We start from the raw sequence: 56,550 nt of genomic DNA, 5'->3' as shown, positions 1-56,550 counted from the left end.
CGCGAAATACACTTGTAAACCCATCGAGATAACAGAGAACCGCGAATACGAAATAGGCCTATTCGCCGACTGAACAGCAACACTGCACCTCGTCGGCCAATCCTCGAGACAAATCCGGCTACCTTCGACGCCAGGGTTATCGAACCCGGAGCCTTGTGGAATTTCCACAAGGCTCCGGAGTTTCTTCCGGGGTTTCCGGATGCCAAACCCGTCAAATACTGATCTGAGGGAATCAAACAGTATTGGTTCCGGCCTCAATGACAGTGTCACTGAGGGATCGGCTGCCCCGGCGCCACGGATTTCACCAGCTCCGCCAACTGCCTGAACCCTTCGGCGCGGCCGCTGGACGAGCGAAATACCAGTCCGATAGTCCGACCAGGGGCGGGTGCGGTGAATGTCGCCGTGGCGAGTTCACCCCGCCGACTCTCCACCGGCACAGCCGATTCAGGGATCAAGGTCACCCCGAGCCCGCCGGCGACACACTGCACGATCGTCGCCAAGGATGTTGCCCGCGTATCGCCGGAGAGCGGGTGGGCGTCAACGGAGCGGCACAGATCCAGTGTCTGGTCCCGCAGGCAATGCCCGTCGTCGAGAAGCAGCAAGGGCAGTTCGTCGAGGATGTCAGCGGTGAGATCACTGCGCCCTGCCAGTGGGTGGTCTGCTGGGACGACAAGAACAAAATCCTCGTCGTAGAGCGGTATCTCGATCAGCCCAGGCGCACCGGCGGGCAGCGCGAGCAATGCCAGATCGAGGGCACCGGAGCGCAGCGAGTCGAGCAGTCGTGCGGTTTGGTCCTCGATGACGTGAGGTGCAACCGTTGGCATGGACGTCCGCAATGCCGGCAGCAGTGACGGCAGGATGTACGGCGCGACAGTGGGAATCAGCCCGATCCGAAGTGGGCCGGCCAATCGATCCCCCATTCCGGCGGCGCTCGCGACAAATCCGTCGGCAGCCTCGAGAATCAGTTTCGCTTGGCTGAGAAGCCGCTGACCGTCGCCTGTGACGAGGACACGCCGGGTGCTGCGTTCGATCAATTGCACGCCGAGGCCCGATTCGAGTGCGGCCAACGCCTGCGAGAGTGTGGGTTGGCTCACACTCAAACGTGCTGCGGCGGTGCCGAAGTGCCGATGTTCGGCCACCGATACGAAGGCACGCAGCTGTGACAAGGAAGGTTGATAAGTCTGATCAGCCATGGCTATCAGTGTAGTGCCACCTATCACCTTTACCTTTTGACCACTTTGATGCAGAATGGACTCATACCAAAAAGCGCCGGTCACGCACCATGACGGTGAGACCCGCTTCGACGGTATCGAGAACTTTCGATCACAAACATTCGTGATCGTGCGTGTGAGAAAAACCTGTTCACAAGACAAGTAGGAGGACGAGACATATGGCTCTGCTGACAATCGGCGACCAGTTCCCGGCATACAACCTGAAGGCCGTTATCGGCGGCGACCTCTCCAAGGTCGACGCTCAGCAGCCCGACGACTACTTCACTCAGATCACGAGCGACGACTACGCAGGCAAGTGGCGCATCGTCTTCTTCTGGCCCAAGGACTTCACGTTCGTGTGCCCCACGGAGATCGCAGCATTCGGCAAGCTGAACGACGAGTTCGCAGACCGCGACGCACAGGTTCTCGGCGCTTCCGTCGACAACGAGTTCGTTCACTTCCAGTGGCGTGCACAGCACGACGAGCTCAAGACCCTCCCCTTCCCGATGCTCTCGGACCTCAAGCGCGAGCTTGCCGAGGCCACCGGCATCCTCAACGCTGACGGCGTTGCAGACCGCGCGACGTTCATCGTCGACCCCAACAACGAGATCCAGTTCGTCTCCGTCACAGCCGGTTCCGTCGGCCGTAACGTCGACGAGGTTCTCCGCGTTCTCGACGCTCTGCAGAGCGACGAGCTGTGCGCATGCAACTGGAAGAAGGGCGACCCGACGATCAACGCCGGCGAGCTGCTGAACGCGAGCGTCTGATCATGAGCGTCGACAACCTGAAAGATTCGCTTCCCGAGTATGCCAAGGATCTCAAGCTCAACCTGAGTTCCATTGCGCGCACCACGGTTCTGAACGAGCAGCAGCTGTGGGGCACCCTCCTCGCAACGGCCGCTGCAACCAAGTCGGCGACCACGCTCAAGGAAATCGCAGCCGAGGCGGCAGACAACCTGTCCGCTGAGGCGTACAACGCAGCGCTCGGCGCAGCGGCGATCATGGGCATGAACAACGTCTTCTACCGCACCAAGGGCTACCTTGACGGTAAGTACGACGACCTTCGCGCGGGCCTGCGGATGAACATCATCGGCAACCCGGGCGTCGACAAGGCCGACTTCGAATTGTGGTCGCTCGCGGTTTCCGCGATCAACGGCTGCAACCATTGCCTCGAAGCTCACGAGAACACCCTCCGTCAGGAAGGCGTTTCCCGCGAGGTGATCTTCGAAGCGATCCGTGCCGGTTCCATCGTCATGGGTGTCGCGCAGGCTGTCGAGGCCAATGAAATCCTCGCTGCCGCACAGGTCTGATCCCAGACCGACGCAGTAGACGAAAGACCCTCCCCGCCTTCCACGGTGGGGAGGGTTTATTCGTTTTTCCGGCGCGCTACCCTGGACCGATGGGCATCGAAGTGAGTGTGGTCCGGGTCTTCACGGACGAGAACAGAAAGCACGGCAACCCACTCGGGATTGTCGACGCATCACTGGTCGAACTATCCGAACGGCAAGAAGTCGCCGCGACGCTCGGGTACAGCGAAACGATTTTTGTCGATCTCCCTGATGTGGGCGCCAATCGGGCGAGTGCTCAGATCTTCACTCCGGCAGCAGAACTCCCCTTTGCCGGTCATCCCACGGTCGGTCTCACCTGGTGGCTGCACGATCAGGCACGGCCGGTGACCACACTCGGTGTCCCGGCCGGCGAACTCGACGTACGCCGCAGCAGTAACCTCATGTGGGTTCGCGCCCGCGCCGAATGGGCACCGGAGTTTGCTCTCTACCCCTTGGAAACGGTGGATGACGTAATCGACGCGGTTCCGTCGGACTACGAAACCGATCACTCCTACCTGTGGGCGTGGCAGGACAAACTCGAATCGTCCATCCGCTCACGGATGTTCGCTCCGGAAACGGGAATCCCCGAGGACGAAGCTACCGGCTCGGCAGCCCTGCGCATCACTGATCACCTGCGAAAATCGCTTCGGATCACCCAGGGACGGGGATCGATCCTGCACACCACCTACTCACCCGAAGGATGGCTCGAAGTGGGCGGACGCGTGGTTGCCGAGCAGTCACGAACTTTGTGACTGGCCTGCCGGATTCCGTCCTGCCTCGAGGTCTGCGGCGCTGAGCGTCACGGCAATTTCGTCGCCGAGTGCCACGCCGGGTGCAAGCGGCAGTTGATCGCCGCTCCAGAACTTGCCGGGATCGAACCAGTTGATGCGACGGTTTCCCACCATCAGGCCCATTGCCTCGTACGTCTGCGCGACAACCTCGGCGCAGTAGGCACTTTCGATGCCCGACGCAGGCGATTCGGGCTTCTTCCGGAACTTCGGGACGCGCCCGCCGAACCATCGTGACGCGAGCTTGGCGGTGGAGGGAAACGGCGTGCCGTCCAGGCGGGCTATGGTGCGCAGCAGCGCATCCTCTTGTTCACGGGTCACCGGGGTGTCGAGCTGCCGAAGCCAACCCTGCTGCCCGTACTTGGCTCCCCACACCTGCACGGCGGCCTTCAGATCATGGAGCTGAACGCCACGCTGGAAACGACCGGTCCACATGTCTTGCAACGAATGACCGAGCTCTGCATGCCACATGAGCGGTGGCAGATCGTCGATCACCACCGACATGCCGACGTGGTTGACCGGACTGTTAGTGAGCGTCTGAATTGCCTTGTCGGCCGTGGAATCTCCGCGGAAGATCCAGATATCGCCAGTGCGGGTGACACTGGCTGCCTCGTCGAGGGTCACCTGAGAGCGTGATCGTCGGTCCATAACCCTTTAGCCTAGAGGCATGACACTTCGTGCCTCGCACATATGGAAGCTCGTGGGCCTCGCCGGCGCTATGGGGGTCGCGGCCACCGGAGTCCTCGCTGTGCGGAACGAGCGTGCGCGTCGGGCGTACTCCCCCGAAGAGATTCGCTCCGTCCTCCACGAGCGATACACGCAGGCGTACGCCAGGGCGTCAGAGCAGGACACTATCGAACTGGAGCCGGTACCGAGCACACTGCGGCGCCGGATGAAGAAACTCTTCCGACGCCGCAGCTAGTTCGCAAATTTATCCGAGAGCGGCGAGGATTCCCGCAGCCATCTCGGCCACCTGATCGTCCGTCATCACGAAGGTCGGGGAAATCTGCATAGCTCCTTGACCTGCCGCGCGACCTGAAATTCCGTGCTCGCGCAACGTCTTCACGAACGGCAGTGCCTCGGCCGGGTCTGCCAGCTGAACGGCGGCGACGGCCCCGAGCCCACTCCGGACCTCGGAAACCCGCGGATGCTCGGCCAGCGGCTGCAAGTGCGTGTGCAACGACGCTTCGAGCCGCTTGGACTCGGCGAGGAGGTTCTCACGCTCGAGAATGTCGAGGTTTGCCATGGCTGCAGCTGCCGCTCCGGCGTGCCCGCCGTAGGTGTAGCCGTGACGCCACCAAGCACCGTTGTAGAACGGCTCGGCGACGCGAGGTGCGATGAACACGGCACCCATCGGAACGTATCCGGAGGTCAAACCCTTTGCTGTGGTCATCATGTCGGGCTGCAGATCGAAGCGAGTGGATGCAAACCACTCGCCACCGATACGACCGAAACCGGTGACAACCTCGTCGACGACAAACAGTATGTCGTGTTCACGGCAGATGTCTCGGACCTCGGCCAGGTATCCCTCGGGCGGAAGGTACACCCCGCCGGCGCCGATGATGGGCTCGGCGAAGAATGCGGCGATCTTGTTCGCGCCGACCTTCTCGATCAGTTCGAGGAGGCTCTTGGCGTCGTCCCAGCCGACGGTGGCAGCATCGGCCATCAGCTCGCCGTACCCCTCGCGATTGACGGGGATACCGGCGAGAGCTGTTCCCGCAACATGCATTCCGTGGTAGGCCTTCTGGCGTCCGACGATGATGTTCTTGTCGGGCTGGCCGACCTCATGCCAGTACCGACGCGCCAACTTCGCTGCGGTGTCGACGGAATCGGAACCACCGGAGGTGAAGAAGATCTTGCTGCCTGCAACCGGCGCGATCTTCGCGAGCCGCTCAGCCAGTGCCTGCGTGGTTTCGGGGACAAAATCGCCGAAGTTGGAGAAGTGAGCGATCTTCGACAGCTGAGCGGCAACGGCGTCGGCGATCTCGGTGCGGCCGTGGCCCACGTTCGTGAACCAGAGCCCGGCAGTTGCGTCGAGGTACCGATTGTCCTGCGAGTCCCAGATGTACGCGCCTTCACCGCGAGAGACGACAAATGCGCCGTTCTTCTCGACCGCGCCCATATCCGCGAACCCGTGCCACAGTGCCGAAGCCATCTTTTTCCCCTTCGAGTCCAAACGAATACCAACGATGCTGGTGTGCACACGATGTGCAGCAACTATATCGACACCACAAATCGTCTCCCGCGTGATGCTGCCCTGCGTGGGGATCGCCGCCCTGGGCACGTAATCTCATCACCATGACTTTTGCCGAGAATCTTGCTGCCCTCCCCTCGATCGATCACCTCGCCGCCATCAACGTGCTCGACACCGACGGCACCGTCATCGACACCGTGGAGAACAAGCCGGGCAAATCCGGTTCGGTCAAGGTCTACAACCACCTCGCCCAGGTCTACGGCGCAATCACTCCTGAGGCCGCAACGGCTGCGCTGGCGATTTTTGCCGAGCACACAGACGATGCCCGCGCGAACCGCGGCAAGCACCCCAACATCGACCGTCTCGATCAGGTTCTTGCCAGCGGCAACACTCTCGGGCTGCAGGAAGTTCCGGCGGAGTAGCAGCCCGCGGTCCACATCTCACATCGCGACAGAGTCCCGGTCGGCGTCGCCGTACCGCCACCGCGCCCCCAGCTTGCCGACGGCGTTGACCGCCAGCGCCATCAGCGCCATTGCCACGGCAAGCACGACAAGCCCGATCACCAGGGCTACGTAACCATGGGCTCGCGGATCGAGGAAGGGATACGGGTACCAGTCGACGATCGCTCCGCGAACCAGCGAATACACGGCATACAGGGCGGGAAAGGCGAGCCACGTCAAGGCCGACCCTTCGGAGATGCGGTGGCGCGAGGGCGAAAACACCCAGTCGGCAAGCATCACCAACGGCAGTACTTGATGCAGGGCGACATTGATCCAGGTGTCGTTCAGCGTCACATCGACATCCGAGAGCAGCACCGCGTAGACGATGCCCGTGATCACCATGTAGAGCGTCACGGCGCCTCGAACCGTCTGCCAGGTGCGCGACTGCGGATCCCGCAGCCCTCCGACAATCAGTACGACGGCTGCGGCGATATTGCTCTCGATAGTGAAGTAGCTGAGATAGTTCACCAGGGAGAATCCCTCGGCGTTGCGTAGCGGGATCCATAACAAGGCGGTCAGCCCGTAGACCGCAAACGCAAGGCGGAGAATGCGTACCGCCATCGGAGTGGATGTCGCAAATGTCGTCACTGCCCGATCGTGTCACAACGCACGCTGCGGGAGTGAGATTTCCCGGCGTTCGATAAGCTGTCCGTCAGCATGTCTACAACACCATCGGCCCCGCTCTCACCACGACGAAGCGACCTGAAACGCGCCCTGTCCGAAGTCTCATTCCGTGATGAGAACCGTCTGCGGCGCAAACTCGACCGCGCCCGCACGCCGGAGAACCTGGCAACACTGGCCCAGGAGATCGAATCCGCGCGCATCCGGCTGGCCGAACGCGCGGCGAACGTGCCCGCAGTGTCCTACCCCGAGGCACTGCCGGTCAGTCAACGCAAAGACGACATTGCCCGCGCGATTTCCGAAAACCAGGTGGTGATCGTCGCCGGCGAGACAGGTTCTGGCAAGACAACTCAGATCCCGAAGATCTGCCTCGAACTGGGACGCGGAGTTCGCGGACTGATCGGCCATACTCAGCCCCGGCGCCTTGCCGCGCGAACGGTCGCCGAGCGAATAGCCGAAGAACTCGACACCGAACTCGGCGACGCCGTGGGCTACACAGTGCGATTCACCGATCAAGTTTCCGACCGCACGTACGTGAAGTTGATGACCGACGGCATTCTGCTTGCGGAGATTCAGCGCGACAAGATGTTGCGCCGGTACGACACTCTCATCATCGACGAGGCTCACGAACGCAGCCTCAACATCGACTTCATCCTCGGGTATCTGGCGCAGCTACTCCCCCGCCGACCCGACCTCAAGGTCATCATCACCTCGGCGACCATCGACCCCGAGCGGTTCGCTCAGCACTTTGCCGTCGACGGGAAGCCCGCGCCGATCGTCGAGGTGTCCGGGCGAACCTTCCCGGTGGAAATGCGTTACCGCCCATTGACTGTCGAATCCGGAGATATCAGCTACGACCGAGATCCGGTCGACGCCGTCTGCGAAGCTGTTGACGAACTCAGCGCAGAGGGCGAGGGTGACATCCTCGTCTTCCTGTCTGGTGAACGCGAGATTCGTGACACCGCAGATGCATTGCGCGACCGCAGACTTCGCAGTACCGAAATCGTTCCACTGTATGCACGCCTGTCGGCAGCCGAACAGCACAAAGTGTTCTCTCCGCACACCGGCCGACGAGTTGTCCTGGCCACCAACGTCGCCGAAACATCTCTGACGGTTCCCGGCATTCGCTACGTCGTCGATCCCGGAACAGCGCGCATCTCGCGATATTCCGTCCGCACCAAGGTGCAAAGGCTGCCGATCGAACCGATTTCCCAGGCATCAGCGCGTCAGCGGTCCGGTCGCTGTGGCCGTGTCGCCGAGGGCATCTGCATCCGGCTGTATTCCGAAGAGGACTTCGAAGCCCGGCCGGCGTTCACCGAACCGGAGATCCTGCGCACCAACCTCGCGTCTGTGATCCTGCAGATGACGGCGCTGGGTCTCGGCGATATTGCCGCATTCCCGTTCGTGGAGCCCCCGGATTCGCGAGCCATCAAAGACGGCATCGGACTACTCGAAGAACTGGGCGCTATCGCACGAGGATCCGACGCGTCGCATCCGGAACTGACTCCGATCGGCCGCGAACTGGCGCAGATTCCCGTCGACCCTCGCATGGCTCGAATGTTGGTGGAAGCCAAGACAAACGGAGCGCTGCACGAGACGCTCGTCATCGTCGCTGCACTGTCCATTCAGGACGTACGAGAGCGGCCCGCCGAGTTCCAGCAGGCCGCCGACGAGAAGCACGCCCGCTTCACGGTGGAGAACTCCGACTTCCTCGCCTATCTGAAGTTGTGGGACTACCTCCGCGAGCAGCGAAACGATCTGTCCTCGAGCCAATTCCGCAAGATGTGCCGCAACGAGTTCCTGCATTGGCTACGCATCCGCGAATGGCAGGATCTGCACGGGCAGTTGCGTCAGATCACTCGCGGACTCGGCTGGTCGGTCAACGAACTTCCCGCATCCGAGAATTCGGTCCACCAATCCTTGCTGGCCGGCCTGCTCTCCCACATCGGACTTCGCGAAGGCGAAAAGCGCGACTACCTCGGTGCTCGCGGAAGCCGTTTTGCGATCTTCCCCGGCTCGGGCCTGTTCAAGAAGCCACCCCGCTGGGTAATGGCCGCCGAACTGGTGGAGACAACCAGGCTCTGGGCCCGCATGTCCGCGCGAATCGAACCGGAATGGGCCGAAAAACTGGCACCACACCTGGTCAAACGAACCTACTCCGAGCCGCATTGGTCCTCCAAGCGTGGTTCGGCCATGGCGTACGAGCGCGTGACGCTCTACGGCGTACCCCTGGTCACCGGACGCGCTGTCACCTACTCGTCGATCGATCCGGAAACCTCGCGCGAATTGTTCATTCGCCATGCGCTGGTGCAGGGCGAATGGACTACACAGCACAAGTTCTTCCACGAAAATCGCGCACTGCTCGACAACGTCGAAGAACTCGAGAACCGGGCCCGCCGACGCGACATCCTGGTCGACGACGAGACGCTCTACGAGTTCTACGACTCACGCGTCGGCGCCGAAGCTGTGTCCGCGCGACACTTCGACAAGTGGTGGAAGACAGCACGCCGGCAAGACCCGAACCTGTTGACGTTCACGCCCGAAACCGTCGTGAATTCCGATGCCGCAACGGTTCTGGGCGGCGAATACCCCGATGCCTGGCGTCAGGGCGACATGCTGTTGCCACTGACCTATCAATTCGAACCAGGCAAGGACGACGACGGCGTCACCGCGCACATTCCCGTCGGTCTCCTCGCACAACTCCAACCCGTCGGGTTCGACTGGCTGGTACCGGGCATGCGTGTCGAATTGGTGTCGGCATTGATCAAGACGCTGCCCAAGACCATCCGGCGGCAGGTTGTTCCGGCGCCTGACTATGCAAGCGCAGCACTGGCTTCCGTGAAACCACGATCCGAACCACTGCTCACGGCAATGGCGCGCGAGCTGTCGCGTCTGGGCGCAACGCACATCGACGCGAAGGATTTTGATCCGAGCGCCCTTCCTGATCACCTTCGAATGACGTTTGTGGTCGAGGACGAATCCGGAAAAGTTCTGGCCAAGGGCAAGGATCTGGCTCAGCTACGACGCACACTCGCCCCGCGAGTTCAGAAGGAAGTTGCCAAAGCAGCGACCGGTACCGAGCGGGCAGCCTCGACGGTGTGGACCTCCGAGACGCTGGGCGCACTGGAGCCGACCATCACCAGGAGCATCGGCGGCCAGCAGGTCACCGGATACCCGGCGCTGGTGCCGGAAAACGGCGGTGTGGCAGTACGGGTTCTCAGTACCCCTGCAGCGCAGGCACAGGCGATGCGCGAGGGCACTCGGGCTCTTCTTCTCACGGCGGTGCCAACCCAACTCAAGGCAGTCACATCAGGGCTGTCGAATACACACCGACTCATGCTGGGACAGAATCCGGACGGAAGCCTGGAAGCGTTGGTCGAGGACTGCCGTGTAGCCGCAGCCAACGAGATCATCGCTGCCAAAGGTGGACCGGTACGGACACCGGAGGCTTTCGAGGCACTCGTCAAAGCAGCCCGATCGGAGTTGGCCGGGCGCGTGTCCGCGATACTGCGCATGATCGTTCCGATCCTCGAACAATCACACCGCTTGAATGTCGTCCTCCAGCGATCGCGCGGAGAAGCCGCCGAAGACGTTCGCGAGCAACTGAAATCGCTCCTCTTCCCCGGCTTTGTCGCAGAATTGGGTTCGGCGAGACTACGCGAGCTACCCCGGTACCTGGCGGCCGCGACATTCCGGCTCGAAGCGCTTCCAGCCAGCGCTCAGCGCGACCACCAAGCCATGGACGTTCTCGATCGGGTGTACGCCGCGTACGACAGATTGCTGAATTCGCTGCCGGAAGAGCGTCGAACTGCCAAAGATGTCGACGCCATCTCGTGGATGATCGAGGAACTTCGGGTGGGACTTTTTGCACAGTCTCTGGGAACCCCAACTCCAGTCTCGGAGAAGCGGGTGCTCAAAGCAATCGAGGCGATCAAACGCTGACCGTCAGGGGTTCACTGCACAATGTTCACATTGGCGACCGAGCCACCAATTGTTGCGACAGTGTTGGCCAGACCTAACGTGACCAGGCTGTTGACTACTGCGAGAATTCCGTTCAAGGGCATAACGCCTCCGTAACGACAGATGCGGACTTTCGGCCCGAATGCTGCGATTCCGACTCGGACCGCTGAACGTACTCGTCGAGCGTAGGCGTCTGTCGCCGAAAAATAGGGACAAAAGCCCTATTTGTTCTCGGAGCGTTATCTAAGGAAGATCCCTCGACGTGACTCAGTCGACGGCGACAGCTTCTTCACCGGACGCCTTGGCATCCACGCGATGACGCATATCGGTGATTTCTCGCTCGAAATCTTCTGCGGAGCTGAAGGATTTGTAGACCGACGCAAACCGGAGATATGCCACCTCGTCGAGGTTGCGTAAGGGGTCCAAGATCGCCAATCCCACTTCGTTGCTCGGAATCTCGGCCGAACCGGAAGCACGCACGGCATCCTCGACCTGCTGAGCCAATAAATTCAACGAATCGTTGTCGACATGACGACCCTGGCACGCGCGGCGCACACCCTTCACGACTTTCTCGCGGCTGAAGGGCTCGGTGACACCACTGCGCTTGACAACTGACAGCACCGCTGTCTCGACAGTCGTGAAACGACGACCACATTCGGGACACGAACGACGACGGCGAATTGCCTGACCTTCATCCGCCTCACGCGAGTCGACCACTCGGGAGTCAGGGTGCCGGCAGAACGGGCAATGCATCGCGGTTCCTTCTTCGTTGCCAGGAATGGCCGCAATTGAAGATTCCCACCAACTGCAAATCTTCGGAGGATCCACAGAGCAGATGCGCGACCACCCGAGGTGGTGTGACTGTCAAGCTCACAGCTTACTCGTTCGACACCACCCGAACGCATGCTCGGTCCTTCTCCGGCCACCGAGTGCCGATCACCCGCGCACTCCGAGACCTCGACTTGCACTGCGCTTACGTCAACGCCCCTGCGCGGCAGGAACAATCAGCGTCTGGCCTACCTTCAGCCTGGAATCATTCATTGCATTGAGATCCATGATCCGCTCGATGACGACCCCCACCGATTGACCGGGAGCAATATCGGCTGCGATGTCGCTCAACGATTCACCCGCTGCGACGCGCACAACGGAGGTAGCACCGACCGGATCCGAAGCACCACTTGTGGACACAGCCGCGAGCCCTACCAAACCGAGCACCGCCACGGCCGTCAACAGCACTCCCGTGGCCATACTCCGCCAACCAACGCCGTCGGAACCGACACGATCGACATGGACAATATGAGGCGCCCGCGACACTCCCACTCGATTGCGGTGTTCGAAGTTCCCGCTATGTGGCCGTGAAGAATCCGAATCTCGATCGAATCGGCGATCACCAGCCGGCTCACGAACGGAGTCACGACGTCCGCGAAATTCCGGCGTCTCGCGGCGGACGCGGTAAGCCATCGCCCCGACGGCCTCGTCGTATGGCGCGGCATCGTAGAACGACGCGTGGTACTTCGGCGCCACCCGAGGATCCGGAAGTGCCTGATCAGAAGCTGGGTCGTACTCGAAAGCTGCGTCGTACTTCAGTGCTGCGTTGCCCATCTTGACCTCCGCGGATCTACACCGGCTCATTCGAACTCGTTAGCGGTTCGAACCTGCGTTCGATGGAACGCATGTTCGAATTTCTACCACGTCTGACTGACAAAGTCTTCTATTCGAGCGACACAGGTCGAACAGATGTTTGAAACCGCGAGCAAATGCGACTAGATTCGTGTCAGGTCACACAATGGGAATTCCGAACTGGGACTCCCGGGGCGACGTGTACGCACAGAGAACCACGCACCACCGACAACAAAGCTCGACCGAGACAACAAAGTTCGACCGAATAAGTCACAGCACCGCCGATAATCCCGATATCCACCGCTCGTAGACAAGCAATCACCGCAAACACGCAATCACCGCAATCACCGCAAACACGGAAGGCTCAACGCCATGAAGGACGATCGCTCCACAAGTGCCGCAACGGCAGGCGTTGCCGCGACGTCAGCCGAAGCTCTCACCCAGCGGCAGCGCCGCGTTCTCGAAGTGATCCGGGATTCGGTGAGCGAGCGTGGATACCCGCCCAGCATCCGGGAGATCGGCGATGCGGTGGGACTGACGTCGACGTCGTCGGTCGCGCATCAACTCCGCACACTCGAGCGCAAGGGCTTCATTCGCCGCGACCCCAATCGCCCTCGAGCGGTGGATGTCCGAGGACTGGACGAGGTTGCCGCCGACACCGCTATCGCTTCGGTGACGAGGCATGCGTCGGAGATTCGTAGCGCCGCGGGCGATCCGCTTCCTGAGCCTGCATTTGTGCCGGTCCTCGGTCGCATCGCTGCCGGCGGGCCGATTCTTGCGGAAGAAGCCGTCGAAGACGTGTTCCCACTCCCCCGCGAATTGGTCGGGCAGGGATCGCTGTTCATGCTCAAGGTTGTCGGTGAATCCATGGTCGAAGCTGCGATCTGCGACGGTGACTGGGTAGTCGTGCGTCAGCAGAATGTCGCCGAGAACGGCGACATCGTTGCTGCGATGATCGACGGCGAGGCGACGGTCAAGACATTCAAGCGGGTCAAGAAGGACGTGTGGCTGATGCCGCACAATCCCCTGTTCGAACCCATCTCCGGTAACAACGCCGTCATTCTCGGCAAGGTAGTCACCGTGATGCGCAAGATCTGACGCGTACAGATCAAAAACCAACTATGGCCCCGGCTGATGCCGGGGCCATAGTTGTCGCTGCTTCGATCAGAGGTTCAGGGACCGTCCGATGATTTCCTTCATGATTTCAGTCGTGCCGCCGTAAATGGTCTGCACGCGGGAATCCATGTACGCCTTGGCAACCGGGTATTCCTTCATGTATCCGTAGCCGCCGTGAAGCTGGAGGCAACGGTCGATCAGCTTGACCTGGGCCTCGGTGGTCCACCACTTGGCCATTGCGGCTTCCTGAACCGTCAGTTTCTCGGCGTTGAGCTGCTCGATGAACTTGTCGACGAGAACACGGACGGCGGTGGTCTCCGTCGCCAATTCGGCCAGCACGAATCGGGTGTTCTGGAAGCTGCCGATCGACTTGCCGAATGCCTTGCGGTCTCGGCAGTACTGGATGGTCTTCTCGAGAACGGATTCCATAGCCGCGGCAGCTACCACTGCGATGGAAAGACGTTCTTGCGGAAGGTTCTTCATCAGGTAGAGGAAGCCCATTCCCTCTTCACCGAGCAAGTTGGCAGCGGGAACCCGAACGTCGGTGAAGCTGAGTTCGGCGGTGTCCTGTGCCTTCATGCCGATCTTGTCGAGGTTGCGTCCGCGATCGAAGCCCGGCATGTCGCGCTCGACCACAAAGAGGCTGAAGCCTTGTGCGCCCTTGTCTGGATCGGTACATGCCACCACGATGACGAGATCGGCGTTGATGCCGTTGGTGATAAACGTCTTGGACCCATTGAGGATCCAGTGGTCACCGTCGCGAACTGCCTTGGTCTTGATGCCCTGCAGGTCACTGCCCGTGCCGGGTTCGGTCATCGCGATCGCGGAGATCAGCTCGCCCGATGCAAATCCCGGTAGCCAGCGCTGCTTCTGTTCGTCGTTGCACAGATCGAGTAGGTACGGCGCCACAACGTCGTTGTGAAGGGTGAAGCCGAGCCCGCTGTACCCACCCTTGGTGGCTTCCTCGGTGATGATCGCGTTGTAGCGGAAGTCCTTTACACCGCCGCCACCGAATTCCTCGGGAACGGCCATTCCCAGAAAGCCCTGCTTTCCGGCTTCGACCCACACGCCACGATCGACGATGTTCTGCTCCTCCCACTGATCGTGGAAGGGTGCAACATGCTGTGCCAAGAACTTCTGGAAGGACTCCCGGAAAAGGTCATGCTCCGGTTCGAACAGGGTACGTTCCACGCCAGCTCCTACTGCTTCGATGCATCACGGGGCGAACGGATGTCCACTCGTCCCACCTGACTGTCGTTCTGACGGTAGAACTCCTGCGAGCACGCGTCGATGACTCGAACGATCACGATTCGTGACTGTACCGGTTACCTGTTACTCGAAGTACGGAATTTAGCTAGATAGCGCATGACCGGGTAGGCGACGAGGATGCCGATCGAGCCCCAGGCGATGCCGCCGAGTTCCACCGAGCCGATGGTGAGTGTCAGGTTGCCGATACCGGCGACCAGTGCGGCAGCGGCCACGGTGAGATTCACCGGATCGGTGAAATCGACCTTCGCTTCCATCCAGATCCGAACACCGAGAATGCCGATGAGGCCGTACAGCACCATGGTCGCGCCACCGATGACGCCGTTGGGAACCGTGAACACCAGCGCGCCGAACTTGGGCGAGAAAGCCAGGACGACCGCCGTGGCCGCCGCGACCCAGTACGCCGCAGTCGAGTAGACGCGGGTAGCCGCCATCACGCCGATGTTCTCGGCATACGTCGTAGTACCCGATCCTCCGCCCGCGCCGGCCAACGTAGTTGCGAGGCCGTCGGCAAAGAGTGCGTTTCCGGCCAGGTCGTCCAACGACTTTCCGGTCATCGCCGACACAGCCTTGACGTGTCCGACGTTCTCGGCCACCAGAACGATCACGACAGGCAGCGCCAATACGATGACCGACCAGTCGAACGACGGGCCGTGCAGGCTCGGGACACCGAACCAGTCGGCCTCGCGCAGTGCAGTAACACGCTCGCTGTCGAGGCCACCGTAGATTGCGGCAAAAACCCAGCCGATCACGACGCCGACCAGGATTCCGAGCCGGCCGAGCAAGCCCGGTCCGACAACGGTGACCAGAAGAATCGAGAACAACGTCACTGTCGCGATCAGGGGCTGCGACTGATACGACGCGGCTGCGGTCGGCGCCAGGTTCAGACCGATCAACGCCACGACAGCACCGGTCACCACAGGGGGCATGACCGCGTCGATCACCCGTCCGCCGATCACGCGCACGGCTACACCGATGAGCATCAGCACGATACCGACCGCCATGACCGCACCGAGCTGCGCGGCCGGGCCGGACCCAGCCGACGCGGTCAGCGGCGCGATGAACGCAAACGACGAACCGAGGTAACTCGGAATCCGTCCCTTGGTGATGATCAAGAACAGCGCGGTACCGATACCCGAGAACAGCAAAGTGGTCGTGACCGGAAAGCCGGTAATCGTCGGCACGAGCAGTGTCGCACCGAACATCGCGATGACATGCTGCATCCCGATGCCGACGGTTCGGGGCCAACTGAGCCGTTCGTCCGGGCGCACCACGGCGCCGTCGGCAATTCGTTTACCGTCACCGTGGACAGTCCAACCGATTCCGCTGGCCCCGGTCGTCGTTTCTCGTTTAGTCACAGCCCGAAATACTAGGTCAGTGCTGGTACTGCGACCTCATTCGGTTCAACTCAGGGCGAGTGCAGCAGCCTTTCGTGCCGACGCCGGATCGCCAGTGGCAAGTACTGCGGCAGCCGCAGCGACACACTGCTCCATGGTGACGGAACCGACCTTGGCGCCGACGCCCGCAACGGACGCGGCAGCACACGAGAGTGACGAAACACCGAGTCCGGCAAGAACGCACGCCAACAACGGGTCCGCCGCCGCCTCTCCGCACACACCGACGCGCTTGCCGACTGCCTGACCGGCCTGCGCGGTACGAGCAACCAATGCGAGCACCGCCGGTTGCCACGGATCGGTGAGCTCCGCGAGTTCGGACGACATCCGATCGGCGGCCATCGTGTACTGAGCCAAGTCGTTGGTGCCGATGGAGAGAAACTCGACGTGCTCGAGGATCTGATCAGCAAGCAAAGCCGCAGCCGGGACCTCGACCATGACGCCGGGAACGAGGCCACGGACTCGGACGGCCTCGGCAAAGCGTTTAGCTTCCGCCGGGGTCGCGATCATCGGCGCCATGACCCACGGCGACGAGCCCGTACGAGCTGCTGCAGCGGCGATCGCGTCGAGTTGCCGATCGAGAATTCCCATGTCCTGCCAGGCAATTCGGACGCCTCGAACACCGAGAGCGGGATTCGCCTCCTCCTGATGATTGGCGAACTTCAATGGCTTGTCCGACCCGGCATCGAGGGTGCGGACGATGATCTTCTTGCCCGCAAACGCTTCCAGAACTTCGGTGTAGATTGCCGCCTGCTCGTCGACCGTCGGCTCCGTCTCACGTCCGAGGAAACACAGTTCGGTCCGAAACAGTCCGATACCGTCGGCAGCGGTGAGCGCTGCCGCCCGGGCACCCGCGCCGTCCTGGACATTGGCCAGTACGTCGACGGGCCGACCGTCGGCTGTGCGCCCTGGGCCCACCCAGGTGCTGACCCGCTCACGCTCGAGTCTGGACTGCTCGACCAGCGCCTTTGCCTTGTCTGCATCGGGATTGCTGATCACCTCACCGGTGGTCCCGTCGATCAGTACGGGAGTACCGGCTTGAACCGTCTCGAGATCCTTGACTGCCACGATGCACGGAATCCCCAGTTGGCGCGCGATGATCGCGGTGTGGCTGGTGGGACCACCAAGAACCGTGACGAGCCCGATGATCTTGGTCGCGTCGAGACCAGCCGTGTCAGCCGGCGCAAGATCGTCGGCGCACAGAACGGACGGCGTCTCGGGCGCGGGAATTCCTGGTTCCGGCAGTCCGGACAGCTCGGCGATCACCCGATCGCGAATGTCCTTGAGGTCCGTCACACGCTCTGCCATCACCCCGCCGAGTTTCGTGAACATCGTCACGAACTGTTCGGTCGCTGCGATGGTGGCCTGAACCGGAGGCACCCCGGCAGCGATGGATTTCTTCGCTATCCCGATCCAGCCCCGGTCAGCTGCCATAGCCGCATTTGCCGTCAGCACCTCTGCGGCAGCGCCAGTGGCAGAGGCCGCTCGGGCGAGCAGTCGACCTTCGACTGTCTTGGCCGCGGCGATGAAATCGTCCTGGGCGGCTGCCCGAACCGACTCGTCCAGCGGTGGGGCTTCTGCGATCAACTCGGGGCGCCGGGAAGGCCAGATTGCCGGGCCGTAAGCGACTCCGGGAACAACCGGTGTTCCATGCACACTCGCGATATCGATCTGTTCGGTCATCGGTCCTCCTAGAAACGATTTGCCCGACTGGCCACCAACCGTAGGTCCCACGCCGCGCCGACTTCCTGTTCAGCTTTGTTGTGACGAAGATTACTCGCAACTCTTGACATGTCAACACACTCGGGCGTAAAACAACATAAAGCAACATTGACTGTGACTCGCACCGCACCCGCGAATCACGACCGGCACCAGCAACGGAGAGACTGTGTACGCGGAAGAACGCCAACAAGCGATAGGCACGATGGTGTCGCAGCGAGGACGCATGTCCGTGGCGGCACTGTCCGAGACCTTCGGCGTCACCACCGAAACCGTCAGACGCGATCTGGCCTTCCTCGAACGAATCGGGCAGGTACGACGCGTCCACGGCGGCGCAGTACCCACCGCCTCACTGCACGTCACCGAACCCGGCATGGCCGAACGTGATCAAACCCGCGCAGAACAGAAAGACCGCATCGCCCGTTGTGCGCTGTCGTACCTGCCGCCGAACGGCGGTAGCGCACTCTTCGACGCCGGCACCACCACCGGTCGGATGATTACCGAAATTCCGACCGATCTCGACTTCACTGCGATCACCAATTCCGTTCCGATCGGAGCGCGACTCGCGTCGATGAACTCGGTATCGCTCATCCTCGTCGGCGGCCGGGTTCGCGGAGTCACCCAAGCAGCGGTCGGCGAGGACGCACTACGACTGCTCGGCACCTTGCGTGTCGATGTCGCCTTCATCGGCACCAATGCCATCAGCCTCGGACACGGACTGTCCACCCCGGACAGCGAGGAGGCAGCAGTCAAACGAGCAATGGTCAAGGCCGCCAATCACGTAGTGGTACTGGCAGATTCAAGCAAGGTGGGCCGCGAGCATCTCATCAGCTTCGCGCCGTTGAGCAGCATTGACGTCCTCATCACCGACGAGGACATCACCCCGACCGACACGTCCGAGTTCCACGACCAGGGAATCGAGGTAGTCATCGCATGATCGTCACCCTGACAGCCAACCCGAGCATCGACCGAACGGTGCAACTGGAGCAACCACTCCAGCGTGGCTCAGTCCTGCGAGCCCACTCCACGCGCAGCGATCCGGGCGGCAAGGGGGTGAACGTGGCACGCGTCCTGAGCGCGGCGAAACTCGAGGTTCTCGCGATTCTTCCCGGAAACCCGGGCGACCCGCTTCTCAGCACACTTGCAGATGGCGCAATCCCCCACCTCGGCGTCGCAACCGAGGGCCTCGCTCGCACCAACATCACCGTCGCCGAACCGGACGGAACCACAACAAAGATCAACGAACCTGGCGCGGCCCTCTCCGGCACAACACTCGACAACCTGGCACGCGAACTCGTTTCACGAGCAGATGTAGCCAGCTGGATTGTGCTGTCCGGTTCCATTCCACCTGGCGTCGATCCCGGCTGGTACGGCGAACTTGTTGCGGCACTGCGCGATCACCCCTGCAAGGTCGCGGTCGACACCTCCGACGCGCCACTATCCGCTCTTGCCGAGAACTTTCCGCTCACGGCGCCGGATCTCCTCAAGCCCAACGGCGAGGAGTTGGCGCAACTCACCGGCGTCGACGGCAATGCCCTGGAAAATGCTGCACAAGAAGGCGATCCGGGGCCGGCGATCGCTGCGGCCACTCTTCTGGTCGAACGCGGTGTCGGCGCGGTGCTCGCAACTCTCGGAGCAGCGGGAGCCGTATTGGTCACCGCCGAAGGCACCTGGATTGCCACCGCTCCCCCGATCGTCGCGGTCAGTACCGTCGGCGCGGGCGATTCCTCACTTGCCGGATACATCCTCGCGGCGACCGCCGGGGCTGATCCAGGTGAATGCCTTCGCCACGCTGTCGCCTACGGAAGCGCTGCCGCCTCCCTCCCCGGCACTACCCTCCCGACTCCAGATCAAGTCGATCTTGCAGGCGTCACGATCTCGTCTGCCACATCCGCACCCGCCCTGCCCACCGAACTCGCCTGACGCCGTAAGGAAATCGACATGTCCGAACCCACCGCACGCAGTTCCGGCTCCCCGATCATCAGCCCAGAACTGATCTCACTCGACACCAATCTCGGCGCCTCGAAAGAGGACGTCATCCGTGCGCTGGCCGCGCGACTGACCGCGGCGGGACGCGCCGACAACGCCGACGGTCTGGTCGACGCCGCCCTGGCCCGCGAAGCGCAGTCCGCCACCGGCCTACCCGGCGGAATCGCGATCCCGCATTGCCGCGCCGAGGCCGTGACGTCGGCGTCGCTGGGGTTTGCGCGCCTCGATCCGAAGGTCGACTTCGGAGCCCCGGACGGTCCTGCCGACCTGGTGTTCCTGATCGCCGCCCCCGAGGGCGCCGGCGCAGAACACATGAAGCTCCTGTCGTCGCTGGCTCGCGCCCTGGTACGGCCCGCATTTGTCACATCCCTTCGGGAAGCCCCGACGCCTGATGAGATCGTGCGGTTGGTCGACGAGGTGCTCAATCCGGCACCGGCAAAGCCGTCTACTCCAGAGCCGGCAGCTGCCGCTGTTTCCACAGCGAAACACTCAGCCGAGCCGACGCCGCCGGAACCGGCCGCGCCTGCCGCTGCCGAGCGTCACGTCGTTGCCGTCACGGCCTGCCCCACCGGCATCGCTCACACCTACATGGCCGCCGATTCCCTCGTCGCCGCCGGTGAACGCGCCGGTGTCACGGTCCACGTGGAAACACAGGGTTCGAGCGGCAGCACACCGCTCTCTCCGTCGCTGATCGCAAGTGCCGCGGCCGTCATCTTTGCCACCGATGTCGGGGTGAAGGGCCGCGAGCGGTTCGCCGGTAAACCCGTCGTGGCGTCCGGAGTGAAACGGGCGATCAACGAACCGGACAAGATGCTGGCCGAAGCACTCCGCGCCGCTGACAATCCCTCAGCGGCAACGGTGGACGGGACTGCCGCTGCCGGCGCGGATGACGGCGAGACCGGCGACGTCGGGTTCGGCACGCACCTGCGGCAGGTCCTTCTGACCGGTGTCAGCTACATGATTCCGTTTGTCGCCGCCGGTGGGTTGCTCATCGCACTCGGCTTCCTCCTCGGCGGTTACGAAATCTCCGGTCCCGCCGGGGACATCGTTCTCAACAACTCACTGACAAACCTGCCTGACGGCGGCCTCGCCACCTACCTCGGCGCCGTACTCTTCCAGATCGGTTCGCTGGCCTTCAGCTTCCTCGTGCCGGCGCTCGCGGGTTACATAGCCTTTGCCATCGCCGACAGGCCAGGTATCGCCCCCGGTTTCACGGCCGGCGCGGTAGCCGTCTTTGTCGGTGCCGGATTCATCGGCGGCCTCGTCGGCGGTCTGATCGCCGGTGTGGTCGCGCTGTACATCGGCCGGATCTCCGTACCGCAGTGGCTCCGCGGATTGATGCCCGTCGTGATCATTCCGCTGTTCGCCACCATGATCGTCGGCGCGTTGATGTTCCTGGTCCTCGGCCGCCCCTTGGCCGCGATCACCACCGGACTCACCGACTGGCTCAACGGACTCTCGGGTAGCTCCGCCATCTTCCTCGGCATCATCCTCGGCCTGATGATGTGCTTCGACCTGGGCGGACCGGTCAACAAAGCTGCTTACGCCTTCGCCGTAGCCGGTCTGAACGTCGACGACCCCGCATCGCTGCGCATCATGGCCGCCGTCATGGCGGCCGGCATGGTCCCGCCGCTCGCGATGGCACTTGCATCCACCGTCCTGCGCCCCCAGTTGTTCAGTGAAGCAGAACGTGAAAACGGAAAAGCTGCCTGGTTGCTCGGCGCTGCCTTCATCTCCGAAGGCGCCATCCCCTTTGCCGCTGCCGACCCGTTGCGTGTCATTCCCTCGATGATGGCCGGCGGCGCCATCACCGGCGGTCTGATCATGGCATTCGACGTCACACTGAGCGCTCCGCACGGCGGAATCTTCGTATTCTTCGCAGTCGGCGGAATCGGCTGGTTCCTGGTTTCTCTCGCCGCCGGAACCGTCGTAGCTGCGGTGGCGGTCATCGGCGCAAAACAGTTCATCCGAAGTGGCCCGACAGACGCCGAGTTGGACCCCGAAATCGTGCCCGCTGCGGCATGATCGACATCACACCCACCACCACCCTGAGGAGTTCTCATGCCAAGTAAGACAGTTGCCGTAGGTTCCGCAGTTGGCCTCCACGCGCGCCCCGCTGCCCTCATCGCCGAAGCGGTGGGCGCCTCCGGAGCCACCGTGACTCTCGCCGTTGCCGGCGAAGAACCCGTGGACGCAGGCTCGGCGCTGATGATCATGACGCTCGGCGCCGCCAAGGGTGCCGAAGTCACCATCGAATCCGACGACATCGACGCCCTCGAGAAGGTTGCCGAGTTGGTTGCTGCCGATCTCGACGCCTGAATATCCGTCACCAGAGCCGGACGCTCGTATGAGTGTCCGGCTTTGGTGTTTCTATCTGCTGTGCTTCTATCTGTGCCTTCGGAAGCGGACGAGCAAACCACCGCCGATGGCGATCACAACAACACCGCCGGCAATGCCCCACACCGCTGCGTTGCTCGACTCTTCGCCCGCTGACTCTCCGTTTTGCGACGCCAGTGCCTTCTCGACAGAGCCGCGCAAGACGTACAGCGGCGGAAGCGCTTCACCATTCGACTCGGAACCGATCACCAGATCGCCGGCTTCCGTGAAGGTGACGGACTCACCTTGAGGTTGATACGGCGTCGGGATGCGTAGCGGCTGCCCCTCGGTGAGTGCGGCGCCGATCCCCTTCTCGCCGACCCGGTAGAGATAGACATCCGAATAATTCCGCAGGGCCACCACCGAACCGTCTGCGGACACCGCGCCGCCGGTGAACATCGAAGCGGCAGTCCCGTCCCCTGTGCTGAGTGTTCCGACTCGCGTCAGCGGTGTCGGCCCGGGTTCGGCCAGCGCGGAAATACTCTGGCCCTGCGCTGGTGTGTAGATACTGCTCGTTCCGAAAAGTTCCTTCGTGACGACGAATACGCGGCCACTTCGATCGACCAGCACTGCTTCGGCGTCGTGCGGTCCGTCTGGGTAGGTCGCGCGATGCAACGACGCGCTACCCGACGCGGGGTCGAGCGTGATGAACGCGACGGTCTCGCGGGTCCTGAGGTTGTCGCCGATGTCCGCGAGAATCAGCGATCCGTCGTACCACGCGAGATCCTCGATGTCGTACGGGTCGATCGGCACGGGAATCCAGTTTCGCACAACACAATCGGTGTCCAGTTCCAGGACAACTTCGTCGTTTCCACTGTCGCCGACCCCGTAGATCCGGTTGCCGACGGCCACCATGCCGGAGAGTTCCTCGAGTCCGGGATCGGTCGGTGTGCAGAGTGGCTCGAATACACCCGTCTCCGGGACGGGTGTATTCGATTGCGCTCCAGCACTTCCGGACAGCAGGACTACCAGTGCGCCGGTAGCAGCGGCAGTTGCGAAGTAAGAACTACGCACTCGGTGCGTACTCGACCAACTACGCACTCGGTGCGTACTCGACCAGAGCCGACGCCAACATCTGTGGAACGCGCGCGTGAACCCGGGTTCCCGATTCCTCGTGAGCCGACTCCAGAATTGTTCCGTCGGAATGGATCTTGGCCATCAGATCGCCGCGGTGGTACGGAACCAGAACGTCGACTTCCACGTCGGGGCGCACCAGAACCTCGGCCAGGTGGGCCCGCAATTCCGCAATTCCCTCGCCCGTCTTGGCGGAGACGAACACAGCGCCGGGAAGCAACGCACGCAATTGCGTGAGCGTCACCGGATCTGCGGCGTCGATCTTGTTCACCACGATCAACTCCGGCGGCGCAGGCGAATTGGTCTCGCGCAGAACGTCCGTGATCACTTCCCGAACGGCTTTGATCTGTTCGGTGGGCAATGCATCGGAACCGTCCACGACGTGCATCAGCAGATTCGCGTCGGCAACCTCTTCGAGGGTCGAGCGGAATGCCTCGATCAACTGGGTAGGAAGGTGCCGAACAAAACCGACGGTGTCGGTCAGTACGTACTCGCGGCCGTCTTCGAGCGACGCCCGACGAGTAGTCGGATCCAGGGTGGCGAACAGTGCGTTTTCCACCAGTACGCCTGCCCCGGTGAGCGAATTGAGCAAGCTCGACTTACCGGCGTTGGTGTAGCCGACGATGGCAACAGCGGGGATGTCGCTGCGCAGTCGACGCGTCCGCTTGGTGTCACGGGCCGCCTTCATGGCCTTGATCTCGCGCCGCAGTTTTGCCATGCGCTCACGAATGCGTCGACGGTCGGTTTCGATCTTGGTCTCACCGGGACCACGCAGGCCCACACCGCCGTTGCTGCCGGCACGGCCACCAGCCTGGCGCGACATCGACTCGCCCCAACCACGCAGGCGAGGAAGCATGTACTCCATCTGAGCGAAAGCGACCTGAGCTTTACCTTCGCGGGACGTGGCGTGCTGAGCAAAGATATCGAGAATCAGGGCCGTGCGGTCGATGACCTTGACCTTGACGATCTTCTCCAGCGCGGTGAGCTGCGCAGGTGTCAATTCACCGTCGCAGACGACCGTGTCGGCGCCGGTCGAGAGCACGATTTCACGTAGTTCCTGGGCCTTGCCGGAACCGATGTACGTAGCCGTATCGGGTTTGTCGCGGCGCTGTACCAAGCTGTCGAGAACCTCTGATCCGGCCGTGTCCGCCAGTGCAGCCAACTCGGCCATGCTGGACTCTGCCTGCTCAGCAGTTCCCTGGGTCCAGACACCGACCAGGACAACACGCTCGAGGCGCAGCTGGCGGTACTCGACCTCGGTGACGTCTTCCAACTCGGTGGACAGTCCCGCAACGCGGCGCAATGCACCACGCTCGGAAAGCTGCATTTCACCAACCGACGGCGTTCCGGAACCGGAAGACGCTGCGTAGTCGGACTCGTCGGCTGTGTACTCGGCCTGCTCGCCTGCCGGTGAAGAGTCGGCAGCAAACGATTCTGCAGACTCGTCTGCAGTGGATTCTTGATTGTCATGTGATTTCGTCATACAAGATCCATGTTCCCACGAAACCTCACAGCGGCGCATCCGCTTTTCGCGCACGGCATACGCAGCTCACGCAAGTGATCGCCACCAGTCATCGCTGATCGATCCGGCTGCGAGCAGAACCGACGGTCCGCGAAGCTCGGCAACACCCTTGTCGATCGCAACCTGAACCGCGCCGCCGAGAACCTTGACGGTGACGGTGCCGTCGCTGCGACCGTCGTGGCGCAGCGCCGCAGCGGCTGCGGCAACAGTTCCGGTGCCACACGAGCGAGTCTCGCCGACACCGCGCTCGTACACCCGCATGCTGACGCCGCCGTGTTCGAGTGGCGTCACGAATTCAACGTTCACGCCATGCGGGAAGAACGCCGGATCGAATGCCGGTGCGATAGACAGATCGAGGGCCGCCAACTGCTCGGCGTGCAGATCTTTCTCGACGCAGGCCAGGTGCGGATTGCCGACGTCGATTCCCAGCCCGGTGAAGGCCCTGCCCTCGATGCTGGCGCTGCTGGTCCCCAGCTCGGTGACGGTTCCCATGCCTACGGTCACATCACCCGCGGTGGCGCCTGTGGCGTGAACTACCACCGGCCTCGCTCCGGCCCGGCTGCCGACCACGAACTCGCGACGGTTCTCGAGGCCGGACGCAGTCAGGTAATGCGCGAACACCCGAACACCGTTGCCACACATCTCGGCGATCGAGCCATCGCCGTTGCGGTAGTCCATGAACCAGTCGTCGGCGGCAATTCCCGTCGGAATCTCGGTCAGGACACCGGCATCGGCGAGTGCACCAGCCCGCGCGACACGCAGAATCCCGTCGGCGCCCAATCCCTGACGACGGTCACAGAGCGCTGTGACGCGCGCCGGCTCGAGATCGATCGTGACATCGAGATCGGGAAGCACGACAAAGTCGTTCTGAGTGCCGTGGCCCTTGCTGAAATCCATGGGCGCCATCCTATCCGGACCTACCAGACCGTTACGCCGGTGAGGCCGTGACCACCAGGTTGTGCTCATAAGTGAATCCGGAGGGCATCGACGGATCAGGAACCGTCGGGCCGCCGCAGGTAACCAGAACCAGCCTCGGTGCACCCGTGTCCTCGAAGAACTCGGCCGGCAACGCCACCTTCTCGTAGAGCTTCAGACTCGCCGCGGTGTACGTGTACATGGTGCCCGCGTCGTCGGTGGCGTAGATCGGCGTTCCCGGTTTGATCTGGTGCAACGGCCAGAGCGCGCCGTGGGTGCGGTCGCCGTCGTCGACGTGCCCGGCAACAAGATTGGTGCCGTCCGGCTCACCGAAATGCACGTCGTTGAGGAAGTGCGAGACCTTGTCGGGGTGCGGAAGGATCATGCCGCGATTGGCGCCCAGACCACTGGTCACGATGTCGGCCCGCACGTCGAGGTCCGGGATCGCGAGTGTGTTCGGAGGCAGATCGGTCGGTGCCGCAGCCCAGACCATGCCGGGGTCCGGCGCTGTTCCGACCTCGAACGGAGCATCGGGCAATGGTGCGCTGATCGGTTTTCCCGCGGCACTGACAGCCAGGTAGACAAGGATGGCACCCGCTGCGAGAAACACGACGAGGAGAAGAACCAGGGGCAGAGTTGTCTTGCGCCTGCGGGGCGTTCGAGCGTGCGCCGCCGTCTGCACCATGTTCTCTTCACCCTTCGTCAGCTGGTCGCTATGACCGATTGCCATAACTGTAAGATAGCTGAATTCGGGGATTCGTTACACACCGGGCCGCACAGCTAGCGAATTTCCCCCACTACAGCTGCGCGCGCGGCGTCCAGCAAATCGTCAGCGCCGCCGTCGAGCCAGTGCACTCGCGGATCGCGACGGAACCACGACCGCTGACGCCGAACGTATCGTCGAGTCCCGATGAAGGTACGTTCGAGCGCCTCAGCGAGGTTGTACTCACCGTCGAGATGCGCCAGCACCTGTGCATAGCCGATCGCTCGCGGCGCGGTCACGCCGTCGCGAAGACCCTGCTCGATCAACGCCTCGACCTCACCGACCAAACCGGTGTCGAACATCAACTCCGTACGCAGTCGAATACGCGCATCCAACCGTTCCGTCTCCCGATCGACACCCAATATCCTTGTACCCCAACGAGGTTCACCGATCTGCGGAGCTGATGCCGCGAAGGGCTGACCGGTCAACTCCACCACCTCCAGGGCCCGCACCATGCGGCGACCGTCGGTCGGAAGGATCGACGCAGCCGCGGTGGGATCCGCCGCCACCAGCGCGGCATGCACCGCCGCAATCCCCTCGTCGGCAAGAACAGCCTCCCACCGCGCACGCACCACAGGGTCCGTAGCCGGGAAGGCCCACTCGTCGAGAAGTGACTGCACGTACATCATGGAACCGCCGACGATGACGGGTACTTTGCCCTCCGCCATCAGCCGCTCCGCCATTGTCATGGCGTCGTGTTGGTACCGCGCCACAGTGGCCGTCTCGGTGACATCGAGCACGTCGAGCAGGTGATGCGGAATCCCCCGACGTTCACCGGGTGGAAGTTTTGCAGTTCCGATATCCATGCCGCGATAGAGCTGCATCGCGTCGATGTTGATGATCTCGCCGCCGAACTCCTGCGCCAGATCGAGCGCAAGATCGGACTTGCCCGCAGCCGTCGGACCGACCACGGCGATGGGTCGACAATCTCCAGTTTTGGAATCCCCGGTTTTGCTCACCGGCGCCACATCCCGACGTGATAGCCGACGCCAAGTGGTGCACTGCTGTAATGCACCACCGCGTCGGGTTGCTCGGTGAAGACCGACGCCAAGACCTGCCACGCGGCCCGGCCCGACGCACCTATCTCGTCGCACAGCGCAGGATCCAGGTCCAGAAGCGCCGCCCGATCACCCTGCTCGAGCGCAGCGTCGATCACTGCCTGAACTGGCGCGGCTCGCTCGTCGAAGCTGCCCGGCGCCTTGGGGGTCAAGGTCGACGCTCCATCAGCGAGGACCAGCAGGCCGACCGGCTCGTCGCCGGCGTCCAGGAGTTCACGCAGCCGCGCGCCGAGTGTGCGGCATTCGTCCACCGACGCGATAGTTGAAATCAGGTGTACATCGACGGACACGTCCGGCCCGGCCTGCTCGCGGAGCCAGCCCGCGACCAGAGCAGTCAACGGCAGCTCCGGATTGACCGGCCCGCGGGCATCGCCGTCGAGTCGGGTGCGAACGTCAGCTCCGAAGCCGGCAAAGGTCCCGACTTCTCCCCGTCCCACGCCTGCTGTTCCAGCCGTTTCCAGGACTTTCTCGGTGTCGGCGCCCACGGCGATCCATCGCGTCGCCGTGGCTGCCAGTTCCTGAACTACCTGGAGCACAGCCGCCCTGACCTCGCCGGCCGGAGCCGAGTCGCCCGATAATTGGGGAACAAGAAGTGGGGGTGACGGGACCAGTGCGGCAGCTGTGAACACAGATGCCACGCTAGTCCAACCCGAGGTGACAACCTGACACCCTGTTACCTGATTCAATAGTCGTAGAACGTGAGTACCGGGTTCAATGGAACCAGGAATGCGATCAGGCAGCCGTGACGCGCGGCAGAGACGAGGACCGATGACCGAGAACAGCGAACCCACCACCGGAACAGAGACCAGCTCGGCACCCGGCACACCAACCCCCGGTGCTGCCAAGCCGAGCGCGTCGACGCCCAAACCGGGCGCTCCGAAACCAGGTGGACCGCGACCAGGCGCGCCACGGCCAGGACCGGCTGCCAGTCGGCCGGCAGTACCGACTTCCCCGGCAAGCGACCCGAGCAAGTTCGGCCGCGTGGAGGAAGACGGCACCGCCTGGGTGAAGACTGCCGACGGAGAACGCCAGATCGGATCCTGGCAGGCCGGTGACGCCGCCGAGGGGCTGGCCCACTTCGGTCGCCGCTACGACGACCTCGCCACCGAGGTCACTCTGCTCGAGGCGCGACTGACCTCGGGTGCCGGTGATGCGAAGAAAACCAAGGCCGCAGCCGTTGCGCTCCTGGAAACGCTTCCCACGGCAGCCGTGATCGGCGATCTCGACGGTCTTGCCACACGCCTCGATCACATTGTTGCCGGGTCGGACGAAGCCGCAGCTCACGCCAAGGAGGAGAAGGAGCAGTCGCGGGCAACCAATACTGCACGCAAGGAAGCCCTTGCCGCCGAGGCTGAGCAGATCGGTACACAATCCACCCAGTGGAAGACCGCAGGCGATCGTCTCCGCGAAATTCTCGACGAGTGGAAGACCATCCGGGGTATCGATCGTAAGGTCGACGACGCCCTGTGGAAGAGGTACTCCAAGGCCCGCGAATCCTTCAATCGACGACGCGGCGCCCACTTCGCTGAATTGGACCGCGACCGTGCCAGCGCCCGCTCCACCAAGGAAGAATTGGTCGAGCGCGCCGAAAAGCTGTCGACGTCCACCGAATGGGGACCGACAGCGGGGCAGTTCCGCGATCTTCTGACCGAGTGGAAAGCCGCAGGCCGCGCCCCTCGCGAGGCTGACGACACTCTGTGGGACCGGTTCAAGACCGCGCAGGACGTCTTCTTTGCAGCGCGTAATGCCGCGGCCGCGGAACGTGACGCAGAGTTCGAGGAGAACGCACAAGCCAAGGAAGCGCTGTTGGCCTCGCACGCCAACATCGATCCCGAGCACGGCCTCGACAGTGCCCGCGCGTCACTGCGTGACCTGCAGGAAAAGTGGGACGCCATCGGCAAGGTCCCGCGTGATCGCATGCAGGACCTCGAGGCACGGCTTCGCGCTCTCGAGAGCAAGGTCCGTGACGCCGTCGACGCACAGTGGCGTCGTACCGACCCGGAGGCCCTCGCCCGCGTAGCCCAGTTCAAGGAACGGGTCACGCAGTTCGAGGAGCAGGCCGCCAAGGCTGAAGCTGCCGGCAAGACCAAGGATGCGGAGAAGGCGCGCGCTCAGGCCAAGCAGTGGCAAGAGTGGGCAGACGCAGCCGAAGGCGCAGTTAACGACTGAGCGGATTTACCGTCGGCCGGCCCCGTTATGCGGGGTCAGCCGGCGTTCCACTCCTGATTCTTCTCAGCTTCCGCAGCAGCGATCCGGCGCTGTTCCTCGGCAGCCAACTGGATTGTCGTGCGCGCCCAGACGACCTTGAGCCAGTGGAACGTCAGGAATATGACGGTGAACCAGCCGATGACAAGTCCGATCGACGGTCCGGCTACGTGGAACGCTTCGGGAATTGTCTGACGCGACCAAATTGCCATCATGCCGAGCGCACTTGCGACGGCACTACCGGCCAGCGCGATCCACGCCACCGACCAACGACGCGTGACCAAGGCGAGCATCGAGAATCCGATGCCGAAGATCACAACAAACCAGACATACAGTCGCGAGAACAGTGCGATTCGCTCGGAAACCGCGTCCTGGTTGAACGCCAAGACGTCCCAGCCGTTGGCTGCCCCGGCGTGCGGAAGCGCAAGCGTTCCGACGAGCACCAGAACGGCAATCGCAACAACCATCGCTCGAACACCCGGATCGATTTCGCCGGCAATCTTCCGCTCGACGGCGTCGAGATCGGAACGGTATTCCTCGAACGAGGCATCGTCACCGGAAGGCGACGTTCTGTTGTCGTGTGCTGAACTCATGAATTGCATCCCATCTGAACGGGTTGTGGGGCTGGGGCACCGATCTTCGGCAGTCCGAGACCGACACCGATCGGTGCGGTCTTGGGCGTGATGCCCTGGTCGAAAGAATCTCCGGCGCGCGTGCGCCGATGGGTGAGCACTCCGTCGTCCGCAACGAGGTGGTGCGGCGCGCCGTGCGTGATGACCACCGTCACGACGTCGCCGGGGCGAATCGAGGTGTTCACGTTGCCTTCGGGCCGGAAATGCACCAAACGCCCATCGCGTGCGCGACCGCTCATTCGGTGCGTCGCCGCATTCTTACGGCCCTCACCTGCCGCAACAAGGAGCTCCACTTCGGTGCCCACGAGTTTGCGGTTCTCTTCGATGTTGACTTCTTCCTGCACCGCCAGAAGCCTCACGTAGCGTTCCTGGACCACGTCCTTGGGGATCTGGTCTTCCATCTCTGCCGCAGGCGTGCCCGGGCGGATGGAGTACTGGAACGTGTACGCATTCGAGAACCGCGCCTTGCGTACGACATCGAGGGTTTCCTGGAAATCCTCTTCGGTTTCGCCGGGGAAGCCCACGATGATGTCGGTGGTGATCGCGGCGTGCGGCATCGCGGCACGCACCTTCTCGATGATTCCGAGGTACTTCGACTTGCGGTAGGAACGCTTCATCGCCTTGAGGACCTTGTCGGACCCGGACTGCAACGGCATGTGCAACTGCGGGCACACATTGGCAGTGGTGGCCATAGCGTCGATGACGTCGTCGGTGAATTCGGCGGGGTGCGGTGACGTGAATCGGACGCGCTCGAGTCCCTCGATGTTTCCGCAGGCCTTCAGCAGGGACGCAAAAGCCCCGCGATCACGCGGTTGCTCGGGGTCGGCAAACGACACGCCGTAGGCGTTGACGTTCTGACCGAGCAGAGTCACCTCGGACACGCCTTCGTTCACGAGGGCCTGCACCTCGGCCAGGATGTCGCCCGGACGACGATCTACTTCCTTGCCGCGCAGCGCCGGGACGATACAGAAGGTACAGGTGTTGTTGCAGCCAACCGAGATGGAAACCCAACCGGCATAGGCAGATTCACGCTTCGCGGGCAGCGTCGACGGAAATGCCTCCAGCGCGTCGAGGATCTCGACCTCGGCCCGTTGATTGTGACGCGCACGGTCGAGCAGCGCGGGCAGCGAACCGATATTGTGCGTTCCGAAGACCACGTCGACAATCGGCGCCCGCTTGACGACGGTCTCGCGATCCTTCTGCGCAAGGCATCCACCGACAGCAATCTGCATGTCGGGCTTGGCCTTTTTGTTCTGCGCCAACATACCGAGTGTTCCGTACAGTTTGTTGTCGGCATTCTCGCGGACGGCACAGGTGTTGAAGACCACCAGATCGGGATCGACACCGGACTCCACCTTGCGATAACCCGCATCTTCGAGAAGTCCCGACAGACGTTCGGAATCGTGGACGTTCATCTGGCATCCGTGAGTCCGCACTTCATACGTGCGGGCAGGGGGCACTGCGGTGGTTGCCGAGGGTTCAGCGGTGGTCGCCGCAGGCGCGGTAGAGGTCTTTTCGTCGATCAGTGACACGCTTCAGCCTAGCTCACGTCCACTACGGCGTGTAATAACGCCCAGGTAAACCGACAAAGCGCCACATAAACGTCAACGGCGTAAAATTTTCACTACCGTTACGCGGAACCCTGACGAAATGCGGGGCACAGACGGAAACTACGCCTAAGGTTCTCGGTTATGACCCAAGCCGACGATGCGACGACGCCGACTACCTCCGGCGATTCCACATCCATGATTTCGATGACCTCGGTGAACAAACACTTCGGGGAACTTCACGTCCTGCAAGAGGTCAATCTCGAGGTACCCAAGGGCCAAGTAGTGATCGTCCTCGGTCCGTCGGGCTCCGGTAAGTCGACACTGTGCCGAACCATCAACCGGCTCGAACCCATCGATTCAGGCACCATCGCCGTCGACGGCAAAACCCTCCCCGAGGAGGGCAAAGCCCTTGCCGCACTTCGCGCCGACGTCGGCATGGTCTTTCAGTCCTTCAACCTGTTCGCGCACAAGACGATTCTCGAGAACGTCATGCTCGCACCGATGAAGGTCCGCAAGGCGAAGAAGGAAGACGCCAAGAAGACGGCACTGCAGTTGCTCGAACGGGTCGGCATCGCCAATCAGGCCGACAAGTACCCGGCACAACTTTCCGGTGGTCAGCAGCAGCGTGTCGCCATCGCTCGCGCGCTCGCGATGCAGCCGAAGGTGATGCTGTTCGACGAGCCGACCTCCGCTCTCGACCCCGAGATGGTCAACGAGGTCCTCGACGTCATGACCTCCCTCGCCAAGGAAGGCATGACCATGCTTGTGGTCACCCACGAGATGGGATTCGCCCGCAAGGCCGGCGATCGGGTGCTGTTCATGGCCGACGGCCAGATCGTCGAAGACACCAACCCGACAGAGTTCTTCACCCACCCCAAGTCGGATCGGGCCAAGGACTTCCTCGGAAAGATCCTCACGCACTGATCAAGTCCTGCACCGACGTCCACAAGACACCCGTCTCGACTGCACAGTTCGAATGTCGACACAATTGAGAGGATCTCCATGAAGATCAATCGTTCCGTCCGTTTCGGAATCGGAATCATGGCCATTGCATTCGCAGCAACCGCCTGTGGCGGTGGCGAGGAGAGCAAGACGGTCAGCGAGAACGCCGCTGACGGCAAGCTCACCATCGGCATCAAGTTCGACCAGCCAGGACTCGGCCTGCGCAACGCGGACGGCACGTACACCGGTTTCGACGTCGAGGTCGCGAAGTACGTTGCAAACGAATTGGGCGTCAAGCCCGAGAACATCACGTTCAAGGAGTCACCGTCCGCCCAGCGTGAGACGTTGATCCAGAACGGCGAGGTCGACTACATCGTCGCGACGTACTCCATCACCGACGCACGTAAGGAAAAGGTCGGCTTCGCCGGACCGTACTTCGTCGCCGGCCAGTCGCTGCTCGTCAATGCGGACAACACCGACATCACCGGTCCCGAATCACTGAACGGTGGCAAGATCCTGTGCTCGGTGGCTGGGTCCACCCCCGCCCAGAAGGTGAAGGACACCTACGCCAAGGACGTCCAGCTCCAGGAATTCGACACCTACTCGGCGTGCGTCGAAGCGCTGCGCAACGGCAAGGTCGACGCAGTCACGACCGACGACATCATTCTCGCCGGCTACGCGGCACAGTCCCCCGGTGCATTCCGTATCGCCGGTGAGCCGTTCACGACCGAAAATTACGGAATCGGCTTGGCCAAGGACGATTCCGAAGGCCGCGGCAAGATCAACGATGCCATCGAGAAGATGATCTCTTCCGGAGCGTGGGCAGAAGCATTCACCGAGACGGTCGGCCCGTCCGGTTACACGATGCCCGCTCCGCCCACTGTCGACCGGTACTGATCCAGCTGAGCAGTAGCCATTCCAGGTGGGGTTTCCATGTCCGGAAACCCCACCTGGGCAAGCACTTTCAACAACGACCCATGAACTGGGGAGACCGTAAGTGAAAATACTCGACGATTACGGAAGCCAGATCCTCGAAGCGTTCTGGACCACGATCCAGCTCACGATCTTCTCGGCGATCGGCGCATTGATACTCGGAGTGATTGTTGCCGCGATGCGGGTGTCTCCCGTACCTGTCGCCCGATTCCTCGGCGCCGCCTACGTCACTGTCTTCCGCAATACGCCGCTCACCCTGATCCTGCTCTTTTGTGTGTTCGGTCTGTACCAAACTCTCGACATCAGCCTCGCATCGACCAGTTCGTCAACCTTCGTGATCGACAACAACTTCCGCTTGGCCGTCCTCGGACTGAGCGTCTACACCGCGTCGTTTGTGTGCGAGTCGATCCGCGCCGGAATCAACACCGTCCATGCCGGACAGGCAGAAGCAGGACGGTCCCTCGGGTTGACCTTCCTGCAGAACCTCCGACTCATCGTTCTTCCGCAGGCCTTCCGCGCTGTGATCGCACCGCTCGGAAGCGTCCTGATCGCTCTGACCAAGAACTCCACCGTCGCCGCCGTCATCGGCGTGTCCGAGGCATCGAAATTGATGAAGGAGATTCTCGAAAACGAAGCCGCACTCTTCGTGACCGCAGGAATCTTTGCAGTCGGCTTTGTCATCTTGACCCTGCCGACAGGATTGCTCTTCGGTAAGCTCGCCAAGAAATTCGAGGTCGCACGATGACTAAGCAAGCAACGGTTCTCTACGACGCACCCGGCCCGAAGGCACGGGCACTGTACCGATTCGCTTCGGTTGTCGTAGCCGTCCTCGCCCTCACCATCGCGTATGTCGTGTACCGCGCGCTCGACGACAAGGGGCAGCTGACCTCCGCCAAATGGGATCCGTTCCTGCAGGCGAACGTCTGGACGACGTATCTGCTTCCCGGCATCAAGGGCACCTTGATTGCGGCAGCACTGTCCATCGTGCTTGCACTGATCCTCGGCGCAATTCTCGGAATCGGCAGATTGTCCGATCACCGCGTTGTGCGAATTATCAGTGGTGTCATCGTGGAATTGTTCCGTGCGATTCCCGTGCTTCTGCTGATCATCTTCATGTACGCCGTTCTTGCCGAATACAAGATCGTGAAACTCGACTACTTGGCGCTTACGGCCGTCGTGGTGAGCTTGACGCTCTACAACGGATCGGTGATCGCGGAAATCGTACGCTCGGGAATCAACTCACTCCCCCGCGGACAAAGTGAAGCCGCCAAAGCTCTCGGTATGCGCAAATCTCAAATCATGGTGACAATCTTGCTACCCCAAGCAGTCACAACCATGCTCCCCGCACTGATATCGCAAATGGTTGTTGCGCTCAAGGATTCAGCTCTGGGTTACATCATCGGCTACACCGAACTTGTTCGACAGTCCACCCAGCTGGGTGCTGCGTTCCAGAACTACCTGCCGGCGCTCATGGTGGCTGCTGTCATCATGATCATCTTGAACTCTTCGCTGACTTACCTGGCAACCAAGGTCGAGAAACGACTGAGGTCCGGAAAGCGAAAGGGCAAGGGCCCGATCGCTCCGCCTGTCGCCGATGTTGCGGTGTCGGTTCCGGGAATGGATCTGACCAAGCCGTGAACTGATCGACCTATTGCTTCACCGACACCAGAAGCGGGGTGTGTCACCAAATTCGGTGACACACCCCGCTTCTAGTTTTGTCGCCTACGGCTCCGCGCAGTTTTGTCGCCTACGGCTCCGCATAGTTTTGTCGCCTACGGCTCCGCATAGTTTTGTCGCCTACGGCTCCGCGGCAGCCATCTCGGCTTTGACGACCTCGTACGACATGCTCGCCGAGTAGCCCTTGCGCGCAAGCATCGCCACCAGACGTCTCATCACCTTGTCGCGATCGTCGACCGGCTTGTTGCGCAACTTCTTTCGAACGAGATCAGCTGCCCGCTCGCGCTCGTCTTCGGCATCGATCTGCGACAACGCTTCTGTTGCCACATCCTGGTCGACGCCCTTGAGTCGAAGCTCGACGGCCAACGCCTTCTTGCCTTTGCCGGAATAGGTATGACGTGAATGCACCCATTGGTTGGCAAAATCCGCGTCGTCGATGAGACCGATTTCCTGGAGACGATCGAGCGCCCGAGTAATAATGTCGGTCTCGTATCCCCGGCTGATCAGCTTCTTTTCCAACTCGGACCGACTGCGCGCGCGGTCACTCAGGAGGCGCAGGCAAGCATCCTTTGCCTGCGCCTCCGTGCCACCCTCGGCGCGCTGTGTACCTTCGCCGCGCTGCCTGCGTTCGCCGCGGTGATCGCTGCCACCACGGCTGCCCGCCCGATCGGAGCGCGAGCGAGACCGTCGATAACCGGTGTCACTGCCACCGTCATCGTCGATGTACTCCATGACAGGGATCAGAAGTCGGCGGGAGCTTCATCGGTAGCGGTGACATCGGCACCGATACCCAGCTTTTCCTTGATCTTCTTCTCGATCTCGTCACGGATATCGGTGTTCTCCAGCAAGAACTTTCGAGCGTTTTCCTTGCCCTGACCCAACTGGTCGCCTTCGTAGGTGTACCAGGAGCCGGACTTACGGATGAACCCGTGCTCGACACCCATGTCGATGAGCGAGCCTTCCTTGCTGATGCCCTGGCCGTAGAGGATGTCGAACTCGGCCTGCTTGAACGGCGGGGCGACCTTGTTCTTGACCACCTTGACGCGGGTGCGGTTACCGACTGCGTCGGTACCGTCCTTGAGCGTCTCGATACGGCGGATGTCCAGACGGACAGACGCATAGAACTTCAAAGCCTTACCACCGGTGGTGGTTTCGGGTGAACCGAACATCACACCGATCTTCTCGCGAAGCTGGTTGATGAAGATGACGGTGGTGCCCGAGTTGTTCATGGCACCGGTGATCTTTCGCAGTGCCTGGCTCATCAAACGAGCCTGGAGACCGACGTGGCTGTCACCCATTTCGCCTTCGATTTCAGCGCGGGGAACAAGTGCTGCCACGGAGTCGACAACGATGATGTCGAGAGCGCCGGAGCGGATCAACATGTCGGTGATCTCGAGCGCCTGCTCACCGGTATCGGGCTGGGAGACCAGCAGTGCGTCGGTATCGACACCCAACTTGGCCGCGTAATCCGGATCGAGTGCGTGTTCCGCGTCGATGAATGCAGCGATGCCGCCGTTGGCCTGCGCATTGGCAACTGCGTGCAATGCAACGGTGGTCTTACCCGAGGATTCCGGGCCGTAGATCTCGACGACTCGACCACGAGGCAGGCCGCCGATGCCCAGCGCGACATCGAGCGCGATGGAACCCGTGGGGATCACCGCGATGGGCTGGCGAACGCCTTCGCCCAAGCGCATCACCGAACCCTTGCCGAAATTCTTGTCGATCTGCGCCAACGCGAGGTCGAGCGCCTTGTCCCGATCTGGTGCCTGTGGTGCCATCGTGATCCCCATTCTCAAGTCTCTTCAGTGGTGTTGCGATCAGAGTAGATCCGGCTACCGACAAACTTTTGATTCATCGTGCCGACCCACTCGAACCCTGCAGTCGCGGAAGCGGCAGTTACCACCGAACACACTCAGCATAGACGAACATCTGTTCGAAACACAGGCAAGGATCGAACATTGCCGAAATAAACTAGCGACGCGACGGCGGCACGTCGAACTCCGCGCACAACGCTCGCCACACCTCGCGGGGGTCCTGGCCTGCCTCGATAGCCTCTGCGGCAGTCAGTCCGCCCAGACTCAGGATGACGTGGTCGAGCAGCATCGAGTCACCTCGTACCTGCCCGAACTCTTCTCGTACCAATTCGTGAAACTCGGTCAATCGCACGGGCGCCACGGTAGTCCACCCAGGCAGCTGTGCACACTCCGCACAGGTCAGGCCGCCACTCCTCCGGCCACAACTTCCCGACACACCGCTACCGGGTCGCGGACGTCGGATGCCGTCGCCGCGGCAGCGCCGGCCGCGTCGGCGAAGCTGCGCTGGGAGAGAACCTGCAACACCGCGTCCCTGATGGATCCTGCATCAGCCGGTCGTACGATCACCGCACTACCGGCGCGAGCGGCACGATTGGCCAACTCCCACTGATCGCCGCCGCCGGGAACAACCACCGTCGGCACGCCGGCCGACAGAGCCTTCGCCAGCATTCCGTGCCCACCTCCGCACACCAGAACCGAAGCGTCGCGCAGCATCACGTCCTGGCGGCCGAGCCCGGCACGAACCCAATCCGGATACAGCGCGTCCGAACCGTCGAGAACCGACGCGATCAGCCGCAGCCCTGACCCTTCCAGGCCGTCGACGGTCTGCTCGAGCATTCCCACCGCACCGGTATGCGCGGTCGACGGCGCCACCATGACCAACGGTTCCGAACCTGGCGGCGGTTCCAGAATCTCGCGAGTCGGTTCCCATAACAACGGGCCGACGACGTGCGCGTGGGCAGGCCAATCCGGCCGCGGAACTTCCAGCGCTGGAATCGTCGCGATCAATCGTGCATGTGGACCTGGATCTACTGCGGGAAGTCCGACTCCGACGCGTGCCTCGGATCGCTGGGCCAGTCCTTGCTTGATCGAACGCCCCGTTGCCGCTCGCATCACGGTGTCGCGCAGGCGTCCGCGAAACCCGACGCCGGGAGCCAACCCGCTCCCGATGGGCGGCAGGCCTCGGGACGGCGAGTACAGCGGATGAGGCGAGAGCTCCACCCACGGAATTCCCAGTCGCTCGGCAGCCAATCCACCTCCGGCAGTGAGGATGTCCGAGACCACCAGATCCGGGGCTACCGCTTTCAGATCGGGCAGCAGTTCGGTCGAGATGTACGCCGCCCGCGAGTGGATCCGCGCACCGGCGTCAAGGTCGTCGTCGCCGGGCCTCGGCGCCAAGCCTTTGAGAGGTTCGGTGTTCACTCCCGCAGCACGGGCCTTCTCCACCCATCTCGACCCGGTAAACAGGATCGGCTCGTCGCCCGCGGCGATCAGCGCCAGCGACAACGCTATTGCGGGAAAAGCATGACCCGGGTCCGGCCCGGCAACAACGGCTACTCGCACCGCATCAGCGTGTCACACGCCACAACGACCGGTCATACCGCCCGGAATGCCTGCTCCGCCTCCGGCAACGCACGTTCACGATCGGAAGCCACCAGACCGATACGCGTCCGACGATCCAGGAGATCGTCCACGTCGAGTGCCCCCTCGTGAGACACCGCGAAGGCGAGTTCGGCGGCGCAGATATCCAGCCCGGCTACCTGACGAAGTCCGTCATCGCCCAACCCAATCACCGCTTCGGCTTCGGTGCCGTACCGCGCCACCAGCCCGGCGGGCGCTCGAACCTGGTCCAACACAGCGCGCGACGCGGCACCGACCAACGGCAGGTTGCGCGTTCGGCACGGACCCGCGTTCAATCCGCCCGCTTCGACGGCGCAGTCGACGGCGTCTTCCGCCATCTTGCGATACGTCGTGAGCTTGCCACCGACAACCGTGATCACATCGGTTGCCGACCGGACCACCGCGTGATTACGCGACAGGTCAGCAGTCGATCCCCCGCCGGTATCGAGCAACGGTCGCAAACCCGCAAAAGTGCCGAGCACATCGGCCCGGGTCAACGGAACTTCCAAAGCCGTATTGACCGTAGCGAGAAGGAAATCCACTTCCGCATCCGACGCTTGCGGTACGTCGGGTACGGGGCCGGGCGCCGCTTCGTCGGTCAAACCGAGATAGATCCGGCCGAGTTGCGCCGGCAACGCGAAGACAAACCGATTGGTCTCACCCGGAATCGGAACCGTCAGTGCGGCAGTGGGATTACCCAGCGATCTCGCGTCGAGTACCAGATGCGTGCCGCGACTCGGACGCAGGGTGATACTGGGATCCACCTGATCTGCCCACACGCCCGTCGCGTTGACCACTGTCCGAGCCCGCAGCAGAAACTCGGTTCCGGTCAACTCGTCTCGCAACGTCGCGGACGTACCGGACACCTCGTAGGCACCCACCCTGGTCAGAATCCGAGCACCGAAAGATGCCGCTGTGCGGGCGATGTTCACAACCAGTCGAGCGTCGTCGATCAACTGACCGTCGTAGGCCGTCAGCGCACCGCGAAGGTCCGCCTGCCGTACCGCCGGCACCAACTCCCGTGCCCGAGACGCGCTCACCGCGCGCGAGCGAGGCAACACCGACGACGGTGTCCGAGCCGTTGCCCGCAATACGTCACCGGCTAGAAACCCGGTACGCACCAGAGACTTTCCGAAGAACGACGTCTGCGGGAGCAACGGTACGAGTTGCGGCATCGCCCGTACGAGATGCGGCGCCGTTCGAGTCATCAGGATTCCGCGTTCGACTGCACTCTCACGGGCAATACCGATATTTCCCGACGCAAGATACCGAAGTCCGCCGTGAGCGAGCTTGGAACTCCACCGACTGGTACCGAAGGCCAGGTCGTGCTTGTCCACCAACACAACGCTCAGGCCACGCGTCGCGGCGTCCAAAGCCACACCGACACCGGTGATTCCGCCGCCGATAACCAGAAGATCCACAGAACTTCCGCGTGAGAGTTCGTCCCATTCGCGGGTCCGACGGGCAGCGTTGAGCGCCGACGGATCGGCATTCGGTGCAGTGAGATCGCTGTCGGCCATCGTTCTAACCGTCCGTTCCTGCAGTCGGCGTCAGGTACGCCGACACCGCAATTCTCAACTGCTGCACCGCTGCATCGGCAGAAAGTCGATCCTGCAGTGTCGGTGCCGAGAACACCACCGACTGTGCCATCAGCAACAGCATGGACGCTATCTCGTCAGCATTTCCGTGACGGATCGATCCGTCCTGCTGCCCGGCTGTGACCACAGCAGTCATGAGTTCGAGTATCGACTTCTGGCTGGCACCAATGCGATCCACGATGTAGGTGGTCAGCAATTCCTGATCCGTCGACCGGATCTTCACGAACAGCGGATGATCGCGGATCTCGGCGACAACGTCGACCACTGCGGAGAGAAGAAGATCCCGAGCCGAACCCGTCGTCTGTATGTCGGGGAGGACCTCCCGAATTTCGCGAGTGAGGAGGTCTGCGACAACTGCTCTGGTATCCGTCCAGCGCCGGTAGACCGTCGGCCGGCTGACGCCGGCGCGCCGAGCGATCTCGGCCAACGTGGTGCGCTGCATACCGAAATCGAGCACGCACGATCGCGCGGCATCAAGAATGAGATTGTCGATCGCGAGGTTTGGAGTGCGCTGACCGTCGCCCTTTCGCGGCAGGACTTGATCATCTGCGTTACGGATTGCCATCGTGTGTAACACGCTACCCGACGCGCCGTCCGGCAGTGCGACTAGTACACGGCGTGTTCCGACTATCAGAAATAGTACAACTCGAACCCGACGGCACGGTCGGCCTCGAAGCCGGGTTTCGGCCCCGACACCATGTCGATCTGAGCCTGCGCCTGCACGCGTACCGGAATCTCACTCAGCGCCGCCAGATACCGTGAATGCTCGGCCAAGGAATCCACCGCTCGCGCCACCGTTGTACTCACGTCGACGCCGTGAGTCGGTGTCATCGAATTCACTGCAACCCACCGAACTCCGGTCCACGGTTCGAGTCCGATGTCCGACAGTTCCGGAAAGATCCACTCGTTGGCCGCGTCCGCCGTCGCGTCAAGGACACTGATTCCCAGCGCTCGGTGATCGGCACTGTTGAGATAGCCAGGGCCCCAGGTGTTCGAGAAGTTCATCGTCACTACGAGTTCCGGCCGGTGCCGCCTGATCGCGGCTGCCAACACGGAACGCAATTCGAGTCCGGCAATCAGTCGACCATCAGGAAGACCCAGGAACTCGACTTCACTCACTCCCACAACAGCGGCGCTGCGACGCTCTTCTGCCTCGCGGATGGGTCCGGACTCCGCCGGCGGCAGTCCTGCAATCCCGGCTTCCCCGCTCGTCGCGAGTACGTATCTGACGTCCTTGCCTTGATCCGTCCAGCGGGCTACCGCTGCAGCTGCGCCGTACTCGATGTCATCCGGATGGGCGACGACCACAATCGCGCGCTGCCAGTCCTCGGGGAATGGTTCCATACCGCACGATTGTGCCTGTCACATCCTCGAAACGGGTGTGTTTTCATCGTTGCCCGACATCGCCTTCACGAGGAAGTAGATGCCGACGCCCAGCGCGCCGACCACCAGAATCCAGAACAGACCCTTGATCAACGCGCCGACCACTGCAAGCGCGATCCACACGAGGACCACAGCCAACACGATTTTCCAGAACATAACGTACCTTCCTTGCCGTGAGCTTTCGGACTGGCTTAGAGAAAGTCCGTGACACCAGCCTGACACGTTCGGCCGGACAAAGCAGCAGCTCACCGGCAAGATCAGGTAAAGATCAGGGTTCACCCTGATCAACCATGACGAGACTGGGCATGCATCCAAAACACCCGTGATTCGCGCTGACGTAGACTCGCGAAGTTCCATCCAGTACGCCCTAAGGAGCACGTTCGCCGTGTCTACCACCCGAATTCCGGCCCGCGACCTCGCGCACGTTGCAGTGTTCGCGGCCCTCATCATCGCGTTGGGTCTACCGGGGGCGATCAACATCGGAATCTCCGGTGTGCCGATCACCCTTCAATCACTCGGTGTGATGATGGCCGGTGCGCTCCTCGGGCCTCGCAAGGCCGTACTGGCGGTGCTGACCGTGATCGCGCTCGGCCTGGTCGGGCTACCGGTGCTCGCCGGCGGGCGGACTGCATTATTTGCGCTGTCGAGTCCCACTGCCGGGTTCTTGATCGGCTGGATACCTGCGGCGTTTGTCATCGGATGGCTGACGACGAAGATGCTCCCGAAGTACCGAATCATTCCTGGAATCGGCATCAACCTTCTCGGCGGTGTTGTTGTTCTCTACCTCTTCGGAATCGCCGGGATGATGATCCGTGGACACATGACCTTCCTCGCCGCGTGGACCGCCAACGCCGCCTTCATCCCCCTCGATGCTGCGAAAGCCGTTGTCACCGCAGTGGTCGCCGCTCAGGTCCATCGTGCGTATCCGGCACTGCTTCGTGACAGCGTCGCCGCACGCGCAAAAACAGCAGTGGCGAACTGATTCCTCGATGAGCGAGATCATCTTCGAAGGCGTCGGGCACAGTTTCGGCGAACGCACCGTGCTCGATCGTGTCGACCTGACACTGACCGAGCAGCGCATCGGGATTGTCGGTGCAAACGGAAGCGGCAAGTCGACGCTTGCCCGCATGATCAACGGATTGGTGATTCCGGCAACAGGTTCCGTCCGTATCGACGGTTTGGATACCGCCAAGAAGGGACGCGACGTACGCAAGCACGTCGGCTTTGTGTTCACCGATCCCAATCATCAGATTGTCATGCCGACCGTCGCCGAGGACATCGAGTTTTCGCTGCGGCGAAGCGGACTCGGCAAGGCTGAACGGGCCCAGAAAGTCTCGTCGGTCCTCGAGCGCTTCGGATTGGCGTCACACAGCGACCATCCCACCCACCAACTGTCCGGCGGTCAGAAACAACTTCTTGCCCTGGCCGCCATCATGGTGACCGAGCCGAAGGTACTGGTGGCGGACGAACCGACAACGCTGCTCGATCTGCGCAACTCGCAGCTCATCAGCTCTGTCTTCGCGTCCCTCACACAGCAGTTGATCGTGGTGACCCACCAACTGGATCTGCTCTCCTCGTTCGATCGAGTTCTGGTGATCGATCGAGGGCTTGTCGTGGCCGACGGCCCGCCCGCGGAGTCCGTCGACTTCTACCGTTCCCTCGTCTCGTGACCACACTCGGCCACTACCGCGCCGGCACGTCCATCCTCCATCGGGCGCGGCCTGGCTACAAACTTCTCGCGCTGATCGTCGCAATCGTCGCGGTATCGGTATTCGTGCGCAGCCCTTGGCAATTGGTGCCACCCACCGTTGTTGTTGTTGCGCTCTACGTGGCCGCGCGTATTCCGTTCCGCATCGCGATCGCCCATCTGCGGCCGGCATTGTGGATGCTGCTGTTCATCGGCGGATTCCAGATACTCGTCGCCGGGTGGGAGCGCGCGGCCGTCGTCTGTGGCGTTCTGATCCTGTCGATCGCGCTGGCCGCGCTCATGGGTCTGACAACCCGCATTTCGGAAATGCTCGACGCCATCACGGCTTTCCTCACCCCGCTGCGCCGATTCGGGGTCAATCCCGAAAGAATCGCGCTCTTGCTGGCGATGACCATCCGGTGCATCCCGTTGATGTTCGAGGTCATCACACAGGTGTCCGAAGCACGCAAGGCCCGCGGTCTCGGCTTCTCACTGCGATCCTTTGCCGTTCCCGTCATCATCGGAACCCTCATGACCGCCGACGCGATGGGTGAGGCACTGGCTGCGCGCGGAGCTGACGACTGAACGCGGACCAGCTCAGCGATACTTCTGGGTGATCTCGTCGACCTCGCCGATCGCGTCGGCCAGGCTGGACAGACGCTCTGCGGCCGCGTGCAGAGCCGACAGTTCACGGTTGAATCCCACCAGGGCAGACGGGGTGTGCGGCGCCGTCAAGGTTGCGGCTGAATTGACGAGATCCTCGTACTGACCGAGTCCCGCCTGCAGTTCGCGAACGGCACCTGCGATAGTCGGTTCGAGTGTCTCGGCAACCTTGGGGGTCGATGTCACGGCCCGTTCCATCGACGCGATATCGGACGACACCGCAAACATCGCGCGCAATGCGGAATCTGCAGTCACGGTGATCTCGTCGAGTTCGCCGGGATCGATGGTGTCTGCGCGTCGCAGCACACCAAGAATTTCGAACAGCGACGTTTCTGCTCCGACCAGTCGTGACATCGGTATGAACGCGCGCGAGGACGACGGTGGCAGTCGCCGCCGGATCGGAGCGGGCGGCGGCCCGGCGTTCATCGACCGGTAGCGCCCGACTGCAACAACAGCGGGTACCGCAAACAGTGCGGCTCCCCCACCAGCGACAACAACGGACCATTCCGGCGCCGACGCCACCGCAAGCCCGGCAGTGCCGATCACGGTTCCACCGGAGATGAATCCCCAGCGCTGGGCGCGTCGCCTCGCACGTGCTCGTTTGCGCTCGAATTTTGCCCGCGGATCTTGCCACCGCCGGGCTGCCTCCGCAGCGGACGCCGTCACTTCGCGGAGCGAATCTGCAGTACGGCCCAGCGCACCGAATGCGCCGGACATGGAAACAGGAACGGCCGACCTGGGCTCTCGCTCAGGCCGGCCACCTCGTGAAGAAAACATCAGTGTGTCGAATCGTGTATCTCTGGAAAACTGCAGACCGTGGATCTACTGGCCGGTGGTTCCGGCAGCAGGCGGCTGCTTTTCGATTGATGTCGGCGCCGGTGCCGCCGCAGTCCCACCGGACGGCAGTGCCTCGCCCTTCATGGATGCGCGAATCTGCTCGAGTCGGCTGTGCCCGGCCATCTGCACGGAAGCCTGCTGGACCTCCATCATCCGACCCTGCACCGAGTTCTGGGCAAGTTCGGCCGAGCCGAGGGCATTTGCGTAGCGACGCTCGATCTTGTCGCGAACGGCGTCCAGGCTTGGCGTGTTGCCGGGTGCGGACAGCGTGCTGTCCATGGATCGCAGCGATTCGCTGACGCGTTCCTGCATCTTGGCCTGCTCGAGCTGGCTGAGCAGCTTCGTGCGCTCGGCAACCTTGGCCTGAAGCGTCATAGCGTTCTGTTCGACGGCCTTCTTCGCCTGCGCAGCAGCCTGCAACGACTGATCGTGCAGCGCCTTGAGATCCTCGACACCCTGCTCGGCGGTCACGAGCTGAGCGGCAAAAGCCTCAGCGGCATTTGTGTACTGGATCGCCTTGTCGTTGTCGCCCGCAGCGGCAGCCTGATCGGCGAGGTTGACGGCCTGACGCGCATTGGCGTTGAGCTTTTCGACCTCGTCGAGCTGACGACTGAGCTTCATTTCAAGCTGACGCTGGTTACCGATCACCGACGCGGCCTGCTGCGAGAGCGCCTGGTGCTGACGCTGCGCGTCCTCGATCGCCTGCTGGATCTGGATCTTCGGGTCGGCGTTCTCGTCGATCTTCGAATTGAAGAGCGCCATCAGGTACTTCCAGCCCTTGACGAAAGGATTAGCCATGGGTTTGATCCTGCCTCCATCTGATGCGCCGCGCGCTACGCGACCCGGTGAACGACCGTCGCACACCGAAACTCACCAGTACATCAGGGCTGCGCTCCAACTGCCCTGACCCTGCACTGCCATACCGGTATATCTACAGAATCTATCGGGTTCAAGCGGCCAGTAGCTACGCAGCAGCCAAACTGCGCGCGTTGGGCGCCGGAATCACCACTCGGGTATCCCGGGCGATGGACGGCGAACCGGACACCTGTGCCGACACAGCAGCGGCTGCACCGGTCGGCGCGGCACCGGAAACCGGACGACCGAGCGCAGAGTTGGACTTCTTGGTGGCCAGAGTTTCACTGACGTCGACCAACACGTCGGACAGCGGTACGGCAAGCGCATCGCAGATCGCGGCCAGCAGTTCACTCGACGCTTCCTTGCGTCCACGTTCCACCTCGGACAGGTAGCCCAAGCTCACACGCGCGCTGTTCGACACCTCACGTAGCGTGCGACTCTGCGAAACGCGCGTACGCCGGAGACTGTCACCGATTGCCTCACGCAATAGCAGCGCCATCTCGCTCCTCCTTCATCCGTCGTGCCGTACCTGTCTTTTCACAGGTCCGCACCGTCACCTGGCCACATCGGTACCGTCTCGACACCGTGGCTGTTGCACACCTTCACAACAGTCAACGTCCGAACTCGACCGATTGGTTCCCGAGCCTATCGTGCCCGGCGCTCTTCAACACGATCACATAACCGCGACACGGCTGCCGCGACTGCAGCGATTCGAATCTCCCACCGCTCTCCTGTCAACGACAGACGCTCACACAGAGTTCCGTCGGGCCCGGCAATCCCCAAGAACACCGTGCCGACAGGGTTCCCGTCTTGTTCGGTCGGCCCCGCTACACCGGTCAGTCCGACACCCCAATCGGCGACGCACCGAGTGCGGGCACCGTCGGCCAGAGCAATCGCCGTGGATGCGGACACCGGGCCGTCGAGTGCCAACGCATCGGGATCTACGCCTGCCAGCGTCGCTTTCAGATCGGTGGCATACACCACCAGGCCGCCGCGCAGGACTTGGCTCGATCCGGGAACCGACGCCAGCGCAGCAGTGAACAGTCCGGCCGTCAGCGACTCGGCAGCCGCGACGCTCTCCTCTGCCACCACCAACGCGGCGATCAGTTCGCCGACACCGAGGTCGAGCAGCGGATCGCGCACAGGTCAGTGTCCGTCTCGTTCGGCGAACCGGACGCCGGCCCGCAATCTGATGGCTTGAACAACATATTCGAGGCCGGTGACCACGGTCAGCACAACCGCCGCGGCCATCAGGAGCCAGCTGACCACGTCCCAGCTGCTCGGCAAAGGGCACAGGTAGAAACCGATCGCTACGGCCTGGACGAGGGTCTTGAGCTTGCCGCCCTTGCCGGCAGGAATCACGGCATGGCGGAGCACGGCAAAACGCAGCAGCGTGATTCCGAGTTCGCGGGCGATGATCACGCCGGTCACCCACCACGACAGGTCACCGAGTACCGACAACCCGATAAGCGCAGCGCCGATCAGTGCCTTGTCCGCGATGGGATCCATCAACTTGCCGAAGTCGGTGACCAGACCGTATTTCCTGGCCAACTGGCCGTCGATCCGGTCGGTCACCGCGGCGACGATGAAGATCGCCATCGCGCCCAGACGCCACGACGTCGACTGACCGTCGTCGACAAAAAGCACGACGAGAAAGACCGGAACAAGAACGATCCGAATCATTGTCAAGATGTTCGCGATATTGAAAAGTGGGACGGGTTTGTCGGCCGGTGTTTCTCCAGTGGGCCCTACAGCAGCCCGATGGGCATCTGCTTGATCACGCGGGGAACTCATCGGATCACCGCGCGGAAGGCGGGCCGAACCCGGACGGTGACCGGGCGGGCGGGGTATTTCGTGGAGCGGACAGGCACGCGACTCAGAATATCGGTAGACCCATTGACTAATGTGCACCACATGACTTCCACCGCGCGCAGCGACACCGAAAGCCACTTGATCGTGCGGCGGGCACGAACATCCGACGTCCCGGAAATCAAACGCCTCATCGACATCTATGCCGGCAAGATTCTGCTGGAAAAGAACCTGGTGACGTTGTACGAGGCTGTGCAGGAGTTCTGGGTCGCCGAAAAGGACGGCCAAATTCTGGGTTGCGGGGCGATGCACGTCCTGTGGGCGGACCTCGGCGAGATTCGCACTGTGGCAGTCGATCCCACCGTCAAGGGCCAGGGAGCAGGCTTCCAGGTGGTCGACAAACTGATCGAAGTTGCACGCGAGTTGGAATTGGAGCGGTTGTTCGTGTTGACCTTCGAGACCGACTTCTTCCACCGCCACGGCTTTGTCGAAATCGAGGGAACTCCGGTCACCGCCGAGGTCTATACCGAGATGTGCCGGTCATACGACGCCGGTGTCGCCGAGTTCCTCGATCTCAGTTACGTCAAACCCAACACCCTCGGAAATACCCGTATGCTTCTGACGCTCTGATCGGTTCACTCACATCCCGAAAGCGGTCCCGATGTCGTTGTTCCTCGTCGAATACACCTATGACCCCGCAAAAAACGCCGAGCGTGACGCCCTCCGCCCCGATCACCGGGCATGGCTCGGTGATCTTCTCGAGCGTGACATCGTCGTGACGTCCGGCCCGTTCGCCGACGGCCTCGGAGCACTCATCATCGTCGACACGGCAGACGCCGACACCGTGGCACTTCTCTTCACGCACGATCCGTTTGCCAAAGCCGATCTGGTCGCGAATATCCGGATCACCGAGTGGGTGCCGGTACTGGGTCAGTTGGCCTGAACCTACTACTCAGGCGCGGTCGCGGGTCTTCATCAGGCTCGCGACCGTGGTCACGGCCAACACACCGATGATGACGGACAGGGACAATGCCGTCGAAATCTCCGGCACGCTGACGTGTTCGCCGCCGTTGACAAACGGCAGCGTGTTCTCGTGCAATGCGTGCAGGACAAGCTTGACGCCGATGAACGCGAGGATGATCGACAGCCCGTACGAGAGGTAGACCAACCGCTCGAGCAGTCCGCCGATGAGGAAATACAGTTGGCGTAGGCCCATCAACGCAAAGGCGTTGGCGGTGAACACGATGTACGGCTCCTGGGTCAGACCGTAGATCGCCGGGATGGAATCCAGCGCGAACAACACATCCGCAAATCCGATGGCAATGAGCGCCAACATCAACGGCGTAATGACACGCTTGCCGTCGATCCTGGTGATCAATTTGTCGCCGTCGTACTCCTCGGTAGTGGGCAGTACACGCTTCACAATGCTGATGATGCGGCTGTCACGTTTCTCTTCGGCTTCCTTCTCGTGCCCGTGGTCGCGGACCAACGTGTACGCGGTGTAGATCAGGAAGGCTCCGAAGAGGTAGAACACCCAACTGTAGGCATTGATGGCCGCAGCGCCCACCGCAATGAAAATCCCTCGCATCACCAATGCGAGCACGATTCCGATCAGCAGGACCTTCTGCTGGTACTGGGGCGGGACCGCAAACGTCGACATGATGATGACAAAAACAAAAAGGTTGTCTACGGACAGCGCCTTCTCCGTGACGTAGCCGGCAAAGTACTCGCCGCCGTACGTCGTCCCCCAGATCCACATCACGATCAGACCGAAAATTATCGCGATCGAGATGTAGACCGTCGACCAGAAGGCCGACTCACGAAAGGTCGGTGCATGAGGCGTCCGGACATGCGCGAAGAAATCGAAGACAAACAGGCCGAGTATCACCACTATCGTGATAACCCACGTCAACGGTGTCACATGCACGAGCAGCCTCCGATCGTCTGCCGACGGTTACCCGCCGACCCACGTCACTAGTCGTCGGATGAACTATCCTCCGGATCGCCGCCCCGAATGGACCACAACAATCCGTCCAACTCGTCGGGCTTCACCAGCACCTCGCGAGCCTTGGACCCTTCACTCGGTCCCACGATTCCACGATTCTCCATGAGGTCGATGAGTCGTCCGGCCTTCGCGAACCCGACGCGCAGTTTGCGTTGCAGCATCGACGTGGAACCGAACTGGCTGGTCACGACAAGTTCGACAGCTTGCAGCAGCACGTCCATGTCGTCCCCGATATCGGGATCGACGTCCTTCTTCTCGCCGGCCTTCGCAGCGGTGACGCCTTCGGTGTACTCGGGTTCTGCTTGGTTCTTCGCAAAATCCACGACCGCGGTAATTTCTTCGTCCGTGATGAATGCGCCCTGCATACGGGTCGGCTTACCGGCACCCATGGGGAGGAACAGTCCGTCACCCATACCGATGAGCTTCTCGGCTCCCGGCTGATCGAGGATGACTCGCGAGTCCGTCAGGGACGACGTCGCAAACGCCAATCGGGACGGCACGTTCGTCTTGATCAGACCGGTGACGACGTCGACGGACGGGCGCTGTGTCGCGAGCACCAAGTGGATACCCGCGGCACGTGCCTTCTGGGTGATTCGCACGATGGCCTCTTCGACGTCACGCGGAGCGGTCATCATGAGGTCTGCCAACTCGTCGACGATCGCCAGGATGTAGGGGTACGGCCGGTAGACGCGTTCGCTACCCAGCGGTGCGGTGATCTCGCCGGATTTCACCTTCGCATTGAAATCGTCGATGTGGCGTACCCGGTTGACCTGCATGTCCTGGTAGCGCTGCTCCATCTCCTCGACCAGCCACGCAAGCGCGGCCGCCGCCTTCTTCGGCTGGGTGATGATGGGCGTGATCAAGTGCGGAATACCCTCGTACGGCGTCAGTTCGACCATCTTGGGGTCGATCAGGATCATCCGAACTTCGTCGGGAGTCGCGCGGGTCAGCAGCGACACGAGCATCGAGTTCACGAAGCTCGACTTACCCGAGCCGGTGGAACCGGCAACCAGCAAGTGGGGCATCTTCGCGAGGTTCGCATGGACGAAGTCGCCCTCGATGTCCTTACCCAGTCCGATCACGAGCGGGTGGTGTTCGCGTCGCATGCTCGGCGCCGTCAGCACGTCGGCCAAGCGGACCAGTTCGCGGTCCGAGTTGGGCACCTCGATGCCCACGGCCGACTTGCCCGGAATCGGAGCGAGAAGACGCACGTTGTCGGTGGCCACCGCGTACGCGATGTTTCGAGCGAGCGCGGTGATCTTCTCGACCTTGACGCCAGGACCGAGTTCCACCTCGTATCGCGTTACTGTCGGTCCGCGCGTGAATCCGGTGACGGCAGCATCGATCTTGAACTGTTCGAGTACCTCGCTGATCGCCTCGATCATCGCGTCGTTCGCCGAACTGCGCAGTTTCGGCGGGTCGCCGTCGATCAGCAGCGATGTGGGCGGAAGGTTGTAGTCGCCGTCCGTCACACGATCGGTGACAAAGCTCTCGGCCTCTTCGGGTTCCGGCTCGGGCTTGGGTGCCGGCTTCGCCACCGGAACCGATCGCGCGGGAGGTCTGGTCCGGGTCACCGGCTTTTCGGCGACCGGCGCTTCCGCAGCGGAGGCGGTCTCGTCCGCTGCCGGGGCAACTTCGTCCGGGTCCGCTGACCACAGGTCGAGGATTTCGGTCTTCTTGTCGCCGGATTCGAATTCGTCCGTCGGGTAGTTGTCGATCGGCGCCCGGCGGCTCGACCGTTTGGACGGCCGCAGCGGAGGCTCCGCATACGTGTCCACCGGATAACCGTCGGCGTCGAACTCCGATGACTCGTACGAGCCTCCCCCGTAGTCGCGACCGTAGCTGTCGTCGTCGAATTCGCTGCCGTAGTCCTCGAATTCGTCGTCGTCGCCGGACGGAGATCCGAAGAAGGACTGAAACTTACCGGGGACCTGTCGCAGGGTGGTTCCGGTCAACAACAGGATTCCGAAGCCGACAGCGATCACCAGCAACGGCACCGAGAGCCAGGCCGTCAGACCATTGGTCAATGGTCCGCCGACAACAGAGCCGACAAATCCGGCTCCGATTTCACGTGTGTCCGCAGTTGTCTCCGCACCGGAACCGATGTGCCACAAGCCCAGTGCGGGTAGCCCCACCAGCAGCGAACCCATGATGAGACGGGTCCGGATCTCGGGGCGCGGCTCCGTGCGCATCAGCAGGATTGCGATTCCGACACACAAGATCGGCAGAACGGCCGACACAGCACCGAACACCGCGCGAACGGCCGTTTCGATTCCGCCGCCGATCGGTCCGCCCGCCGCGAACCACACACTGCCCGCGACGACAACACTGAAAGCAATGAGCCCGAGGGCAATTCCGTCGCGTCGGTGGCCTGCCTCGATATCGCCGACTTTGCTCACCGTGCGAGTGGTAGCGCCGACGCCACGAGCGGCCAGCGACCACCCGGCGGCAATGCCTTTGCCGACAACATCGAGCGGGCTGGCACTCTGCTTCGACTTTGCGACCGGACGACGAGCCGCCGAGGACGCACCGGACGCCTTCCTGGGGGCTGCCTTCTTCGCCGGCGCTTTCCTCGGGGTCGATTTGGCTCCTTTACCCGCGCCCGCGCGGCCACCGGCGTGCGACGCCGTCGTGACGTTGCGGGGGGTGGAGACGGTTCGTGTTCGCGACTTTGCCGCGGGAGTTGACGCTGACGACCTGGTCGATGCCCTGGACGCGGACGTGCTTGTACTCGAACCTGTACCGGATCCTCGGGCGCTCGACTTACCTGCCATGACGTTCAGGCTAGTCGGTGCAACCCCATCCGGACCATCCGCAACACCAGCAACACCGTTCATACGTGCGAATCGTGATGTTCGCTACGCCTGCCGAATGGATCGAACGCCGAATCAGAAACCGCGATCCAATCCCATGACGGATTGGACGTCAGCCAGTTCTCCTTTGGCTTCGATCACCACTTCGTTGCGTCCGAAAGCGTGTAACAAGAGCTCGGCCGGCTCCCCCTGCAGAACCACCGTCCGGGTATCTGCTTTGTGCACAACGGCACTTTCACCCGACGGTAATTCGAAGATCACTTCGACGTCGGACTTCCGGTACCCCAGCTTGGCTACCTGACGTGCGTACTTCCACAAATCCGCTTGACAATCTTGTGGCAGCGCCCTGGCCACCCAATGCTGATGCGCTCGGCGCACATCCTCGTGATGGACGAACATCTCGGTGGTGTTGACCTGAGAATCGAGCCAGTACATCGGCGACCAGCGCGGCGGTCCGCTGCGAACGTCACGGAGTAGTTCTTCCCACGGGCGCGATGCGGCCGCTTTTCTGACACTCTCGGTATGTCCGGCCAAGGCACTGATCATGATTCCGGGAGCGGCGTCGAGACGCCGCTCCCGGACGATCAAATGTGCTGCCAGGTCACGATTTGTCCACTCCCCGCACAGAGTGGGTGCATCGGGGCCGAATTCGACCATGCTGTCCACCAGGGCGAGTCGTTCGTCATGTGCGAAGGTCACCTTCGCCAACGTACGCGAAACTTCTCCCACTACCGGGAGAAGTCGCTCAGGAAACCGCGATAACCGTCGGAATGATCATCGGGCGACGACGGTACTTGTCCGCAACCCAACGGCCGACCACGCGACGCACCGACTGTGCGATGCGATGTGCGTCGGTGATTCCTTCGCCCGCGAGGCGCAGAAGATCTGCTTCCACGAGTTGTGCAGCGTCCTTGAGAGCGGTCGGGTCGTCGGAGAATCCACGTCCGGACACCTCTGGGGTACTGACCGCGCGTCCCGTCGACTCGTTGATGACGATGGTGATGGCGATGAAGCCACCCTCACCGAGCACCAGACGGTCCGAGAGCGTCGGCTCGCCGACATCGCCCACGGAGAGTCCGTCGACGTACACGTGTCCGACCGGAACGCGTCCGACGATCTCGGCAAGACCGTCGACCATGTCGACGACAACGCCGTCCTCGGCCAGCACGATGCGTTCTTCCGGAACACCCGTCGCCTTGGCCAAGGCTGCATTTGCGCGCAGGTGGCGCCATTCACCGTGCACCGGCATGGCATTGGTGGGGCGCACCGCGTTGTACAGGTACAGCAACTCACCGGCGGAGGCGTGACCCGATACGTGGACCTTGGCGCTTTGCTGCGTGACGACAGTGGCGCCACGCTTGGCCAAACCGTTGACCACGGCAAAGACGGAGTTCTCGTTGCCAGGGATCAGCGAGGACGCAAGAACGACGAGGTCGTTGGCACGGATGTTGATCTGGCGATGCTCACCGCGAGCCATCCGCGAGAGCGCTGCGAGAGGCTCGCCCTGCGAACCCGTGGAGATGAGAACCAGTCGATCATCGGGAAGTGTGGCTGCGGTATCGATGTCGACGACCAGACCGTCTGGCACCCGCAGGTAGCCGAGATCCTGTGCGATCTGCATGTTCCGGACCATCGACCGGCCGACGAACACGATGCGACGGTTGTACCGCGCCGCGACGTCGACAACCTGCTGGATACGGTGCACGTGGCTGGCGAACGACGCCACGATGACGCGTTGCTTGGCCTTGCCGATGACGTTGTCGAGCACGCCGCCGATTTCGCGTTCGGGCGTGACGAATCCCGGCACTTCCGCATTGGTGGAGTCGACGAGGAAAAGGTCGACACCCTCGTCACCGAGGCGGGAGAATCCGGCGAGGTCGGTCAGGCGCCCGTCGAGCGGAAGCTGATCGAGCTTGATGTCACCGGTGTGCAGTACAACTCCGGCGTCGGTGCGGATCGCAATGGCGAGCGCGTCCGGGATGGAGTGGTTGACTGCGAAGTACTCGCAGTCGAACGGACCGTGCGTGGTGGAGTCACCCTCCACGACCTCGACGAGGTTGGGGCGCAGGCGATGTTCACGGCACTTCGCCGCCACGAGCGCGAGTGTGAACTTGGCACCGATGACGGGAATGTCCGCGCGAAGGCGCAACAAGAACGGCAACGCGCCGATGTGGTCTTCGTGGCCGTGCGTGAGGATGACGGCTTCGACGTCGTCCATGCGGTCTTCGATGTAACGGAAGTCCGGGAGGATGAGGTCGACGCCGGGCTGCTGGTCCTCAGGGAACAGAACGCCACAGTCGACGATCAGCAACTTGCCCTTGTGTTCGAAGACGGTCATGTTTCGACCGATTTCGCCGATACCGCCGAGCGCAACAACACGAAGTCCACTGGCCGGGGCCTTGGGCGGCATGCCCAGACGCGCGGTCGGGTCCACCTGCGGACGGTTGTCGGGACGCTTGTTCCCGGAACGCGAGTTACCGGACTTGCCGGCTGACGGGCGGTTGCCTGCAGCGCTCTTCCGGGCTTGTTTTTGCGGTGCTGCGTTTTGCGGCGCCGATTTCTGGGCTGCAGCCTTTTGCGGTGCAGCCTTTTGCGGTGCAGCCTTTTTCGGGGCCGACGCCGCAGCAGCAGGCTCAGCTGCTACCGGAGCCGGAGCTGCCGGCGGGGTTGCCGGCGTAGCTGATTCGGGTGCCGGAACCGAAGGCGGTCCGGCTTGGCGACTGGCACTACGACGTCGGGGGGGACGGGTCATTTACAAAACTCCTGCCGCATGCAGATCGGCGGCCAAACCGTCGATCTGCTCTTTAGTGGGTGCAACCTGCGGAAGGCGCGGTTCTCCGACATCGATACCGATGAGTCGCAGACCCGCCTTCGACGCGCTGACGCCACCCAAACGGGCGACGGAACGGATCACAGGGATCAAACTGAGGTTTATTTCGCGTGCACGGGCGATGTCGCCGGTGACAAATGCGGTGTGAAGCTCACGCAGTCGACCAGGAACCAGGTGTCCGATGACGCTGACGAAGCCGGTGGCTCCGACTGCGAGCCACGGGAGGTTCAACGGGTCGTCGCCGGAGAAGAACTGAAGTTCGGTGGTGCCGATCAATTCTGCACCCGCATTGAGATCACCCTTGGCGTCTTTGACGGCCTTGATGCGGGGATGCTCGGCAAGACGACGGATTGTCTCCGTCTCGATGGGGACAACGGAGCGGGGCGGAATGTCGTAGAGCATGACGGGCAGGTCGGTGGCGTCGGCAACTGCGGTGAAGTGTGCGTAGAGCCCGGCTTGCGGGGGACGTGAGTAGTACGGCGTGACAACAAGAAGGCCGTGAGCGCCGACGCGGGCCGCGTCGCGGGCGAGTTCGACACTGTGTGCAGTGTCGTTGCTGCCGGCTCCGGCAACGATCTTGGCGCGGTCGCCAACGGCGTCGATTACCGCGCGGAGCAGGTCGAGCTTCTCCGATTCGGTGGTGGTCGGAGACTCACCCGTTGTGCCGGCAAGGACAAGGCCGTCGCAGCCGTTGTCGACGAGATGGGCTGCGAGGCGCACGCCCGTGTCGACGTCCAGCTTCCCGTCGGCAGTGAACGGGGTCACCATCGCAACGGAAATGGTGCCGAACGGACGCTCGACGAGAGAAGCGGAATCACCGTAGGTCATGGTCAGAAGGTTACCCGGTCAGTCGCTTACTTCTGCACACGAGTCTTCAGTCGAGTCGCGAACGTAACTTCACTCGGCAGCGAACGAGCTGACGGCAATTTCCGATCCGTCACTTCTGCGCAGAATCTCGTAGTCTCCGAACACATTTGGCGCAGCGGTTTGAAGTTGCCGCAAGCACTCGATCGCGACGCGCCTGATCTCGACGTCCGCGTGCTCGGTGGCGCGCATATCCACGAAGTGTCGCCAAGCACGGTAGTTTCCGCTGACTACGAGACGGGTTTCCGTGGCATTGGGCAGCACCGAGCGAGCGGCTTGACGCGCTTGCTTGCCGCGCACGGGTGCGCCGGGGACGGACTGCAATTTGCCTTCCAACGCAGCGAGCAGTTCGCCGTAGGCCCGTCGACTTTCCTCGGTGGCGGCCAGGAACAGCGCTTCGAGTTCCGGGTCACCTTCGAC

Annotated in this window: 57 protein-coding genes (1 of these 57 running past the window's edge); 21 read left to right on the top strand and 36 right to left on the bottom strand. The window is 62.3% G+C overall.

Annotated features, from left to right (window positions below; all coding sequences use genetic code 11):
* Window positions 1–266 precede the first annotated feature (266 nt).
* The gene (locus C7T36_RS20400) at window positions 267–1,193 is read right to left on the bottom strand and encodes a LysR substrate-binding domain-containing protein (RefSeq protein WP_045067407.1); all 927 of its coding nucleotides are present in this window, start codon (window positions 1,191–1,193) and stop codon (window positions 267–269) included.
* Window positions 1,194–1,390: 197 nt separating this feature from the next.
* Here C7T36_RS20400 and C7T36_RS20395 point away from each other — a divergent pair, with 197 nt between their 5' ends.
* From C7T36_RS20395 to C7T36_RS20385, 3 genes are all read left to right on the top strand, one after another.
* A complete protein-coding gene (locus C7T36_RS20395) occupies window positions 1,391–1,978 on the top strand; it encodes a peroxiredoxin (protein ID WP_045067406.1) in 588 nt (195 codons plus the stop codon).
* A 2-nt stretch (window positions 1,979–1,980) separates the two neighbouring features.
* Complete coding sequence (locus C7T36_RS20390; protein WP_033234809.1) at window positions 1,981–2,520, top strand: carboxymuconolactone decarboxylase family protein; 540 nt, start codon at window positions 1,981–1,983, stop codon at window positions 2,518–2,520.
* Between the two features lie 89 nt (window positions 2,521–2,609).
* Window positions 2,610–3,290, top strand: a complete 681-nt coding sequence (locus C7T36_RS20385) for a PhzF family phenazine biosynthesis protein (protein WP_045067405.1) — start codon at window positions 2,610–2,612, stop codon at window positions 3,288–3,290.
* On the opposite strand, the gene C7T36_RS20380 is transcribed toward C7T36_RS20385, so the two are convergent.
* Window positions 3,276–3,974, bottom strand: a complete 699-nt coding sequence (locus C7T36_RS20380) for a hypothetical protein (protein ID WP_033234811.1) — start codon at window positions 3,972–3,974, stop codon at window positions 3,276–3,278. The genes C7T36_RS20385 and C7T36_RS20380 overlap by 15 nt on opposite strands.
* 19 nt (window positions 3,975–3,993) lie before the next feature.
* Between C7T36_RS20380 and C7T36_RS20375 the strand changes: the two genes are divergently transcribed.
* Entirely contained in the window at window positions 3,994–4,248 is a 255-nt protein-coding gene (locus C7T36_RS20375; protein WP_045067403.1) for a hypothetical protein, read from the top strand.
* Window positions 4,249–4,257: 9 nt separating this feature from the next.
* On the opposite strand, the gene C7T36_RS20370 is transcribed toward C7T36_RS20375, so the two are convergent.
* Window positions 4,258–5,481 carry an aspartate aminotransferase family protein gene (locus tag C7T36_RS20370; protein ID WP_033234813.1) on the bottom strand — a complete coding sequence of 408 codons (1,224 nt, stop codon included), beginning with the start codon at window positions 5,479–5,481 and terminating at the stop codon, window positions 4,258–4,260.
* A gap of 143 nt (window positions 5,482–5,624) precedes the next feature.
* Here C7T36_RS20370 and C7T36_RS20365 point away from each other — a divergent pair, with 143 nt between their 5' ends.
* Window positions 5,625–5,942: a DUF2322 family protein gene (locus C7T36_RS20365; RefSeq protein WP_033234814.1), complete on the top strand. Its 318-nt coding sequence runs from the start codon at window positions 5,625–5,627 to the stop codon at window positions 5,940–5,942.
* Window positions 5,943–5,960: 18 nt separating this feature from the next.
* Here C7T36_RS20365 and C7T36_RS20360 read toward each other — a convergent pair whose 3' ends face one another.
* On the bottom strand, window positions 5,961–6,581 hold the full coding sequence (locus tag C7T36_RS20360) for a Pr6Pr family membrane protein (RefSeq protein WP_033234815.1): 621 nt from the start codon (window positions 6,579–6,581) through the stop codon (window positions 5,961–5,963).
* 96 nt (window positions 6,582–6,677) lie between these two features.
* On the opposite strand from C7T36_RS20360, the gene hrpA reads away from it, so the two are divergent.
* Window positions 6,678–10,583, top strand: a complete 3,906-nt coding sequence (gene hrpA, locus C7T36_RS20355; RefSeq protein WP_045067402.1) for an ATP-dependent RNA helicase HrpA — start codon at window positions 6,678–6,680, stop codon at window positions 10,581–10,583.
* 285 nt (window positions 10,584–10,868) lie between these two features.
* On the opposite strand, the gene nrdR is transcribed toward hrpA, so the two are convergent.
* Together nrdR and C7T36_RS20345 are read right to left on the bottom strand one after the other, a co-directional pair.
* On the bottom strand, window positions 10,869–11,354 hold the full coding sequence (gene nrdR, locus C7T36_RS20350; RefSeq protein WP_033234817.1) for a transcriptional regulator NrdR: 486 nt from the start codon (window positions 11,352–11,354) through the stop codon (window positions 10,869–10,871).
* Window positions 11,355–11,579: 225 nt separating this feature from the next.
* The gene (locus C7T36_RS20345; RefSeq protein ID WP_052683515.1) at window positions 11,580–12,203 is read right to left on the bottom strand and encodes a LysM peptidoglycan-binding domain-containing protein; all 624 of its coding nucleotides are present in this window, start codon (window positions 12,201–12,203) and stop codon (window positions 11,580–11,582) included.
* 390 nt (window positions 12,204–12,593) lie between these two features.
* Between C7T36_RS20345 and lexA the strand changes: the two genes are divergently transcribed.
* Complete coding sequence (gene lexA, locus C7T36_RS20340) at window positions 12,594–13,319, top strand: transcriptional repressor LexA (protein ID WP_033234818.1); 726 nt, start codon at window positions 12,594–12,596, stop codon at window positions 13,317–13,319.
* 66 nt (window positions 13,320–13,385) lie between these two features.
* Here the strand turns inward: lexA and C7T36_RS20335 are convergent, their stop codons facing one another.
* The 3 genes from C7T36_RS20335 to C7T36_RS20325 all read right to left on the bottom strand — a co-directional run bounded on the left by C7T36_RS20335 (window position 13,386) and on the right by C7T36_RS20325 (window position 17,680).
* Window positions 13,386–14,528 (bottom strand): acyl-CoA dehydrogenase family protein, encoded by a 1,143-nt coding sequence (locus C7T36_RS20335; protein WP_033234819.1) that lies wholly within the window; start codon window positions 14,526–14,528, stop codon window positions 13,386–13,388.
* A 134-nt stretch (window positions 14,529–14,662) separates the two neighbouring features.
* A complete protein-coding gene (locus C7T36_RS20330; protein WP_045067399.1) occupies window positions 14,663–15,961 on the bottom strand; it encodes a uracil-xanthine permease family protein in 1,299 nt (432 codons plus the stop codon).
* A gap of 45 nt (window positions 15,962–16,006) precedes the next feature.
* Complete coding sequence (locus tag C7T36_RS20325) at window positions 16,007–17,680, bottom strand: phosphoenolpyruvate--protein phosphotransferase (RefSeq protein ID WP_045067397.1); 1,674 nt, start codon at window positions 17,678–17,680, stop codon at window positions 16,007–16,009.
* Between the two features lie 205 nt (window positions 17,681–17,885).
* On the opposite strand from C7T36_RS20325, the gene C7T36_RS20320 reads away from it, so the two are divergent.
* The 4 genes from C7T36_RS20320 to C7T36_RS20305 are packed head-to-tail and all read left to right on the top strand — an operon-like array spanning window position 17,886 to window position 22,024.
* Window positions 17,886–18,653 (top strand): DeoR/GlpR family DNA-binding transcription regulator, encoded by a 768-nt coding sequence (locus C7T36_RS20320; protein ID WP_045067396.1) that lies wholly within the window; start codon window positions 17,886–17,888, stop codon window positions 18,651–18,653.
* Entirely contained in the window at window positions 18,650–19,639 is a 990-nt protein-coding gene (gene pfkB, locus C7T36_RS20315) for a 1-phosphofructokinase (protein ID WP_033234822.1), read from the top strand. Before C7T36_RS20320 ends, pfkB begins: the two co-directional genes overlap by 4 nt.
* Window positions 19,640–19,657: 18 nt before the next feature.
* Complete coding sequence (locus C7T36_RS20310; protein ID WP_045067395.1) at window positions 19,658–21,730, top strand: fructose-specific PTS transporter subunit EIIC; 2,073 nt, start codon at window positions 19,658–19,660, stop codon at window positions 21,728–21,730.
* A gap of 36 nt (window positions 21,731–21,766) precedes the next feature.
* Complete coding sequence (locus C7T36_RS20305; RefSeq protein ID WP_033234824.1) at window positions 21,767–22,024, top strand: HPr family phosphocarrier protein; 258 nt, start codon at window positions 21,767–21,769, stop codon at window positions 22,022–22,024.
* A 66-nt stretch (window positions 22,025–22,090) separates the two neighbouring features.
* On the opposite strand, the gene C7T36_RS20300 is transcribed toward C7T36_RS20305, so the two are convergent.
* The 6 genes from C7T36_RS20300 to C7T36_RS20275 all read right to left on the bottom strand — a co-directional run bounded on the left by C7T36_RS20300 (window position 22,091) and on the right by C7T36_RS20275 (window position 28,042).
* Window positions 22,091–23,095: a hypothetical protein gene (locus C7T36_RS20300; protein WP_045067394.1), complete on the bottom strand. Its 1,005-nt coding sequence runs from the start codon at window positions 23,093–23,095 to the stop codon at window positions 22,091–22,093.
* 19 nt (window positions 23,096–23,114) lie between these two features.
* A complete protein-coding gene (hflX, locus tag C7T36_RS20295) occupies window positions 23,115–24,638 on the bottom strand; it encodes a GTPase HflX (protein ID WP_045067393.1) in 1,524 nt (507 codons plus the stop codon).
* Window positions 24,639–24,704: 66 nt separating this feature from the next.
* Entirely contained in the window at window positions 24,705–25,574 is an 870-nt protein-coding gene (gene dapF / locus C7T36_RS20290) for a diaminopimelate epimerase (RefSeq protein WP_045067392.1), read from the bottom strand.
* Between the two features lie 31 nt (window positions 25,575–25,605).
* On the bottom strand, window positions 25,606–26,322 hold the full coding sequence (locus tag C7T36_RS20285; RefSeq protein WP_239654718.1) for a class F sortase: 717 nt from the start codon (window positions 26,320–26,322) through the stop codon (window positions 25,606–25,608).
* A 50-nt stretch (window positions 26,323–26,372) separates the two neighbouring features.
* Entirely contained in the window at window positions 26,373–27,314 is a 942-nt protein-coding gene (miaA, locus tag C7T36_RS20280) for a tRNA (adenosine(37)-N6)-dimethylallyltransferase MiaA (RefSeq protein WP_045067391.1), read from the bottom strand.
* A complete protein-coding gene (locus C7T36_RS20275; protein WP_045067389.1) occupies window positions 27,311–28,042 on the bottom strand; it encodes a class III extradiol dioxygenase subunit B-like domain-containing protein in 732 nt (243 codons plus the stop codon). The genes miaA and C7T36_RS20275 overlap by 4 nt, the downstream gene beginning before the upstream one ends.
* A 139-nt stretch (window positions 28,043–28,181) precedes the next feature.
* Between C7T36_RS20275 and C7T36_RS20270 the strand changes: the two genes are divergently transcribed.
* Window positions 28,182–29,582 (top strand): DUF349 domain-containing protein, encoded by a 1,401-nt coding sequence (locus C7T36_RS20270; protein WP_045067388.1) that lies wholly within the window; start codon window positions 28,182–28,184, stop codon window positions 29,580–29,582.
* Window positions 29,583–29,617: 35 nt separating this feature from the next.
* Here C7T36_RS20270 and C7T36_RS20265 read toward each other — a convergent pair whose 3' ends face one another.
* Entirely contained in the window at window positions 29,618–30,211 is a 594-nt protein-coding gene (locus C7T36_RS20265; RefSeq protein ID WP_033234997.1) for a hypothetical protein, read from the bottom strand.
* Window positions 30,208–31,710 carry a tRNA (N6-isopentenyl adenosine(37)-C2)-methylthiotransferase MiaB gene (miaB, locus tag C7T36_RS20260; RefSeq protein ID WP_219112761.1) on the bottom strand — a complete coding sequence of 501 codons (1,503 nt, stop codon included), beginning with the start codon at window positions 31,708–31,710 and terminating at the stop codon, window positions 30,208–30,210. The genes C7T36_RS20265 and miaB overlap by 4 nt, the downstream gene beginning before the upstream one ends.
* Window positions 31,711–31,995: 285 nt before the next feature.
* On the opposite strand from miaB, the gene gluA reads away from it, so the two are divergent.
* From gluA to C7T36_RS20240, 4 genes are all read left to right on the top strand, one after another.
* Window positions 31,996–32,724 carry a glutamate ABC transporter ATP-binding protein GluA gene (gene gluA, locus C7T36_RS20255; protein WP_080711761.1) on the top strand — a complete coding sequence of 243 codons (729 nt, stop codon included), beginning with the start codon at window positions 31,996–31,998 and terminating at the stop codon, window positions 32,722–32,724.
* A gap of 78 nt (window positions 32,725–32,802) precedes the next feature.
* On the top strand, window positions 32,803–33,639 hold the full coding sequence (locus C7T36_RS20250; protein WP_033234830.1) for a glutamate ABC transporter substrate-binding protein: 837 nt from the start codon (window positions 32,803–32,805) through the stop codon (window positions 33,637–33,639).
* A 100-nt stretch (window positions 33,640–33,739) separates the two neighbouring features.
* Window positions 33,740–34,420, top strand: coding sequence for an amino acid ABC transporter permease (locus tag C7T36_RS20245; protein ID WP_033234831.1), 681 nt, complete (start codon window positions 33,740–33,742; stop codon window positions 34,418–34,420).
* On the top strand, window positions 34,417–35,313 hold the full coding sequence (locus C7T36_RS20240; RefSeq protein ID WP_033234832.1) for an amino acid ABC transporter permease: 897 nt from the start codon (window positions 34,417–34,419) through the stop codon (window positions 35,311–35,313). Before C7T36_RS20245 ends, C7T36_RS20240 begins: the two co-directional genes overlap by 4 nt.
* A 159-nt stretch (window positions 35,314–35,472) precedes the next feature.
* On the opposite strand, the gene recX is transcribed toward C7T36_RS20240, so the two are convergent.
* The 8 genes from recX to C7T36_RS30190 all read right to left on the bottom strand — a co-directional run bounded on the left by recX (window position 35,473) and on the right by C7T36_RS30190 (window position 41,923).
* Window positions 35,473–36,084 (bottom strand): recombination regulator RecX, encoded by a 612-nt coding sequence (gene recX, locus C7T36_RS20235; protein ID WP_072782495.1) that lies wholly within the window; start codon window positions 36,082–36,084, stop codon window positions 35,473–35,475.
* 8 nt (window positions 36,085–36,092) lie between these two features.
* Window positions 36,093–37,130 (bottom strand): recombinase RecA, encoded by a 1,038-nt coding sequence (gene recA / locus C7T36_RS20230; protein WP_033234999.1) that lies wholly within the window; start codon window positions 37,128–37,130, stop codon window positions 36,093–36,095.
* A 193-nt stretch (window positions 37,131–37,323) separates the two neighbouring features.
* Entirely contained in the window at window positions 37,324–37,518 is a 195-nt protein-coding gene (locus C7T36_RS20225) for a DUF3046 domain-containing protein (protein WP_033235000.1), read from the bottom strand.
* A gap of 47 nt (window positions 37,519–37,565) precedes the next feature.
* Window positions 37,566–38,729 (bottom strand): glycosyltransferase, encoded by a 1,164-nt coding sequence (locus C7T36_RS20220; protein ID WP_045067386.1) that lies wholly within the window; start codon window positions 38,727–38,729, stop codon window positions 37,566–37,568.
* A gap of 32 nt (window positions 38,730–38,761) precedes the next feature.
* Window positions 38,762–40,306 carry a glycerol-3-phosphate dehydrogenase/oxidase gene (locus tag C7T36_RS20215; RefSeq protein WP_045067383.1) on the bottom strand — a complete coding sequence of 515 codons (1,545 nt, stop codon included), beginning with the start codon at window positions 40,304–40,306 and terminating at the stop codon, window positions 38,762–38,764.
* A 4-nt stretch (window positions 40,307–40,310) separates the two neighbouring features.
* Window positions 40,311–40,949, bottom strand: a complete 639-nt coding sequence (locus C7T36_RS20210; protein WP_033234835.1) for a TetR/AcrR family transcriptional regulator — start codon at window positions 40,947–40,949, stop codon at window positions 40,311–40,313.
* Window positions 40,950–41,014: 65 nt separating this feature from the next.
* Entirely contained in the window at window positions 41,015–41,728 is a 714-nt protein-coding gene (locus C7T36_RS20205; RefSeq protein ID WP_045067381.1) for a PIG-L deacetylase family protein, read from the bottom strand.
* 18 nt (window positions 41,729–41,746) lie between these two features.
* Window positions 41,747–41,923 carry a hypothetical protein gene (locus C7T36_RS30190; protein WP_033234837.1) on the bottom strand — a complete coding sequence of 59 codons (177 nt, stop codon included), beginning with the start codon at window positions 41,921–41,923 and terminating at the stop codon, window positions 41,747–41,749.
* A gap of 229 nt (window positions 41,924–42,152) precedes the next feature.
* On the opposite strand from C7T36_RS30190, the gene C7T36_RS20200 reads away from it, so the two are divergent.
* From C7T36_RS20200 to C7T36_RS20190, 3 genes are read left to right on the top strand one after another with little or no spacing between them, the layout of a single operon-like run.
* A complete protein-coding gene (locus C7T36_RS20200) occupies window positions 42,153–42,749 on the top strand; it encodes a biotin transporter BioY (protein WP_033234838.1) in 597 nt (198 codons plus the stop codon).
* Window positions 42,750–42,756: 7 nt separating this feature from the next.
* Entirely contained in the window at window positions 42,757–43,437 is a 681-nt protein-coding gene (locus C7T36_RS20195) for an energy-coupling factor ABC transporter ATP-binding protein (protein WP_033234839.1), read from the top strand.
* The gene (locus C7T36_RS20190) at window positions 43,434–44,039 is read left to right on the top strand and encodes an energy-coupling factor transporter transmembrane protein EcfT (RefSeq protein WP_033234840.1); all 606 of its coding nucleotides are present in this window, start codon (window positions 43,434–43,436) and stop codon (window positions 44,037–44,039) included. Before C7T36_RS20195 ends, C7T36_RS20190 begins: the two co-directional genes overlap by 4 nt.
* 12 nt (window positions 44,040–44,051) lie before the next feature.
* Here C7T36_RS20190 and C7T36_RS20185 read toward each other — a convergent pair whose 3' ends face one another.
* The 5 genes from C7T36_RS20185 to pgsA form a co-directional block, all read right to left on the bottom strand.
* The gene (locus C7T36_RS20185) at window positions 44,052–44,834 is read right to left on the bottom strand and encodes a hypothetical protein (RefSeq protein ID WP_045067380.1); all 783 of its coding nucleotides are present in this window, start codon (window positions 44,832–44,834) and stop codon (window positions 44,052–44,054) included.
* Between the two features lie 105 nt (window positions 44,835–44,939).
* A complete protein-coding gene (locus C7T36_RS20180; RefSeq protein WP_033234841.1) occupies window positions 44,940–45,752 on the bottom strand; it encodes a PspA/IM30 family protein in 813 nt (270 codons plus the stop codon).
* Window positions 45,753–45,918: 166 nt separating this feature from the next.
* Window positions 45,919–46,308, bottom strand: coding sequence for a helix-turn-helix domain-containing protein (locus tag C7T36_RS20175; RefSeq protein ID WP_033234842.1), 390 nt, complete (start codon window positions 46,306–46,308; stop codon window positions 45,919–45,921).
* Between the two features lie 146 nt (window positions 46,309–46,454).
* Window positions 46,455–46,952: a CinA family protein gene (locus tag C7T36_RS20170; protein ID WP_045067378.1), complete on the bottom strand. Its 498-nt coding sequence runs from the start codon at window positions 46,950–46,952 to the stop codon at window positions 46,455–46,457.
* Between the two features lie 3 nt (window positions 46,953–46,955).
* On the bottom strand, window positions 46,956–47,603 hold the full coding sequence (pgsA, locus tag C7T36_RS20165) for a CDP-diacylglycerol--glycerol-3-phosphate 3-phosphatidyltransferase (protein ID WP_045067376.1): 648 nt from the start codon (window positions 47,601–47,603) through the stop codon (window positions 46,956–46,958).
* Window positions 47,604–47,723: 120 nt separating this feature from the next.
* On the opposite strand from pgsA, the gene C7T36_RS20160 reads away from it, so the two are divergent.
* Both C7T36_RS20160 and C7T36_RS20155 read left to right on the top strand, forming a co-directional pair.
* Window positions 47,724–48,248 carry an amino-acid N-acetyltransferase gene (locus C7T36_RS20160; RefSeq protein ID WP_033234845.1) on the top strand — a complete coding sequence of 175 codons (525 nt, stop codon included), beginning with the start codon at window positions 47,724–47,726 and terminating at the stop codon, window positions 48,246–48,248.
* A gap of 31 nt (window positions 48,249–48,279) precedes the next feature.
* The gene (locus tag C7T36_RS20155) at window positions 48,280–48,561 is read left to right on the top strand and encodes a YciI family protein (RefSeq protein WP_033234846.1); all 282 of its coding nucleotides are present in this window, start codon (window positions 48,280–48,282) and stop codon (window positions 48,559–48,561) included.
* Between the two features lie 9 nt (window positions 48,562–48,570).
* Here C7T36_RS20155 and C7T36_RS20150 read toward each other — a convergent pair whose 3' ends face one another.
* From C7T36_RS20150 to thyX, 6 genes are all read right to left on the bottom strand, one after another.
* Entirely contained in the window at window positions 48,571–49,545 is a 975-nt protein-coding gene (locus tag C7T36_RS20150; protein WP_045067374.1) for a TerC family protein, read from the bottom strand.
* Window positions 49,546–49,592: 47 nt separating this feature from the next.
* The gene (locus tag C7T36_RS20145) at window positions 49,593–52,397 is read right to left on the bottom strand and encodes a DNA translocase FtsK (RefSeq protein WP_052683555.1); all 2,805 of its coding nucleotides are present in this window, start codon (window positions 52,395–52,397) and stop codon (window positions 49,593–49,595) included.
* Between the two features lie 114 nt (window positions 52,398–52,511).
* A complete protein-coding gene (locus C7T36_RS20135) occupies window positions 52,512–53,135 on the bottom strand; it encodes a TIGR03085 family metal-binding protein (protein WP_045067958.1) in 624 nt (207 codons plus the stop codon).
* Window positions 53,136–53,181: 46 nt separating this feature from the next.
* Window positions 53,182–55,188 carry a ribonuclease J gene (locus C7T36_RS20130; RefSeq protein WP_045067372.1) on the bottom strand — a complete coding sequence of 669 codons (2,007 nt, stop codon included), beginning with the start codon at window positions 55,186–55,188 and terminating at the stop codon, window positions 53,182–53,184.
* On the bottom strand, window positions 55,189–56,094 hold the full coding sequence (gene dapA / locus C7T36_RS20125; protein ID WP_033234849.1) for a 4-hydroxy-tetrahydrodipicolinate synthase: 906 nt from the start codon (window positions 56,092–56,094) through the stop codon (window positions 55,189–55,191).
* A 69-nt stretch (window positions 56,095–56,163) separates the two neighbouring features.
* Window positions 56,164–56,550 carry the 3' portion of an FAD-dependent thymidylate synthase gene (gene thyX, locus C7T36_RS20120; RefSeq protein WP_033235005.1) on the bottom strand. It continues 363 nt past the right edge of the window, so 387 of the gene's 750 nt are visible here — the last part of the coding sequence; its start codon lies off the right edge, out of view; it ends in the stop codon at window positions 56,164–56,166.

Source organism: Rhodococcus sp. AD45-ID, from assembly GCF_003023755.1.
In the GTDB taxonomy this organism is placed as follows: domain Bacteria; phylum Actinomycetota; class Actinomycetes; order Mycobacteriales; family Mycobacteriaceae; genus Rhodococcus_F; species Rhodococcus_F globerula.
Note: the sequence above shows the minus strand (reverse complement) of the source record. Positions and strands in the feature narration are given on the sequence as shown.

What these genes read in the sequence shown, in the direction of transcription:
- C7T36_RS20270 (WP_045067388.1), top strand. Translation starts at nt 28,182, where the DNA reads ATGACCGAGAACAGCGAACCCACCACCGGAACAGAGACCAGCTCGGCA.
- C7T36_RS20380 (WP_033234811.1), bottom strand. Translation starts at nt 3,974, where the DNA reads ATGGACCGACGATCACGCTCTCAGGTGACCCTCGACGAGGCAGCCAGT.
- C7T36_RS30190 (WP_033234837.1), bottom strand. Translation starts at nt 41,923, where the DNA reads ATGTTCTGGAAAATCGTGTTGGCTGTGGTCCTCGTGTGGATCGCGCTT.
- C7T36_RS20360 (WP_033234815.1), bottom strand. Translation starts at nt 6,581, where the DNA reads ATGGCGGTACGCATTCTCCGCCTTGCGTTTGCGGTCTACGGGCTGACC.
- recA (WP_033234999.1), bottom strand. Translation starts at nt 37,130, where the DNA reads ATGGCACCACAGGCACCAGATCGGGACAAGGCGCTCGACCTCGCGTTG.
- gluA (WP_080711761.1), top strand. Translation starts at nt 31,996, where the DNA reads ATGATTTCGATGACCTCGGTGAACAAACACTTCGGGGAACTTCACGTC.
- C7T36_RS20265 (WP_033234997.1), bottom strand. Translation starts at nt 30,211, where the DNA reads ATGAGTTCAGCACACGACAACAGAACGTCGCCTTCCGGTGACGATGCC.
- C7T36_RS20310 (WP_045067395.1), top strand. Translation starts at nt 19,658, where the DNA reads ATGTCCGAACCCACCGCACGCAGTTCCGGCTCCCCGATCATCAGCCCA.
- C7T36_RS20325 (WP_045067397.1), bottom strand. Translation starts at nt 17,680, where the DNA reads ATGACCGAACAGATCGATATCGCGAGTGTGCATGGAACACCGGTTGTT.
- dapA (WP_033234849.1), bottom strand. Translation starts at nt 56,094, where the DNA reads ATGACCTACGGTGATTCCGCTTCTCTCGTCGAGCGTCCGTTCGGCACC.
- nrdR (WP_033234817.1), bottom strand. Translation starts at nt 11,354, where the DNA reads ATGCATTGCCCGTTCTGCCGGCACCCTGACTCCCGAGTGGTCGACTCG.
- C7T36_RS20180 (WP_033234841.1), bottom strand. Translation starts at nt 45,752, where the DNA reads ATGGCTAATCCTTTCGTCAAGGGCTGGAAGTACCTGATGGCGCTCTTC.
- C7T36_RS20130 (WP_045067372.1), bottom strand. Translation starts at nt 55,188, where the DNA reads ATGACCCGTCCCCCCCGACGTCGTAGTGCCAGTCGCCAAGCCGGACCG.
- C7T36_RS20215 (WP_045067383.1), bottom strand. Translation starts at nt 40,306, where the DNA reads ATGGCCGACAGCGATCTCACTGCACCGAATGCCGATCCGTCGGCGCTC.
- recX (WP_072782495.1), bottom strand. Translation starts at nt 36,084, where the DNA reads ATGGAGTACATCGACGATGACGGTGGCAGTGACACCGGTTATCGACGG.
- C7T36_RS20375 (WP_045067403.1), top strand. Translation starts at nt 3,994, where the DNA reads ATGACACTTCGTGCCTCGCACATATGGAAGCTCGTGGGCCTCGCCGGC.
- C7T36_RS20210 (WP_033234835.1), bottom strand. Translation starts at nt 40,949, where the DNA reads ATGGCAATCCGTAACGCAGATGATCAAGTCCTGCCGCGAAAGGGCGAC.
- C7T36_RS20240 (WP_033234832.1), top strand. Translation starts at nt 34,417, where the DNA reads ATGACTAAGCAAGCAACGGTTCTCTACGACGCACCCGGCCCGAAGGCA.
- C7T36_RS20305 (WP_033234824.1), top strand. Translation starts at nt 21,767, where the DNA reads ATGCCAAGTAAGACAGTTGCCGTAGGTTCCGCAGTTGGCCTCCACGCG.
- C7T36_RS20345 (WP_052683515.1), bottom strand. Translation starts at nt 12,203, where the DNA reads ATGGGCAACGCAGCACTGAAGTACGACGCAGCTTTCGAGTACGACCCA.
- hrpA (WP_045067402.1), top strand. Translation starts at nt 6,678, where the DNA reads ATGTCTACAACACCATCGGCCCCGCTCTCACCACGACGAAGCGACCTG.
- C7T36_RS20370 (WP_033234813.1), bottom strand. Translation starts at nt 5,481, where the DNA reads ATGGCTTCGGCACTGTGGCACGGGTTCGCGGATATGGGCGCGGTCGAG.
- C7T36_RS20400 (WP_045067407.1), bottom strand. Translation starts at nt 1,193, where the DNA reads ATGGCTGATCAGACTTATCAACCTTCCTTGTCACAGCTGCGTGCCTTC.
- C7T36_RS20285 (WP_239654718.1), bottom strand. Translation starts at nt 26,322, where the DNA reads ATGGCAATCGGTCATAGCGACCAGCTGACGAAGGGTGAAGAGAACATG.
- C7T36_RS20250 (WP_033234830.1), top strand. Translation starts at nt 32,803, where the DNA reads ATGAAGATCAATCGTTCCGTCCGTTTCGGAATCGGAATCATGGCCATT.
- hflX (WP_045067393.1), bottom strand. Translation starts at nt 24,638, where the DNA reads ATGACGAAATCACATGACAATCAAGAATCCACTGCAGACGAGTCTGCA.
- C7T36_RS20385 (WP_045067405.1), top strand. Translation starts at nt 2,610, where the DNA reads ATGGGCATCGAAGTGAGTGTGGTCCGGGTCTTCACGGACGAGAACAGA.
- lexA (WP_033234818.1), top strand. Translation starts at nt 12,594, where the DNA reads ATGAAGGACGATCGCTCCACAAGTGCCGCAACGGCAGGCGTTGCCGCG.
- C7T36_RS20145 (WP_052683555.1), bottom strand. Translation starts at nt 52,397, where the DNA reads ATGGCAGGTAAGTCGAGCGCCCGAGGATCCGGTACAGGTTCGAGTACA.
- C7T36_RS20365 (WP_033234814.1), top strand. Translation starts at nt 5,625, where the DNA reads ATGACTTTTGCCGAGAATCTTGCTGCCCTCCCCTCGATCGATCACCTC.
- C7T36_RS20160 (WP_033234845.1), top strand. Translation starts at nt 47,724, where the DNA reads ATGACTTCCACCGCGCGCAGCGACACCGAAAGCCACTTGATCGTGCGG.
- dapF (WP_045067392.1), bottom strand. Translation starts at nt 25,574, where the DNA reads ATGGATTTCAGCAAGGGCCACGGCACTCAGAACGACTTTGTCGTGCTT.
- C7T36_RS20155 (WP_033234846.1), top strand. Translation starts at nt 48,280, where the DNA reads ATGTCGTTGTTCCTCGTCGAATACACCTATGACCCCGCAAAAAACGCC.
- C7T36_RS20175 (WP_033234842.1), bottom strand. Translation starts at nt 46,308, where the DNA reads ATGGCGCTGCTATTGCGTGAGGCAATCGGTGACAGTCTCCGGCGTACG.
- C7T36_RS20195 (WP_033234839.1), top strand. Translation starts at nt 42,757, where the DNA reads ATGAGCGAGATCATCTTCGAAGGCGTCGGGCACAGTTTCGGCGAACGC.
- pfkB (WP_033234822.1), top strand. Translation starts at nt 18,650, where the DNA reads ATGATCGTCACCCTGACAGCCAACCCGAGCATCGACCGAACGGTGCAA.
- C7T36_RS20390 (WP_033234809.1), top strand. Translation starts at nt 1,981, where the DNA reads ATGAGCGTCGACAACCTGAAAGATTCGCTTCCCGAGTATGCCAAGGAT.
- pgsA (WP_045067376.1), bottom strand. Translation starts at nt 47,603, where the DNA reads ATGAGTTCCCCGCGTGATCAAGCAGATGCCCATCGGGCTGCTGTAGGG.
- C7T36_RS20185 (WP_045067380.1), bottom strand. Translation starts at nt 44,834, where the DNA reads ATGTCCGGCGCATTCGGTGCGCTGGGCCGTACTGCAGATTCGCTCCGC.
- C7T36_RS20395 (WP_045067406.1), top strand. Translation starts at nt 1,391, where the DNA reads ATGGCTCTGCTGACAATCGGCGACCAGTTCCCGGCATACAACCTGAAG.
- C7T36_RS20205 (WP_045067381.1), bottom strand. Translation starts at nt 41,728, where the DNA reads ATGGAACCATTCCCCGAGGACTGGCAGCGCGCGATTGTGGTCGTCGCC.